Consider the following 57,671-nt stretch of genomic DNA (forward strand, 5'->3'; position numbering starts at 1 on the left):
CGCCCAGGAGGACGGTGGAGGCGGTGGTTCGGGAGTGCACGGAGTCCTTTCGAGGGTGAGCGGGGGAGGAGCGGTGCCGGCAGGGCCTCATGCGGCGACCGGCTGAGGGCCCGACCGGGACGCGAGGGCCGACGCGGCCGAGCGGATCGCCCAGGACACCGCGGCGACCGCGATGGCCGTGCCGGCGACCGAGGCGCCCGCGGCCGTGGCCGCGTGCCAGGAGACGAGCAGGCCGACGAGCACGGAGGCCGCGCCGAGGATCGACGCGAGCAGCATCCGGGTCGGGATGCGCGTGGTCCAGTGACCGGCGGCCACCGCGGGAGCCAGCAGGAGCCCGACGACGAGGAGCGAGCCGACCGCCTGGTAGGAGGCGACGACGGCGAGGGTCACCAGGCCGACCAGCGCGGCCTGAGCCGAGCGCGGACCGAGGCCGAGCACCGCGGCGATGCGCGGATCCAGCGCCAGGGCGACGAGCGGGCGGTGGAAGGCCGCTGCGACGAGGAGGCCGACTCCGGCGGCGGCGGCGAGCAGCCCGATGTCGACGGGAGTGATCGCGAGGATGTCGCCGAAGAGGATCGAGGTCGCGTCCGTGGCGAAGCTGCCCGAGTGCGAGATCACGATGACCCCCAGCGCCAGCATGGCGACGAAGAGCAGGCCGATGCTGGTGTCGTAGGACAGTCGTCCGCGCCGCTGCAGGGCCGCGATGCCGAGGCTCATCAGCACCGCGCTGGCTGCGCCGCCCACGAGGACGGGCGCGCCGAGCACCGTCGCGAGGGCGACGCCGGGGAGCATCCCGTGGGCGAGCGCCTCGCCGAGGAAGGCCATCCCGCGGAGGACCACCCAGGTGCCGACGACGCCGCAGAGGACCGCGACGAGGACGCCGCCGAGGAGGGCGCGCTGGAGGAAGTCGAGAGCGAACGGCTCGAGGATTCCGGCGAGGAGGCTGGGCATGGTGCCCGACCGTACACGATAATGAGAACAGTTATCACTCCTGTACGCTCGTCGGGATGGACGTCTCACCCCTGCCCGAGCCCCCGGTCCGCCTCCGAGGCGCTCACGTCGACTTCGGCTCCCGCCGCGCTCTCGCGGGGGTCGATCTCGACGTCGCCGCGTGCTCGCTCACCGTGATCGCCGGGCCGAACGGCGCCGGCAAGTCGACGCTCCTGGAGGTGATCGCGGGAGTGCGTCCACTGACGTCCGGGTCGCGGGACGTCACCGGAGCGATCGCCTTCGTGCCGCAGCGGGCGTCGATCCCGGACCGCCTCCCGGTGACGGTGCGCGACGTGGTCGCGGTGGGCACCTGGGGTCGGCTCGGCCGCCTCCGCCGCAGCGACGCGCGCGCGGCGGACGCGATCGCCACCGCGCTCGAGCGGATGGAGATCGCCGCGCTCGCCCGGGAGCCCTTCGCGGTGCTCTCCGGCGGTCAGCGGCAGCGGGCGCTCCTCGCCCAGGGGCTCGCCCGCGGGGCCGGCCTGCTGCTCCTGGACGAGCCCACCACCGGCCTCGACTCGGCGAGCGCGGAGCGGATCCGGTCGGTCCTGCGCGCGGAGGCGGACCGCGGCGCGACCGTGGTCTGCGTCTCGCACGACCCCTCCGTGCTGGCCGATGCCGACCGCGTCGTCGGACTCGTCGACGGGGCCCTCGCTCCGGCGGACCGATCCGTCACCCGCGGCCCGTGAGGCGGGGGCGCACGGGCCGTCCGTGACGGATCGCACCTGAGCGACGGGCCGCGGGCTGGGAGGATGGGGGGATGACCTCGACGCTGCTCGACCGGATGCCGACGCCCGACGCGGACGGGCGCGTCGACGACGACGCGGTCTACCTGGCCTTCACCGAGTGGGCGGAGTCGCGCGGCCTCCCGCTCTACCCGGCGCAGGACGAGTCCATGCTCGAGATCGCCTCCGGCTCCAACCTGATCCTCTCGACGCCCACCGGCACCGGGAAGTCGCTCGTCGCGATCGGCGCGCACGCCGCGGCGCTCGCCTCCGGACGCCGCAGCTTCTACACGGCGCCGATCAAGGCGCTCGTCTCCGAGAAGTTCTTCGCGCTGGTCGACGTCTTCGGCGCCTCCAACGTCGGGATGGTCACCGGCGACTCCTCGGTGAACGCCGACGCGCCGATCATCTGCTGCACGGCCGAGATCCTCGCGAACCTCGCGCTCCGGCACGGCGAGGACACCCCGGTCGACCAGGTCGTGATGGACGAGTTCCACTTCTACGCGGACCCGGCGCGCGGCTGGGCGTGGCAGGTGCCGCTGCTCACCCTCCCGCACGTGCAGTTCGTGCTGATGTCGGCCACCCTCGGCGACGTGACGGCGCTCGCCGCCGACCTCAGCCGCCGTACGGGCCGGGAGACCGCCCGGGTCACCGGCGTGGAGCGCCCGGTGCCGCTGCACTACTTCTACGAGATCGCGCCGATCCACGACTCCATCGAGGAGCTGCTCTCGACGAACCAGTCGCCGGTCTACGTCGTGCACTTCTCGCAGGCGGCCGCTCTCGAGCGTGCGCAGGCGCTCACCAGCGCGAACATCGCCACCCGCGAGCACCGCGACCGCATCGCCGAGGTGATCGGTGGCTTCCGCTTCACCACCGCGTTCGGCAAGACCCTCTCCCGGCTGCTCCGGCTGGGGATCGGCGTGCACCACGCGGGCATGCTGCCGAAGTACCGCCGCCTGGTCGAGCAGCTCGCCCAGCAGGGCATGCTGCGCGTGATCTGCGGCACGGACACCCTCGGCGTCGGCATCAACGTCCCGATCCGCACCGTGCTGCTCACCGCGCTGACCAAGTACGACGGCACCCGGACCCGCCAGCTCTCGGCCCGCGAGTTCCACCAGATCGCCGGCCGCGCCGGTCGCGCCGGGTACGACACCGCCGGGACCGTGGTCGTGCAGGCCCCCGAGCACGAGTCCGAGAACCGGAAGGCTCTCGACAAGATGGGCGACGACCCGAAGAAGCGGAGGAAGTGGGTCGCCAAGCGCGCACCGCAGGGCTTCGTCAGCTGGGGGGAGCCGAGCTTCCGCAAGCTCGTCGACGCCGAGCCCGAGACGCTGACCTCGCACATGACGATCACCTCGGCGATGCTGCTGAACGTGATCGCCCGCGGCGGCGACGCCTACGCGAACGTGCACGCCCTGATCTTCGACAACCACGAGCCGTGGAAGCGGCAGCTGCAGCTGGCCCGCCGGGCGCTCGGCATCTACCGGACGCTGCGGGAGGCGGGAGTGGTCGAGCAGAGCGTCGGCGCCGACGGCGTGACCCGCATCCGCCTGACCGTCGACCTGCAGCCGAACTTCGCGCTCAACCAGCCGCTCTCGCCGTTCGCGCTGGCCGTGTTCGACGTTCTCGACCCGGAGTCGCCGAGCTTCGCGCTCGACGTGATCTCGGTGCTCGAGGCGACCCTCGACGACCCGCGCCCGATCCTGGGGGCCCAGCAGTTCCAGGCCCGCGGCGAGGCCGTCGCCGCGATGAAGGCCGACGGGATCGAGTACGAGGAGCGGATGGAGCTGCTCGAGTCCGTCACGCACCCCAAGCCGCTCGAGGAGCTCCTCGAGGCGACCTTCGAGACCTACACCGCCGCGCAGCCGTGGGTGAAGGACTTCGAGCTCTCGCCGAAGTCGGTCGTGCGCGACATGTACGAGCGGGCGATGTCCTTCGGCGAGTACACCGCGTTCTACAAGCTCTCCCGCTCGGAGGGACTGGTGCTGCGCTACCTGTCCGACGCGTTCCGCGCGGCCCGGCAGACCATCCCCGACGAGCTGAAGAACGAGGAGCTGCACGACCTGATCGAGTGGCTGGGCGAGCTCGTGCGCCAGGTCGACTCCTCGCTGGTCGACGAGTGGGAGGAGCTGGTCAATCCGGCGCTCCACGCGGCGGACCAGGCGATCGTGCCGCCCGCTCCGCGCCGCCTCACCGCGAACCACCGCGCCTTCCGCGTGCTGGTGCGCAACGAGATGTTCCGCCGGGTGACCCTCGCCGCCCTCGACGACCACGAGGCGCTCGGCGAGCTCGACGCCGCCGCCGGCTTCGACGCCGACGCGTGGGGCGCCGCGCTGGACGACTACTACGACGAGCACGACAGCATCGGCATCGGGCCCGACGCCCGGGGGCCGAAGATGCTGCTCGTCACGGAGGAGCCGACGCAGTGGCTCGTGCGGCAGATCCTCGACGATCCGGCCGGCGACCACGACTGGGGGATCTCGGCGACCGTCGACCTCGCCGAGTCGGACGAGCAGGGTGCGGCCGTCGTCCGCGTCACCTCGGTCGGCCGCCTGGACTGATCAGCGGCCGCGCTTCTCCCGGCGCTGCATCTCGGCGGCGATGTCCGCCTCGGTGATCTCCTTGCGGGCGGGACCCCAGATCGACGCGGCCTGGCCGACGACGCCGATCCCGATCCCGATCATCGGCCAAATCGGCCAGAAGTAGCCGTCGGCCCCTGTGCCGACCCAGACGGCGGTCGTGATCGCCGAGACGCTCGCCCATCCGCCGACCGATCCCAGGAAGTCGCGGCGCCGCTTGACCTCGCGCACGGCGAGCGCGCGCTCGGCGTCCTCGACGCGGGCGGTCTCCACCTCCTCGCCGGAGGCGGCCGCCGGGACGACCTCCGCGGACCGGTCACGCCGGGCGGACGGATCCGGAGTTCCCCACTCGTTCGTCATGCGGCCAGCCTACGCACGGGCCGTCGGCAGCGGTACGCGGGCTTCAGGCGGCGGTCGCCTGCTCCGGCTGGCAGTGCGGGCACCACCAGGTGCGGCGCTGCTCGGGGTCGTCGCGGACCTCGTCGCGGACGAGCACCGTCGTGCCGCAGCGCAGGCACGGGCGCCCGGCGCGCCCCGCGACCCAGTGCCGCTCGCCGCGGCGGGTGTCGCCGGTGGTGGTCTGGAACATCCCGGGGACGGTGACGGAGGCGCGGAGGCCTCTCGCCGCGGTCGCCACGAGGGCGCGGACGTCGAGGGAGCCGATCGGCCGCCAGGGCCAGGCTCCGCGGAGGAAGCAGACCTCGTTGGCCCAGAGGTTGCCGAGACCCGCGAGGCAGCGCTGGTCGAGGAGTGCGGCGACGACGGGCCGGTCCGGGAGGCGGGAGAGGCGCCGGACGGCCTCGTCGGCATCCCAGTCCGCGCGGAGCGGGTCGGGCCCGAGGGGCCCGACGGCGCGCGGCTCGTCGCGGGTGGCGAGGAGCTCGACGACCGGGAGGTCGATGCCCCACACGGTCGAGCCGTCGTCGAGGCGGAGGCGGACGCGGACGTCCTTCTGCACCGAGCGGGGGACCGCTCGGCCGGGAGCGGTCACGGTCCAGGAGCCCTGCATCCGCAGGTGGGTGTGCAGGGTCGTTCCGCCGGAGAAGCGGGTGAGGAGGTGCTTGCCGTGGGTGTCGTGCTCGAGGATCCTCAGCCCGGCGAGGGAGGTGCCGGCCGCGTCCCCGGAGCGCAGCTCGCCCTCGAGGACGGTGCGACCGTCCGCCGCCCGCCTGAGGCGGGCGGCGAGACGGTGCACACTGTCTCCCTCGGGCATCCCCGAACTCTAGGAGCCGGAGCTCGTCGAGATCAGGGGTCGCGCGGGATCAGGCGCCGCGGTACGCCTGCTTGTAGACGCGCTCTGTGCCGTCGGGCGCGGTGACCTCGATGGTCGCCGTGCCGGCCTTGATGGGCTTGAAGACGGTCACGGTCTTGACCGTGAACGACTGGCCGGGCTTGACCGTCTTCTTCGTCTTGCTGCCGTACGCCGTCGTGATCTCGATCGAGACCGTCTCGTCGCCGTTGTTCACCGCCGACACCGTCAGCGTCCGCACGACGGCGAGGCGCTTGGTGGAGGCGGTGGTCGCGACGTCGATGACCGTGACGGGCTCGGGCTCCGGGTCCGTCTGGGTCTCGGGCAGGTCGAGGCCGACGACGACCGGGTCGTGGTCGCTGGAGCGGTACGCCGAGGTGTCGTAGAAGATCGTCGCGTTGTAGTCGTAGCGGCTGTACTCCAGTGCCACGGACTCGCCGCTGTTGATGTTCCAGGTGTCGACCCCGGTGACCGTCCTGTCGGCCGCGGGCGAGGCGAAGACGTGATCGAGCGAGCCGACCGCGCCGTCGAACGAGTACGAGTACTTGCCGTCCTTCGCACCCTGGTCGATGTAGCCGGCGTCGGTGATCACCTTCACCGGGTCCTCCTTCGAGTAGGCGTTGAAGTCGCCCAGCAGGTAGACGAGCTCGGTGGCCTTCTCGGTGCGGAGGCGGTCGGCGAAGGCGACGAGGGCGGTCGCCTGCTTCACGCGCGAGGCGTTCGAGGCGCCCTGGCCGTCGCCCTGGTCGGCGTCGGCGCCGGATCCGGAGCCCTTCGACTTGAAGTGGTTCACGATCGCGACGAACTCGCTGGCGCTGTCGCCGAGGAGGCGGAACTCCTGGGCGAGGGGCTTGCGGGCGTTCGAGAAGTTCACCGTGTCGTTGAGCACGACGGACTCGCCGACCGGCTCGATGACGGCCTTCTTGTAGATGAAGGCGGTGCGGATGACGTCCTCGTCCGCGAGCGCGGGGAGCGCTGCGGGGGAGGGGACGTAGGCCCAGACCTCGGAGCCGGCCGCCGTGTTCAGCGCGGCGGTCAGGGTGGCGAGGGCCTCGTCGCGCGGCTTGCCGAACTTGGCCGAGTTCTCGATCTCCTCGAGCGAGACGACGCCCGCGCCGAGGGTGTTGATCGCGGTCACGATCTTGGCCTGCTGGCGCTCGAGGTCGTCGGCGTTCGCCGCTCCGCGGGCGTCGCAGCCGCTGTTGACCGTGACCGGGTCGCCGTCGCGGTCGGTGTAGAAGGTGCAGCCGGTGATCGAGTCGCCGGTGGTGGAGAAGTAGTTGAGCACGTTGAAGGACGCGATCGACAGGTCGCCGCCGACGGCCTCGGGCTTCGCGGTCCGAGTGTTCGCGAAGGTCGCGGGCTGCACGTCGCCGGCGTTCTCGACGGTCAGCTGCGTGGTGGGCTGGAAGGCCCAGCCGCCGTTGCGGTAGTCGAGGACGACGGGGCGGGTGAAGGTCGCCGGAGCACCCACGCGGATCGGCGCGGTCGGGGTGAGGTAGGGCAGCGGGATCGCCTTGTTCGCGGCGGCGCCGAGGAAGTTGATCGAGGCGCCGTCGTCGAGGGTGATCGCGCGGGCGGCGTTGTCGGCGACGACGGCGGCGAGCTCCGGCGAGCCGGGGCGGGCGACCTCGGTCGGCGTGAGCAGCGGGGACGTGCCGGCGGCGAGGCCGACCGAGCCGAAGCTGTTCAGGTCGAAGGTGTCGGTGACGGTGTAGGCGCCCTGCGGAGCGATCAGCATGCTCTCGAGCACCTCGCGCTCGGCGGCGGTGCGGGGGAGCGCGACAGCGGCCGGGACCGGCGCTGCGGCGGCGGCGTCGAGCTTCACGACGGTCGCGGCCGAGGTCGGGGTGAGCTCGGTCAGGCCGTTGTACTCGCTCACCTCGCCGGTGATGCGCAGGTGGTCGCCGATCGCGACCGACCCGACGGAGGCGGAGGAGAAGACGAAGACGGCGTCGGAGGCCGTGCGCGAGCTCTCGCCGCCGGTGCCGGGGGTCTGGATGACGTAGCCGTTGTAGCCGCCGGACGGGTAGCGCGCGGTGACGACGCCGGAGGTGGTGACGGTGCTGCCGACGAGCGGCGACGCGTCACCGGTGCCCTGGATCTCCGCGATGGAGACGGCCGGGATCTCGGCCGGCGGGGTGGTCGGGGGAGTGGTCGGCGGGGTGGTCGTCGGCGGCGTCGTGGGCTCGGGCTCGGATCCTCCGCCCGCGACCTGCGGGGTCGGTGCGTCGAGCGCGAAGTCGGCCGAGTTGACGTCGGTGTCGCCGGTGGCGGTGTCCGCGCGGGCGATCGTCTGGGTGAGGGAGGGCACCGTGGCGACGGACGACTCGAAGGTGTTCGAGGTGCCGTAGCCGACGAGGTCGATCACCGCGTCCGGCTGGGCGGCGGCGCCGGTGGGCGGCGCCACGAGCGCCGAGGTCCCGTCGACGAGGAAGAGGGTGCCGCCCGCGGCGGCCATGTTGAGGCCGTTCGCGCTCTGGTCGGGCGTCGGCAGGGCCGCGCCGTTGGTGCCGTTGCTGGCGCCGGCGAGCAGGAAGTGGCCGCCGGCGGGCACCGAGCCGGTGAGCGGCACGGTCGTGGTGGGGTTCGCGGTGCCGGTCGCCGAGCGGTACTGGATCGAGAGGCCGCCGAGGGCGATCTCGGCGGCGGTGGGGTTGTAGAGCTCGACGTAGCGGTTGCTGAATGCGGCACCGGCGGAGCCTCCGCGGGCGAAGACCTCGCTGATGACGAGCTCGTCGCCCGAGGGCGCGGCCGCGGCGGAGGTCGCGACCAGCGGAGCGGCCGCCAGGGCCAGTCCGGTCAGGGCCGCCAGGCCGAGCCCGCGCCTCCGGCGGCGGTCGGGCGGGGTGGGAGAGTCGGGCATGGTGGTCCTCTCGATCGCCGCTCGGAAGAGCGGTCGCAGCGTCGTCGCCGCGCGGCGCGGCCAGCGCACCCCCGGAAGGGGCACGCATGGTCACGCTATGCAGTGCGGGTGCCCGGCCTGTGAACCGGACGTTTCATGAACGTAAACTCATCCACCGACATCGGGGCGCGCGGGTGCCGCTCGCGGCGCGTTCGCGGCTTCGCGGGCCACACTCGTCGGATGATCTCCTTCGAGCTGGCCCGTGCCCTGCGCACGGCGGGCGTGCGCTGGACGCCCCGCACCGGTGACCGCTTCCGCATCGAGCGGGAGGGCTTCGACGGCGACGTCTTCACCGTCAGCGACATGACCATCGAGGCGCACGAGTACCCGAGCGGGACCGTCCTCGGCTTCAACGGCACCACGGAATGGGCGCTCGACTCCGTCTCCCTGGAGGACTCGCTCTGGCTGCCGCGGGAGGACCAGCTGCGCGAGCTCCTCCGCGGGACCTTCCGCTCCCTCCGTCGCCTCGCCGAGCCGGAGGCGGGGTTCGCCGTCGAGGTCGAGCTCGGCGGCCGGGCGCGGACCTTCGAGGACGCGGCGGCCGAGAACGCCTACGCGGAGGCGCTGCTCGCGCTGGTCAGCTCGGTCGCGGTCGACCTCGACGACGTGGACGAGCTGGACGCGGCCGACGAGCCCGACCGGGCGGCCGAGCGGGCCTGAGGCTCCGTCCGACCCCGACCCTCCGCATCCGGCGGGGCTAGGACGCCGCCTTCTCCGCCGCCGCGGTCTTCTTCGGGGTCCGCTTCTTCGCAGGCGCGTCGGCGCCCTTCTCCGGGTCGGCTCTCTTCGCCGCGGGCTTCTTCTTCGCGGCGGTCGTCGCCGGAGCCTTCGCCGCCTTCTTCGGGGCAGGCGTCGTCGCCGCCTTCTTCTCGGCGGGAGCCTCCTCCGCCGGCGCACCCTTCGCCCCGCGGCTGCGCTCGACCGAGCGCTTGAGCGCCTCCATCAGGTCGAGCACCTCGCCGCCGCCCTCCTCCTCCGTCGCCTCGCCGAAGGTCGCGGCGGTGTCGAGGGCGTCGCCCTGCTCGATCTTGGCGTCGATCAGCGTGCGCAGCTCCTCCTGGTACGCGTCGTGGAACTTCGCGGCGTCGAAGTCCTCGGAGTAGGAGTCGACCAGGTGCGCCGACATCTCGAGCTCGCGCGCCGCGATCCGGGTGGTGCCCTCGAGCGACGGGAACTCGACCTCGCGCACCTCGTCGGCCCAGAGCAGCGTCTGCAGCATCAGCAGCTTGCCGCGCACCCGCAGCGCCGCGAGCCGGGTCTTCTGCCGGAGCGCGAACTCGACGATGGCGGTGCGGTCGGTCTCCTCGAGGGTGCGGCGCAGCAGCACGTAGGCCTTGGGGGAGGAGGAGTCCGGCTCGAGGATGTAGGCGCGGTCGAACATGATCGGGTCGACCTGCTCGCTGGGCACGAACTGCACGACGTCGATCTCGCGGTCGCGCTCCTCCGGCAGCGCCTTGAGCTCGTCCTTGGACAGGACCACGGTGCGCTCGCCGTCGTCGTAGGCCTTGTCGATGTGGTCGAAGGTGACGACCTCGCCGCAGATCTCGCACTTGCGCTGATACCGGATCCGTCCGCCGTCCTTGTCGTGGACCTGGTGCAGCGGGATGTCGTGGTCCTCGGTCGCGCTGTAGATCTTCACCGGCACGTTGACCAGGCCGAAGGTGATCGCGCCCTTCCAGATGGCTCGCATGCGCCCAGTGAACACCGTGTCCCCCGGCCGCCGGAAGCCCTGTCGGACGTGAGGGAGCCCCCGACCGTCGAAGGGACCCGCTGCAGCGGGCGGTCTCGACGGTCCGGGGTCCCCTCAGGGCGGAACGACGGAGCCGCCCGGTCGTCGCGGAGCGACGGCCGGACGGCTCCGGGGCGGTGGCGGCTAGCCGCGCTCGGCGCGCCGGCGGCGCAGCGCGGCGAGCAGGAGCCCGCCGACGCCGCCGGCGATCAGCAGTCCGCCGAGGCCCAGCGGCAGGCCGACGTCGGCGCCCGTCGAGGCCAGGGGCGGGCGGCCGCCGGGGTGCGGCGCCACGGCGGTCGGCGTGCTGCTCGGAGTGGGAGCCGCCGTCGGCGCGGTGGTGGGCGCGGTCGTCGGGGCGACGGTCGGCTGCGCGGTCGGAGCGACGGTCGGCTCGGCGGTCGGGGCCACGGTGGGCTCCGGCGTCGGAGTCGGCGTGGTCGGGTCCTTCTCGGCGTCGATCGCGGAGGTGTCCGCGGCGAACGACGCGGTCACGAAGGCGATGGCCTTCGACGTGATGCCGAGCGCCTCCTGGTTGATGTTGTCGATGTCGTCGGCGGCAGAGTGGTAGTTCGGGTCGTGCGTGATGCCGGCGGTGCCGCCGAACAGCGCGACCTCCTCCTCCGTCTTGACGTCGTCGGCGCCGGTGAAGACGCCCGAGGACGGGATGCCGACCGAGATGAAGCCGTCGTAGTCGCTGCGGCCGTCGAACGCGGTGTCGATCCAGGGCTGGTCGATCGAGTCGAAGTAGTCGGTGAACGCCTTCTCGGTCGCGATCGAGCCGGCGGGCACGTCCACGGGGGCCTCGTAGGTGGACTGGTCCGCGTCGTAGACGGAGATCACGTAGTTCGGCGAGGCGACCATGTCGAAGTTCATGTAGGTCGCGATCTTCGAGGCGTCCTCCTCCGTCAGGGAGTCGACGTAGGTGTAGGAGCCGACCAGGCCCACCTCCTCGGCACCCCACCAGGCGAAGCGGACCGCGTTGGTCGTGTCGCCCGCGGCGGCCAGCTGCACGGCCGTCTCGAGCAGCGTCGCGGATCCGGAGCCGTTGTCGTTGATGCCGGGGCCGGCGGGCACGCTGTCGAGGTGCGCGCCGAGCATGACCACGTTGTCGTGGTCGCCGCCCGGAGTCTCCGTGACGATGTTGAAGGTCTCCACCTCGGTCGTCGTCTGGTCGATGAGGACCGAGACGCTCGCGGGCAGCGACGCCAGCAGCGCCTGCCCCTCGGCCTGCGTGACGCCGACGCCGGGGACGGCGGCCTCGTCCTGTCCGCCGAACGTCCCGTTGAGGGCGTCGCTCGGCGCGTTGTCGTAGATGATGATCGCGGCGGCGCCGGCGGCACCGGCGGCGACCGACTTCTCGAGGAAGCTGCAGGAGCCGCGGCTGACGAGCGCGACCTTCCCGGTGGCGTCGAGGCCGGTCCAGGCGTCCGTGGTGCAGCCGAGCGGATCGACGGGGGCGATGAGCTCGCCGGTCACGCCGCCCTCGGGCGTCGACGGAGTGAACTCCATCGGGGTGCCGACGGCGCCGGTCCCGGTGGTCAGCGTGAACGCGTCGATCGTCTGCGTCGCGGTGGTGAAGTCCTGGCGCTGCGTCGTGTAGCCGGCGTCCGCGAGGACCTTCTCCACGTACTCGCCGCTCAGCTCGTAGCCCGGGGTGCCGATCGCGCGGGTGCCGCCGTTGGCGTCCGCGATCGACTGGAGCGCCTCCAGGTGGGTCATGATGCCGTCGACGGTGACGGTGTCGGCGAAGTCGACCGGCTCGACGGCGCTCGCCGTCGGCGCGAAGGCGAAGCCGGCGACGAGGGCGCCCGCTCCGATCATCGCGCTCGAGCCGATCAGCGAGCGGCGTCGGCGGCCACTCGGGGTGTTCGTGGTGGTTCGCGCCACTGGGGCTCCCTCTCCTCGAGAACGGGCCGCCGCGTCGGCGGCCCCGACGCGGGCCTCCCGAGACTGGGAGGGGATCGCGTCCTCTGCGAGGGTATTCACAGGAAACGGTGCGGCCCAGTCCCCCCTGCCAGATTTCATCCGCACGAAACACGGACCGGGCCGGCGGGCCGGTCAGGCTGTCGCCGGGCTCTCGGCCCACTCGCGGAGCATCGCGAGCGTCTCCTCCGGACGGTCGCGGTGGGGGCTGTGACCTGCGCCGGCCACGACCGCGTACCGAATGCGCGGATTCGCGCGCAGCACCAGGGCGGCGAGGGAGGGAGGGAGCAGCGTCTCGACCTGCGGGTCGCCAGCCAGCACGAGGACCGGCGGGCGGAGGCCCGGCAGGTCCGCCAGCAGGTCCCACGGATCGTTGTCGTCGATCGTCGCCGCCACCGCGGACGGGTCGGCGTCCCGCACCGCGGCGAGCTTCTCGGCCCGGTCCCGCTCGTCCCAGAGCGGCTGCGCGACAGCGAGCTCCTCGGCCGAGACCGCGAGACCGGCGAGCTCGCCCGCGCGGACGGCGGCCCGCTGCTCCGGGGCGAGCCGGAGCACCGGGTCCAGCAGCGCCAGGCGCCCCGCCCAGCCTGACTCGCGGGCGGAGGCGCGCACCGCGACCGCTCCGCCGAGCGAGTGCCCGACGACGAGGTCGAACGGTCCCCGCGCGAGGGCGTCGTCGGCGTAGGCGTCGTGGCGGGCGGAGCCGCCGCGCGGCCCGTCGCCGTGTCCGCGCAGGTCGGGAGCGGAGACGCTCCAGCCCGCCGCGGTCAGCTCGCGGCTCAGCCGCCACCAGGTGCGGCCCGAGCCGCCCAGGCCGTGCAGGAGCAGGACCCTGCCCGCCGTCATCGCCGGAGCCTCAGTCGAAGCGCGGGTCGCGCCCGGTGCGCTCACCGGTCGCGAGCCCGGCGATCGCGGCGAGGTCCTCGTCGTCGAGGGCGAAGCCGAAGACGTCCAGGTTCTCGCGGATCCGCTCCGGCGTCACCGACTTCGGGATCACGACGACGCCGAGCTGCACGTGCCAGCGCAGCACCGCCTGCGCCGGCGAGACGCCGTGCTTCGCGGCGACGCGGGCCAGGGCCGGCTCGTCGAGGAGGCGCCCGCGGGCCAGCGGCGACCACGCCTCGGTGACGATCCCGTGGGCGGTGTCGAAGGTGCGCAGCTCCTCCTGGGGCAGCCGCGGGTGCAGCTCGACCTGGTTGATCGCCGGCACCACTCCCGTCTCGTCGAGCAGGCGCTGCACGTGCTCCTCGGCGAAGTTCGAGACGCCGATCGAGCGGGCCCGCCCCTCGCTCTGCAGGCGCTCGAGGGCGCGGTAGGTGTCGACGTAGCGGTCGCGCGAGGGGATCGGCCAGTGCACGAGGTAGAGGTCGACGTAGTCGGTGCCGAGCAGCTCGAGGCTCCGGTCGAAGGCGGCGAGCGTCTCGTCGAAGCCGTGGTCGTCGTTCCACACCTTGGTCGTCACGAAGACCTGCTCGCGGGGGAGGCCGCTCGCGCGGATCCCCTCGCCGACTCCGCGCTCGTTGCCGTAGAGGGTGGCGGTGTCGACGTGCCGGTAGCCGGCCTCCAGGGCGACGGCGACCGTGCGGGCCGCCTCCTCGTCGCCGATCTTGTAGACGCCGAGCCCGAGCTGGGGGATCGCGCGGCCGTCGTTGAGGGGGATCAGGGGGACGCTCATGCCTCCCATGCTGGCACGCGCCTCAGACGCTCCAGTCGAGCTCGCCGTGCGGTCCCACGTGCACGTCGTCCTCGATCAGCGCCGCGAGACCGGCCACCCCGAAGAGGAGGCGCCGCTCGGCGCGCTCCGCGTCGCTGCGCTCGTCGATGCCGCGCACGGCGAAGTGCACGTCGTGGCCCGCCTGCAGGCCCTCGACGCCGAGCCGGCCGCGGAGCGCACGCACGGGGCGCCGGCCGACGCCGAGTCCGCGCCAGAGGGAGCCCGTCTCGAGGACCACCGCCGTCTCGGAGGCGACGACCCCGTGCTGCTCGCGGTGCGCGGTGAGCTGCCACCCGTAGCCGAGGTGGTGCAGGCGGGTCGAGTGCGGGCCGCGCCAGGCGTGCGAGGACTCCTCGCGGCGGAAGTAGACGGGACTCGGGCGGAAGGACCCCTGCCAGAGTGCGGCGGCGAGCTCGGTGCACCACTCCGGGGTCTCCGGATCGGACCAGGGGTCGAGGAGGTCGGTCCGGGCGGCGGCGCGCCGGTGCTCGCGCACCAGCTCCTCCGCGTCCTCCCGCAGTCCCATGCCGCCCCCTCGCCGTCGTGGGCCTTCACCCTAGGGTGCCCGACAGGCGCCGGACAACCGGGGTGGCGGCCTAGGAGGGCAGCGTGACCGGCTCGGTGTCGGGCAGCGGGCTGGCGTCGCGCCCGCGCAGATCCGGGTGGTACCGGCGGCCGAGCAGGGGCACCAGGAAGCCGACCAGGGCGAAGGCAGCGGCGACGACGATGGCGGCGGTCGGCCCGGCCTGGTCGATCTGCACGCCGGCGATCGCGGAGCCCAGCGCCGCGCCGATCAGCTGACCGGTGCCGACCCAGCCGTAGGCCTCCGCCGTGTCCGAGAAGCGCACGCTCGAGGCGGTGATCGCGAACAGCGCCGCGAGAGCGGGGGCGATGCCGATGCCGGCGAGGAACAGCGTGACGCACAGCCACCAGAAGTCGGTCGAGACCGCCGCCAGGCCCATGCCGACCGTGACGATCAGCATCCGCCGCGCGGTCGCCCACCGGCTGATCGGGATGTGGCCGAGGGCGAGGCCGCCGACCAGGGAGCCCGCCGCGAACACGGCGAGCACGACGCCCGACTCGACTCCGCCCTCGCCGAACACCGCGACCACGCCCGCCTCGACCGCCGAGCAGGCGCCGATCAGGAGGAAGCCGACGACCGTGGCCAGCAGCACCGGGGGCTTCGTGAGCACCACGCCGAGGCGGCGCTTCGAGCGCGGGATGCGGACGCGGCCCACCTCGGGCGAGGCGATGAACCAGATCCCGCCGCCGATCAGGAACGCGGCGGCGGTCAGGATGCCCGCGACCGTCGATACCTGGATCGACACGAGCGTCGCCAGCACCGGGCCGAGCACCCAGATGATCTCCTGCGCGGAGGCGTCGAGCGAGAAGAGCGGGGTCAGCTGCGAGCTGGTGACCATCTTGGGGTAGATGGTCCGCACGGCCGGCTGCACCGGCGGCATGCTCAGGCCGGCGACGAACCCGATCACGACGAACTGCCACACCTCGAGCGGGAGCACGGCCATCGAGATGATCGCGCCCGCGCAGACCACGAGGGTGATCGTCAGCACGCGGCGCATCCCGAGCCGCCCCATCAGGCGGCTGGTCAGCGGCCCGGCGATGGCCTGCCCGATCGACATCGAGCCGAGCACCAGGCCGGCGGCGGCGTAGGAGTGGTGCACCCGCTCCACGTGCAGGAGGAACGCCAGCGAGAGCATCCCGAACGGGAAGCGCGCGGTCAGCTGCGCGAGGATGATGCGCCCCACCCCGGGGGTCTTCAGGAGATCGGTGTAGCTGCCCACCGGACGACACTAGCGCTCCGGAGGGGACTGCGGTTCGTCGAGGGAGACCGCTGCCCGAGGGTCCCTCGACGGGTCGCGGTTCCCTCGGCGGAGGGGCGCGTCAGCCGGCCAGCACCTTTCGGATCCGCTGCAGCGACACGCTCTCGGCGGTGCCGAGCGACTGCGCGAAGAAGCTCACCCGCAGCTCCTCGATCATCCAGCGGGCGCGCGCGATCCGCTCCGGGGCGTGCGCGGGCAGCGGCACGACGCCGCCTGCCGAGCGGTAGAGCTCCTGGGCCGCCTGCACCTCGTTCAGCCAGACGCGGTCGCGCCCGACGTTCTCGGCGATCTTGCCGAAGCGCTCGGTGATCCCGCCGAGGTAGCGCGGGAGATGCCGCAGTCGCTCCACTCCGGTCGCCGAGACGAAGCCCGGGTAGACCAGGCCCGAGAGCTGCTCCCGCGCATCCGCGAGAGCGGGCAGGAGAGCCATGCTCGTCGAGGCCTTGAGCGCCTTCTCGACGCCCCGGGCGGTGGTGAGGATCGTCGTGACCGTCTTCACGGTCTCGAACATCGCGTCCATGACGCTCGCGGAGACCCGGTCGCGCACGGCGTCGAACTCGGCGCGGAGGAAGAGCATCCCGTCGGGCTTCATTCGCCAGAGGACCGCGTCGACGCAGGCGAGCAGGCAGTCGGTGAAGAGCGCGGTCGTGTTCTGGTACGGGCTCTGCGCGAGCACGAGCTTCTCGTTCGAGGTGAGGTGCTGCTGCACGTAGGCGACGGGGCTCGGCGTCGCGAGCAGGAGGAGGCGGCGGACGCCTCTCGGGTGCTCGCGCGCCTGGTCCTCGGCCGTGGCCAGCAGGCGGATCGAGACCGAGTCGCCGTCGTCGATCAGGGCGGGGTAGGCGCGGATGGTGTTCCCGCCCTGCCGGGTGTCGGTGACGCGGGGCAGCTCCGGCATGTCCCAGGTCTTCAGGCCCCGGCGCTCGAGCGCGTCGGGGACCCGGGCCTCGACCACGCGGGCGACCTCGTCGCGGACCCGGCCGCGCAGGCGCTCGGCCAGCGGGGCGAGCTCCTTGCCGGCGGCGACCGTGCGCCCCCGCTCGTCGGCGACGGCGAAGGTGACCCGCAGGTGCGAGGGGATGCGCTCGAGGTCGAAGTCCTCGGGCTGCACCACCACGCCGGCCTCGCGGCGGATCGCTCCGGCCAGGGTCGCCGCGAACGACTCCGTCGGCGGGTTCGGCACGTCGTGCGGCAGGGACGCGGTGAGCTTGCGCGCCCAGTCGTTCGCGGGCACCACGTTCCGGCGCAGGTGCTTGGGCAGCGCCTTGATCATCGCGGTGACCAGCTCGGCCCGGAGTCCCGGCACCAGCCAGTCGAAGCCGAGGGGCGTCACGCGGGGCAGGAGCGCGAGCGGCACGTGCACCGTCACTCCGTCCTCCTCCGTCCCCGGCTCGAACCGGTACGAGAGGCGGAAGCGCTGGTCGGCCTGGCGCCACTGCGTGGGGAACGCGGTCTCGTCGATCTGCTCCGCGTCCTCGGGGAGGAGCGTCTCCTGCGTCATCGTCAGCAGGTCGGGCCCGTCGTGCTGGGTCGTCCGCCACCAGGAGTCGAACGAGCGCACCGAGGTGATGTCGCGCGGGAGTCGGCGGTCGTAGAAGTCGAACACGGCCTCGTCGTCGACGAGCAGGTCGCGGCGGCGCGTGCGCTCCTCCAGCCGCTCGAGCTCGGCCCGCAGGGCCCGGTTCTTGCGGTCGAAGGCGTGGCGCGACTCCCACTCGCCCTCGACGAGGGCGTGCCGGATGAACAGCTCGCGGGCGTACGAGGCGTCGATCCGCGAGAACTGGACGCGGCGGCGGGCGATGATCGGCACGCCGTAGAGCGTGACCTTCTCGTAGGCGACGGCCGCGCCCTGCGACTTCTCCCAGTGCGGCTCGCTGAACTGCCGCTTCACGAGGTCGCCCGCGATCGCCTCGGCCCAGGCCGGATCGATCGCGGCGTTCGAGCGGGCGAAGAGGCGGCTGGTCTCGACCAGCTCGGCGCTCATCACCGCGTCGGGGAGCTTCTTGGCCAGGGCGCTGCCGGGGAAGATCGAGAACTTCGCGTTGCGGGCGCCGATGTACTGCACGTTCTGGCGCTCGCGGCTCTTCGCCGCGCGCTGCGCCTGCTGCGAGGTGGTGTCCTTGATGCCCAGGTGCGAGAGCAGGCCGGCCAGGAGGCTCCGGTGGATCCCGTCGGGGTCGACCTTCGGCTCGCCCAGCTCGAGCTTGAGGGGGCGCGCGAGCTGGCGCAGCTGGCGGAACACGTCCTGCCACTCGCGCACGCGCAGGTAGTTGAGGTACTCGGCCTTGCACAGGCGCCGGAAGGCGCTCGAGGAGAGCTCCTCCTGCTTCTCCTCCACGTAGTTCCAGAGGTTCAGCAGGGTGAGGAAGTCGCTGGTGGGATCGACGAACCGCGCGTGCTGCTGGTCGGCCTGCGCCCGGCGCTCGAGCGGGCGCTCGCGGACGTCCTGGATCGTGAGGCCCGCGACGATCGCCATCACCTCGCGGCTGACGCCGTGGCGGCGCGACTCGATCACCATCCGGCCGAAGCGCGGATCGATGGGGAGCCGCGCGAGGTCGCGCCCGATGCGCGTGAGCTGCGGCGCGGCCTCCGCCCCCTTGCGCGGGATGCCGCTCGAGTGCGCGCTCGGCGGCGTGCCGCGCGCCGGAGCGGCATCCCGTGGAGCAGCGGAGGCGGCGGAGGGGGAGCCGGGGACGCGGAGGGCGCCGAGCTCCGTGAGCAGGTCGAGGCCGTCCTTGATGCCGCGGGAGTCGGGCGGAGTGAGGAACGGGAACGAGGCGATGTCGCCCAGTCCGAGCGAGATCATCTGCAGGATGACCGCGGCCAGGCCCGTGCGCAGGATCTCGGGATCGGTGTACTCGGGGCGGCGGAGGTAGTCCTCCTCGGAGTAGAGGCGGATCGCGATGCCCGCGCTGGTGCGGCCCGAGCGGCCGGAGCGCTGGTTCGCGGAGGCCTGCGACACCGCCTCGATCGGCAGCCGCTGCACCTTCGAGCGCGCGCTGTAGCGCGAGATGCGGGCCGTGCCGCCGTCGATCACGTAGCGGATCCCGGGGACGGTGAGACTCGTCTCCGCCACGTTGGTCGCGAGCACGACGCGGCGGCGGACGCCGGGGGTGCGCCCCTTCTCGAAGACGCGGTGCTGATCGGCCGCCGACAGGCGCCCGTAGAGGGGGAGCACCTCGGTGCCCGGCAGGTTCCGGCCCCGGATGGCGTCCTCGGCGTCGCGGATCTCGTTCTCGCCCGAGAGGAACACCAGGACGTCGCCCGGATCCTCGCGCGCCAGCTCGGCCAGGGCGTCGGCGATGCCGGTCATCAGGTCGCGGCTGCCGCTCGTCGCGTCGGGGACGTCGGTGTCGTCGTCCTCCTCCGGCTCCTCGGCGACCAGCGGGCGGTAGCGGATCTCGACCGGGTAGGTGCGGCCGGAGACCTCGATGATCGGCGCGGGCTCGCCGGCGGCGTCGGCGAAGTGGGCCGCGAAGCTCTGCGGGTCGATCGTCGCCGAGGTGATGATCACCTTCAGGTCGGGGCGCTGCGGCAGCAGACGGTGCAGGTAGCCCAGGAGGAAGTCGATGTTGAGGCTGCGCTCGTGCGCCTCGTCGATGATGATCGTGTCGTACCGGCTGAGCATCCGGTCGTGGTTCATCTCGTTGAGCAGGATGCCGTCGGTCATCAGCTTGATCCGCGTCGAGGCGGACGCCTTGTCGGTGAACCGGACCTGGTAGCCGACCAGCCCGCCGACCTCGTCGTCGAGCTCCTCCGCGATGCGCTCGGCGATGGTGCGCGCGGCGATGCGCCGGGGCTGCGTGTGCGCGATGCTCTCGCGGCCGAGCTCCAGGCAGATCTTCGGCAGCTGGGTCGTCTTGCCCGATCCGGTCGCGCCGGCGACGATGACCACCTGGTGGTCGCGGATCGCGGCGGCGATGTCCTCGCGCCGCGCCGACACGGGGAGTTCGGGCGGGTAGCGGATGCTGAGCACGTCTGACATGAGCCCTCCATCCTACGCCGCGTGCGACAATGCCCTGTCTCGTGAAACATCGCGGGCCACCCTGCCCGGTCGGGCGCTCCGGCGCCGGTCGACCGCGGCGCACGATCCCGTGGAGCACCCCGATGAATCCGCAGTCCCTGCTGGTCGTGCTGAACATCGTGCTGCTGCTCTTCGCGATCCGGGGCGTGCTGTCGAACCCGAGGCTCTCGAAGGTCGCGAAGGTCTCCTGGGTGGCGTTCATCGTGATCGCGCCGTTCATCGGCAGCCTCGCCTACCTGGCGGTGGGCCGTCGCGGCGGGAGCGGCGGAGGCGGCACGGTCGTGCGCGGCACGGAGCGGCCGTCGGGCTGGTTCTTCGAGCGCTGAGCGGCCGGGCGGGCCGGCGGCGGGGGAGACCCGCGGACGTCGGCGCTCCGCGGACCTCCTGACCCTCCGTCCCGCGGCAACCCCCTGACCGGCGGCTCCGCCCGCGTCTAGCGTGGGGCGCATGGCCGATCGTCTGCGCTCCAGTGTCAGCCCCTACCTCCGCTCGCACGCGGACAATCCGGTCGACTGGTTCCCCTGGGGCGAGGAGGCGTTCGCCGAGGCGGTGCGCCGCGACGTCCCGGTGATGGTGTCGATCGGCTACTCCACCTGCCACTGGTGCCACGTGATGGCGCGGGAGTCGTTCTCGGATCCGGTGCTCGCCGCGCGGCTGAACGCGGACTTCGTCGCGGTGAAGGTCGACCGCGAGGAGCACCCGGACGTCGACACGGCCTACCTGACGGCCGCGAGCGCGTTCACCCGGCAGCTCGGCTGGCCGCTGACGGCCTTCGCCACCCCCGCCGGCGAGACCTTCTTCGCCGGCACCTACTTCCCGCCGCGCGCCGTCGGCGGCGTGCCCGCCTTCTCCGACGTCCTCGACGCGGTCTCGGAGGCGTGGCGGCTGCGGCGCGACGAGGTGCAGGCGACGGCGGGGGGCCTGGCCGCGGCTCTGCGCGAGGCGACCGCGGCGCTGCCCGCCGATTCCGCGCTGCCCGGCGACGCCGAGCTCGACGGCGCCGTCCGCGCACTCGCGGACGAGGAGGACCGGGTGCACGGCGGCTTCGGCGGCGCCCCGAAGTTCCCGGTGGCTCCCGTGCTCGAGTTCCTGGCCTCGCGGCCCTCGGGAGCGGCGCTCGCCGAGCGCACGCTGCTCGCGCTGGCCGCGTCCCCGCTCCGCGACCGCGACGGGGGCTTCTTCCGCTACGCGACGCAGGCCGACTGGAGCGATCCGCACTACGAGCGGATGCTGTACGACAACGCGCAGCTGCTCGACGTCGCTGCCGTCCTGCTCGGGCACGACGGCGCCCGGGTGGAGGAGCTGACCGGGATCGCGGAGGGCGTCGCCGCGTTCCTCCTGACCACTCTCGAGCGGCCGGGCGGCGGCTTCGCATCGGCGCAGGACTCGGAGAGCATCGTCGACGGTCAGCGCTCGGAGGGCGGCTACTACCTCGCCGAGGACCGGTCCCGCCTCGCGCCTCCCGCTCTCGACGAGAAGGTCGTCACCGGCTGGAACGGCCTGGCGATCCGCGCGCTCGCCCGCGCCGGACGCGTGCTCGGACGGGAGGAGTGGATCGACGCCGCCCGGCGCGCGGCGGACGCGGTGCTGCAGCGGCACCTCGTCGACGGCCGCGTCGCGGTGCGCGCCTCCCTCGACGGTGCCGTCTCCGCGGCCCGCCCGGCGCTGGAGGACCTCGGGATGCTGGCCGGCGGGCTCCTCGAGCTCGCCCTGGCGGAGGGCCGCCCGCGCTACGCGGTCGCGGCGCGCACCCTGATCGACGGCGCGCTCGACGCGGCCGACGGCCCGCTGCCGTTCGCGCTGCCCGGGGGAGGGGACCCGGCGCTGACCGCGCGGGGACTCCTGCTCGCGGCCGATCCCTCCGAGGGCGCCTACCCCTCCGGCCTGTCGGCGACGGCGGACGCGGCGCACGAGCTGTACCTGCTCACCGGATCGCAGCGCTACCGGGAGGCGGCCGAGGCGGTCGTCGCTTCGATCGCTCCGGGCGCGGTCCGCCAGCCGATGGGCTTCGGCGCCGTGCTCGGGCTCGCTTCGCGGCTGGCTCGCCCGGTGCGGCAGCTGGTCGTCGTGGGCCCCGGAGCGGCGGAGGCGGTGCAGGGCGCGCGGTCCGCCGGGATCGGCGTGCTGGTCGGCGTGTCCGACGAGGGCGCCCGGGACTGGGCGGACGCGGGCTTCGAGCTGTTCGAGGGGCGGATCTCGCGGGAGGGGCTGCCGACCGCCTACTCCTGCGAGGCCTTCGTCTGCGCCCTGCCGACGACCCGCCTCCCGGAGGAGCTGCTCACGCGGCCGTGACCGTCAGCGGCGCCGCGGGGTCGGCGGCCCACTCGTTGAGCGAGCCGTCGTAGACGACCGCCGTGTGGACTCCGAGCACCGCCAGTGCGAGTGCATCGGCCGTCGCGGCGATCCCGCCCCCGCAGTAGAGGACGATCCGCTCGGCCTGGAGAGCGTCTCCGAACAGCGACCGCAGCCGCTCCGGCGGCAGGAGCGTGTTGTCGGCCCGGTCGACGAGCCGCCCGGCGGGGACGCTCCGCGAGCCAGGCAGGTGTCCGAGGCGGGGGCGGCGCCCCTCCTCCCCGGTGAACTCCTTCGGCGGGACCGCGCAGACCAGCGCCCCGGGAGCCTCGCCGCGCACGACGCTCTCGACGCCGGCCTTGTCGATCCAGAGCGGCCGCTCCTCGCGCACGCTGATGCCTCCGCTCACGGCGGGCTCGACGTGCCCCGTCTCGATCGGGCGCTCCTCCCGCCGCCAGGCCGGGAGCCCGCCGTCGAGCACCGCGACGGCGTCGTGCCCGGCCGAGCGCAGCAGCCACCACACGCGCGAGGCCCACTGGCCGACCGCGGAGTCGTACACGACGACCACCGAGTCGTCGTCGATGCCGAGCGCGGCGGTCGCGGCGGCGAAGCGCTCCGGGTCGAGCCGGGTGAAGGGCAGGGGAGCCGCCGGATCCGACAGCTGCTCGAGCAGGTCGCCGAACACGGCGCCGGGGACATGCCCCTCGAGGAGGTACTGCTTGTCGCCGCTGAGGTAGCCGGGCCGCCCGTCGAAGCCGGGCACGAGCAGCACGCTGGCGTCGACGACGACGAGGTGCTCGCGGCCGAGCTGGTCGGCGAGCCACTGGGTCGAGACGATCGGCCGGGCGAGGTACGGGGCGGAGGAGGTGCTCACCCGCCCCACGCTAGGCGCGACCGCCGACAGGTGCGCCCCCGTGCGTCACGCACGGTCACGGACGCCACGGGCGCTCAGCACTCGATGACGTTGACCGCGAGGCCGCCCTCGCTCGTCTCCTTGTACTTCGACGACATGTCGATGCCGGTCTGGCGCATCGTCTCGATGACCGCGTCGAGCGAGACGCGGTGGTCGCCGTCGCCGTGCAGCGCGAGGCGGGCCGCGCTCACCGCGGTGGAGGAGGCGATCGCGTTCCGCTCGATGCAGGGGATCTGCACGAGCCCTCCGACCGGGTCGCAGGTCAGTCCGAGGTGGTGCTCCATCGCGATCTCGGCCGCGTTCTCGACCTGGCGCGGACTGCCGCCGAGCACCGCGCAGAGCGCTCCGGCAGCCATCGCGCAGGCCGAGCCGACCTCGCCCTGGCAGCCCGCCTCCGCACCGGAGATCGAGGCGTTCGTCTTGCAGAGCGAGCCGATCGCGGTGGCGGTGAGGAGGAAGCGGCGTAGCCCCGCGCGGTCGGCGCCCGGGACGAAGCGGAGGTAGTAGTGCCCGACGGCGGGGATGATGCCCGCCGCTCCGTTCGTCGGAGCCGTCACGACGCGCCCGCCTGCGGCGTTCTCCTCGTTCACCGCGAGGGCGAAGGCGTGGAGCCACTCCACCGAGGTCGCGCGGGCGCGGTCGAGCGGATCCTCCTCGAAGGCCTCGAGCCGCTCGCGGAGCACCGAGGCCCGGCGGCGGACGCCCAGGCCGCCCGGCAGCACGCCGTCGGTCGCCAGGCCGTGCTCGACGCAGGCGGCCATGGCGTCCCAGATCGCGTCGAGGCGGGCGTCGATGTCGACCCCGGGGTGCAGAGCGCGCTCGTTCGCGGCGGCGATCTCGGCGATGCCGGAGCGGGTCCGATCGCAGGTCGCCAGCAGGTCGAGCCCGGAGACGAAGGGGTAGGGGTGCGGGGCCAGCGCAGCCAGCTCGGCACGCTCGCCCGCGCGCCGGATGAAGCCGCCGCCGATCGAGTAGTAGGTCTCCTCCCACACCGGCAGCGCGTCGTCGCCGACCCAGACGCTGAAGGTGAGGGCGTTCGGGTGCTCCGGCAGCCTCGTGCGCGGCTCGAAGACGACGTCGTCGCGCGTCATCGCGAGGCGCTGCTCGCCGGCCAGCAGGATCATCCCCTCCGCGTCGAGGCGCTGCCATGCCCCGCGCACCAGCGCCGGGTCGCACGTCTCGGGGTCCAGGCCGGCGAGGCCGGCGACCACCGCGTCGGGGGTGCCGTGGCCGATCCCGGTGGAGCCGAGCGAGCCGTAGAGGGTGCAGCCCACCCGGCTCACGCGGCCGAGGAGCCCGGCGTCGCGTATCCGCTCGGCGAGGGCGAGGGCGGCGCGCATCGGTCCGACGGTGTGCGAGCTGGACGGGCCGATCCCGACGCTGAACAGGTCGAGGACGGAGACGTAGGCGCTCATCCACCGAGACTACGCCGGGGCCGGCGGTGTGCGCCGCCCGAGCCGCGCCCGCGTCGAGGAGCCACGGAGATCCGGAGTCGACGAGGGTCTGCGGTGGATCAGCGCAGCGTCTTGCGCGCCGAGATCTGGCCGGTGTCGAAGCCGAGCAGGTGCAGGCCGCCGTGGAAGCGGGCGTGCTCGACCTTGATGCAGCGGTCCATCACGACGGACAGGCCCTTCGACTCGCCGTACTCGGCCGCCTCCTGGTTCCAGATCCCCAGCTGCACCCAGACCGTGGGCGCGCCGACGGCGAGGACGTCGTCGATCACGGCGGGGATGTCGCTCGCCTTGCGGAACACGTCGACGATGTCGGGCACGACCGGGAGCTCGGCGAGACTGCGGTAGACCGGCTGCCCCAGGATCTCGGTGGCGTTCGGGTTCACGAAGTAGAGCTCGTAGTCGCTCGACTGCTGCAGGTAGGTGGCGACGAAGTAGGAGGAGCGGGCCGGGTTCGGCGAGGCGCCGACGATCGCCACGGTCTTCGCGCGGCGGAGGATGTCGAGTCGCCTGCGGGCGTCGGGGCCCACCCAGGTGCGCTGCGAGCGCAGCATCTTCGCCAGCGGCGAGTTCGCCGGGACCGAGCAGCTCAGCCCGTTGGACAGCTGGACGACCGTGTCGGCGGTGTCGGTGGTGCTCATGCTCAGACCTCCACGGCCGGGGTGTGCAGGGTGGTGGTCGTGTCCTCGGGGAGCTCGGTCGGAGCGTCGGGGGTGCCGTGCTCCTCGACCGCGCGGGCGAGCGCCTGGTCGAGATCGTAGATGATGTCGTCCGCGTCCTCGATGCCGACGGAGAGGCGGACGAGTCCGGGGAGGACGCCCGCGTGGAGGAGCTGGTCCTCGGTGAGCTGGGCGTGGGTGGTCGAGGCGGGGTGGATCACCAGCGTCTTCGCGTCGCCGATGTTGGCGAGGTGGCTGGCGAGGTCGACCGATTCGATGAAGGTCTGGCCGACGGCGCGGCCGCCCTTGACCACGAAGCTGAAGACCGAGCCCGGTCCCTTCGGCAGGTACTTCTGCGCGCGGTCGTGGTGCGGGTGCGCGGGCAGCCCGGCCCAGTAGACCGCCTCGATGCGGGGGTCGGCGTCGAGCCATTCGGCGACGCGGCGCGCGTTGTCGACGTGCGCCTGGATCCGGTACGGCAGCGTCTCGACGCCCTGGGCGAGCAGGAACGCGGAGTGCGGAGCGAGGACCGGCCCGATGTCGCGCAGCTGCTCCGCGCGCAGGCGCGTGAGGAAGCCGTACTCCCCGAAGTTGCCGTCCCACGACAGGTCTCCGTAGGAGGCGACCGGGTCGTGCAGCAGCGGGAACTTCTCGGGGGAGTAGTGGAAGCGCCCCGACTCGACGACGACGCCGCCGAGCGTGGTGCCGTGTCCGCCGAGGAACTTGGTGGCCGAGTGGATGACGATGTCGGCGCCCCACTCGATCGGGCGGACGAGGTAGGGCGTGGCGACCGTGGAGTCGATGATCAGCGGGATGCCGGCGGCGTGCGCGACCGCGGCGAGGCCCTCGATGTCGGCGATCTCGCCGGAGGGGTTCGCGATCGTCTCGGCGTAGAGCACCTTGGTCTTCTCGGTGATCGCCGCCGCGTAGTCGGCCGGGTCGCTCGAGCGGACGAAGGTGGTGTCCACTCCGAAACGGCGGAGCGTGACGTCGAGCTGGGTGATCGATCCGCCGTAGAGGTTGGCGGAGGACACCACGTGGTCGCCCGCGCCGACGAGCGCCGCGAAGGTGATGAACTGCGCCGAGAGCCCGGAGGCCGTGGCGACGGCGCCGAGGCCGCCCTCGAGGCTCGCGACGCGCTCCTCGAAGGAGGCGACCGTGGGGTTCGACAGGCGCGAGTAGACGTTGCCGTACTTCTGCAGCGCGAAGCGGGCCGCGGCGTCGGAGGTGTCGTCGAAGACGAAGGCGCTGGTCTGGTAGATCGGCAGAGCGCGGGCGCCCGTCACCGCGTCGGGGATGTTGCCCGCGTGGATCGCACGCGTCTTGAAGCCGTACTCACGATCTGCCATGCGATCGACGCTAGCGGGAGCCGCCGACACCGCCGCGCCGGAGCGACGCATCGCGTAACAGAGCGTCCCCGCAGTGCAGAGCGACCGTGCGCGACAGAGCGGTCGAGCGGATCGGAGCGCCGATCAGAGCGCCAGCTGCACCGCGGCCAATCCCATCGCCGCGATCGCCGCCCACGACACCAGGGCGACGAGCAGAGCACGCCACCCCGTCGTCACGAGCGCGCGCACCCGGACGGCGCTGCCGAGCGCGAAGAGCGCCGCGGCGAGGAGCCAGGTCTGCGCGGTGTCGGCGGCGGCGAGCAGTCCCTCCGGCAGGGGGAGGAGCGTGCGCAGCAGCACCGCGGCGAGGAACCCGACCACGAACAGCGGCACGATCGCCGGGCGCGTCCCGCCGGTCCCGCCGCCGCGCCTCGTGACCGCCGCCGCCACCGCGACCATCGGCGCCAGCATGACCACGCGGGTCAGCTTCACCACGACCGCCACGGCCAGCGCCGACGCACCCGCCACCTGGGCCGTCGCCACCACCTGGCCCACGTCGTGGACCGAGGCGCCGACCCAGTGCCCGAACTGCACGTCGGAGAGCCCGAGCGGCTGCTGCAGGGCGGGGAGCACCGCGATCGCGAGCGTGCCGCAGAGCGTCACCAGCGCGACCGGCGTCGCCTGCTCCTGCTCCTTCGCCCGGGTCGCTCCGGCCATCGCGCCGATCGCCGAGGCCCCGCAGATCGAGAAGCCCGCCGCGAGCAGCAGCGGCTCCTGCCCGGGCAGCCGGAGCGCCCGGCCCAGCGCCCAGGTCAGGCCGAAGGTGGCCAGGACGATCCCGACGACGACCAGGATCGCGCCCCAGCCCAGCGCAGCGATGTCGATCAGCGAGAGCTTCAGCCCGAGCAGGACGATGCCGGTGCGCATCAGCGAGCGGGACGAGAACTTCAGGCCCGGCGCCAGCGCCCCGCTCAGCAGGGGGCGCGCCGCGGGCAGCTGCGCCACGAGGATCCCGAGCGCGACCGCCGCGGTCAGCATCGGCACTGCCGGCACCGTCGCGTGCAGCAGGGCCGCGATCACCGCCGCGACGGCGCAGGCCGCGACTCCCGGGCCCAGCCGCCGGATCAGACCCACGAGGGCAGCCACATGTGGGCCTGCCAGAAGGTGAAGGAGGTCTGCGCGCCGATCCAGAGCGGCAGGAAGTAGGCCGTCAGCGCCGCCGCCGCCACCGCGAAGACGAGCACCACGAGGACGCCGCGGGTGCGCCGCCTCCGCTCGTCACCCGGACTCCCGATCACCATCCCGGCCGTCAGCGCCAGCGCCAGCATCATGTAGGGCTCGAAGACGACGCAGTAGAACTGGAACACCGTGCGGTCGAGGTACAGCAGCCACGGCAGGTAGCCCGCGACGATCCCCATCAGCACGAAGCCGGCGCGCCACTCCCGGTACCGCGCGAGCCGGTAGAGGAGGTACACCAGCGCCAGGACTCCGGCGTACCAGATGAGCGGATTGGCGACCGAGGTGATCGCCTCGTCGCAGCGTGCGGCGGTGCAGCCGTCGACGCCCGTCGCCTGGTCGACGAAGTACATGCTGGTCGGCCGGAGCATGAGCAGCCAGGTGAGCGGGTTCGCCTCGTAGGGGTGCGAGGCCCGCAGGTTGATCGAGTAGTCGTACATCTGCACGTGGTAGTGCCAGAGGCTCTGCGCCCAGTCCGGCACCCACGCCAGAGCCCCGGTCCAGGCGTTGCCGGGGGCCTCCGACGCCCACTGCCGGGCCCATCCGCCGGAGGTGCGCAGCCAGCCCGTCCAGGTGACGAGGTAGGCGATCAGGGCGATCGGCACGACCAGGAGGAAGGTGACCGGACCCTGCTTGAGGATCGCGCCGCTGCCCCAGAACGGCACGCCCGCGCGGCGCCGCATCAGCGCGTCGACGACCACCGCGTACACGCCGTACGCCGCGAGGAAGTAGACGCCCGTCCACTTCACGCCCGCGGCCAGGCCGAAGAGCACGCCGGCCGCGAGCAGCCAGGGCCGCCACCACAGGACCGGCCCCCAGCTCGGCAGCGCTCCCGCCGCCACCTTCCGCGCCAGCTGCAGCTCGGCCCAGCGCCGGTCCAGCAGCACCGCCGCGACCCCGCAGAGCGCGACGAACATCAGGATCCCGTCCAGGAGCGACACCCGCGACATCACGATCGCGTGGCCGTCGAGCGCGAGCATCAGCCCCGCGAAGGAGGAGAGGAGGGTGGAGCGGAACAGGAGGCGGCCGATCACGATCACCAGCGCGACGGCGAGGATCCCCACGACGGCGGTCGCGACGCGCCAGCCGACGCTGTCGTCCGCGCCGAACACGCCCATCCCGAGCCCGATGATCCACTTGCCCAGCGGCGGATGCACCACGAAGGACGGCGCCCCCGTGAAGGTGTCCACGTCGCCGGCCGCGAAGCCGGGGTCCGGGTTCTCGGGCCAGGCGCCCTCGAACCCGAGGTTCCAGAGGGTCCAGGCGTCCTTCACGTAGAAGGTCTCGTCGAACACGAGCGAGCGCGGGTGGCCGAGGTTCCACAGCCGCAGCACCGCGGCCAGGGCGACCACCAGCAAGGGCAGTCCGAGCTCGTACAGCCGGCGGCGCGCGGGGGAGGCGACGAGCCGGGCGTGCAGGTCGTCGAACCAGGAGCCGCGCGGCACGTCCGGGAGCGGGGTGCGCTCCCGCGGTGCGGACGCCTCGGCGGGCTCCACCGGGACCGAGCGCGCCGATCCCGCCGCGTCCAGGAGCAGGTCGTCGAAGTCGCGCTGCGGTCGGTCCGTCACCCGGCCATGCTAACGGGGCGCCTCCTCCCGGGACGGCGGCGATCCGCGGCGGGAGGCCCCGGACCCGGCCTGGGAGACTGGCGGCATGATCATCCTCGCCGGCACTCCCATCGGAAACCTCGGCGACGCCTCCCGCCGGCTCGTGGAGGCGCTGGGCTCCGCCCGCCACGTCGCCGCCGAGGACACGCGCGTGACCATCCAGCTGATGCGCGCCCTGGGCGTCGAGAACCGGCCCGCCCTCTACGCGCTGCACGACCACAACGAGCGCGAGCGCGCCGCCGAGCTGGTGGAGCTGGCCCGCGAGGAGGACCTGCTCGTGCTGAGCGACGCGGGCATGCCCACGGTCTCGGACCCGGGCTACCACCTGGTCGAGGCGGCGGTGGCGGCCGGAGTCGCGGTCACCGCGCTGCCCGGTCCCTCGGCGGTGCTCATGGCGCTCGCCGTGTCCGGGCTCCCGACGGATCGCTTCAGCTTCGAGGGGTTCCTGCCCCGCCGGCACGGCGAGCGGGTCTCGACCTTCCGGGCGCTCGTCGACGAGCGCCGCACCATGGTCTTCTTCGAGTCCCCGCACCGGATCGGCGACGCGCTCGCCGACCTGGTCGAGGCGATGGGCCCGGAGCGGCGCGTCGTCGTCTGCCGCGAGCTCACCAAGATGTTCGAGGAGGTCCGGCGCGGCACGGCGGCCGAGCTGGCCGAGTGGGCGGCCGACGGCCTGCGCGGCGAGATCTGCCTGGTCGTCGAGGGAGCCCCCGCGAGGGAGGCGTCGCTCGAGGACGCGCTGGCCGACGTGCTGGCCCGCGTCGAGGCCGGATCGCGGCTCAAGGAGGCGTCGGCCGAGGTCGCCGAGATCACCGGGCTCTCGCGCCGCGCGCTCTACGAGGCGGCGCTCGCCTCCCGCCGCGGCTGAGGGCTCCCTCCCCGGCGGCGATCGCGGCCGGTCGTCCACGGCCTCCGTCACACGCCGGGAGCGGTGCCGCGCGGTGAATAGGATGGTCGCCATGTCCGACGGCGCCTCCTTCTACCTCACGACCCCGATCTTCTACGTGAACGACGTCCCGCACATCGGGCACGCGTACACCGAGGTCGCCGCCGACGTGCTCACCCGCTGGCACCGCCAGGCGGGCGACGACACCTGGCTGCTGACCGGCACCGACGAGCACGGCCAGAAGATCCTCCGCACCGCCACCGCCAACGGCACGACCCCCCAGGAGTGGGCCGACCGCCTCGTGAGGACCGCCTGGCAGCCGCTGCTCGAGACCATCGACATCGCCAACGACGACTTCATCCGCACCACGGACGCGCGGCACGAGGTCAACGTCCAGAAGTTCCTGCAGAAGCTGTACGACGAGGACGCCATCTACACCGGCGAGTACGAGGGCTACTACTGCGTGGGCTGCGAGGAGTACAAGCAGCTGTCCGACCTCGAGGAGGGCACCGGCGACTACGACGGCCAGTACGTCTGCAAGATCCACTCGAAGCCGGTCGAGCTGCTGAAGGAGAAGAACTACTTCTTCAAGATGAGCGAGTACACCGAGCGGCTGCTCGCGCTCTACGAGGAGCGTCCCGACTTCGTCCAGCCCGAGTCGGCGCGCAACGAGGTCGTCAGCTTCGTCCGCCAGGGCCTGGCCGACCTGTCGATCTCCCGCTCCAGCTTCGACTGGGGCGTGAAGGTCCCGTGGGACGACTCGCACGTGGTCTACGTCTGGTTCGACGCGCTGCTCAACTACATCACCGCGGTCGGCTACGGCCAGGACGAGGCGGAGTTCGAGCGCCGCTGGCCCGCGACCCACATCGTCGGCAAGGACATCCTGCGCTTCCACGCCGTGATCTGGCCCGCCATGCTCATGGCCGCGGGCCTCGAGGTGCCCCGGCAGGTGTTCGGCCACGGCTGGCTGCTGGTCGGCGGCGAGAAGATGTCGAAGTCGAAGCTCACCGGCATCGCGCCCGAGCAGATCACCGACACCTTCGGCTCCGACGCCTTCCGCTACTACTTCCTCCGGGCCATCACCTTCGGCCAGGACGGCTCGTTCTCGTGGGAGGACCTGTCGGCGCGCTACCAGTCCGAGCTCGCGAACGGCTTCGGCAACCTCGCCTCGCGGGTCGTCGCGATGCTGCACCGCTACTACGACGGCGTCGTGCCCGCGCCGGGGGAGCCGACCGAGGCGGAGGAGCGCGTGCAGCGCATCGTCGCCGAGGCCGCCGCGTCGGCCGACCGGTCGATCGACGCGCTCGCGATCCACGACGCGATCACCGCCGTGTGGAGCATCGTCGAGGAGCTCAACGGCTACATCACCGAGCAGGAGCCGTGGGCACTCGCCAAGCGCGAGGAGCGCGAGCGCCTCGGCACGGTGCTCTACACCGCGACGGAGGGGCTCCGCGCCCTGGCCGTGTTGCTCTCGCCGGTCGTGCCGCGCGCGACGGCGTCCCTCTGGGAGGCGCTCGGCGTGACGGAGTCGCTCGGCGCCCTCACCGCGCAGCCGATCCGCGAGGCGGGCCGGTGGGGGGTCCTCCCCGTCGGCACGACCGTCGGGACGCTCGCCGCGCTCTTCCCGCGCATCGAGGCTCCCGCGTCCTGACGTCCGCGCCTCGACCCGTGGACGGAGCAGCCGAGCGGCGCGGAGTCGCCGGCGGAGGATCCGCAGGAGAGTGCACGATGACCGCGATCCGAACGCGAGGCGCCGGGTGCGAGCGGCCCTCCGCTCCGGGGACGGCGGGGCGCAGATGACGCGCGAGGTCCTCGACGCTCTCGGGCAGGCGGCCGAGCTCACCCGGCGCCACGTCGGGCACCCCGAGCGCGCCGCCGCGCTCGCCCTGCGCCTGCACCGGGTGACCGCTCCGACCGAGCTCGTCTACACCCGGTTCCCGCCGACCCTCAGCCTGGTGCTGGCCGGCCGGAAGCGCTCTGTGGTCGGCGACTCCGACGAGCGGTGGGGCGCCGGCCGCTTCCTGATCACCCCCGTCGACCTGCCGGTGGTGGCGGCCGTCGTGGAGACCGGCGACCGCGGCGACTTCCTGTCGGCCAACTGGCGTCTCGACCCGCTCGTGGTGGCCGAGATCGCGGCGCTCGCCCCCCGGACGGCCCCGCGGGCTCCCGCCCCGCGGATCGGCACGGTCACGGAGGAGATGGCCGACTCGCTGCGCCGACTCTTCCGTCTGCTCGACGCCCCCGCCGACATCCCGGTGCTCGCCCCCGCGATCACGCGCGAGCTCGTGCTGCGGCTGCTGCAGACGGACCAGGCGCCCCGGCTGCTGGCCGCGTCCAGCACCGTCCGCTCGGAGGCCGTCTCCCGCGCGGTCGAGGCGATGAGCGCGTCGCTGTCGCGCGGATGGACCCTCGGCGCGCTCGCCGCGGAGGCGGGCACCAGCGTGCCCACACTCACCCGCCGCTTCCGCGAGCTGACCGGGATGTCGCCGCTGGGCTACCTGCGGCGGCTCCGCCTCGGGGAGGCCAGGAGGCTGCTCCTGGTCCGGGGCGACACCGCCGCGCAGGCCGCGGCCGCGGTCGGCTACGCGAGCGCGTCGCACTTCGGGCGCGACTACCGCCGCGCCTACGAGACGACCCCCGCGGCCGACGCTGCGCTCCACCCCGGGCCGCTCGTCCAGATCCACTGAGCGGCGGGCGCTGTCGCGGGGACTCCGAGCGGCGCGTACCGCGGCGTCAGACGCGGGCGCCGACGATGCCTCCGTCGACGTCGAGCGTCGTGCCGTGGACGTACGAGGCCTCGTCCGAGACGAGCCAGCGCACGGCCAGGGCGATCTCGTCCGGACGTCCGGGCCGGCCGGCGGGGGCGGACGCGGTCATCTGCTCCAGGATCGCGGCGGCGTGCTCATTGCCGGGCGTGAGAGTCGCGCCGGGCGCGACGGCGACCACGCGCACGCCGCTCGGGCCGTACTCGGCCGCCCACGCCCGCGTGAGGTGCTCCAGCGCCGCCTTGGTCGCGGGGTAGAGCGCGGTCCCGGGCGTTCCCACCCGTCCCATCCACGAGGTGATGTTGACGACCACTCCGCTCCCGCGCTCGGCCATGGCCGGGGCGATCGCCGCGACGAGCTGGTGCGGCACGCGGATGTTCGTGGTGAGGAGGGACTCGACGTCGGCGTCGCTGAGGTCGGCGGTCGGCCCCACCGGGAACACTCCGGCGTTGTTGACGAGGACGTCGATCCGCCCGTCGAGGAGGGTCAGCGCCCGGGCGGCGACGGCGCGGGTCTCCTCCGGCGTGCCCGCGAGGTCGGCGACGAGCGCGGAGGCGGTGCCCCCGTCGGCGCGGATGCCGCGGACGACGGACCCGACCCGCTCGGGGTCGCGTCCGTGCACGAGGACGTGAGCGCCGGCCCCGGCGAGCCGGCGGGCGATGGCCGCACCGATCCCGCTCGAGGATCCGGTGACGAGGGCATGGCGCCCGGCGAGGGAGCCGGGTGCGGAGTGGGCGAGGAGCTCGGTGTCTGTCATGGCTCCAGCCTCCCGGCGGCGCGGGAGGCGGGCTGTCCCGATCCGATCGGGTGCTGACCCGATCCGCTCAGGGCGCCTCGGCGGCCGCCTCTCGGCCCGCGTCCGCCCGGGACTCCGGCCTCCGCGAGCCCTCCCGGTAGCCTGGAGCGCATGACCGACAGCCAGCACGTCCGCTCCCGCGAGGCCTCGTCCGGCCGCGACCTGACGTACCCGCCGCTGCCCGAGGCGCTCGTCGTCCCCGTCTACGACAACCACACGCACCTCGAGATCGCCGACGGCCTCGAGCCGCTCGACCACCGCGAGCAGCTCGACCGGGCCTCCACCGTCGGCGTCCGCGGCGTCGTCCAGGTCGGCACCGACGTCGAGACGAGCCGCTGGTCGGCCGAGCAGGCGGCGAGCGAGCCGCGGATGCTGGCCGCCGTCGCGATCCACCCCAACGAGGCGCCCGAGCTGGAGCAGCGCGGCGAGCTCGACGCCGCCCTCGCCGTGATCGCCGAGCTGGCGGAGCAGCCGCGGGTGCGCGCCATCGGCGAGACCGGGCTCGACTTCTTCCGCACCGGCGAGAGCGGCCGCGCCGCGCAGTTCCGCTCCTTCGAGGAGCACATCCGCATCGCGAAGGAGCACGACCTCGCGCTGCAGATCCACGACCGCGACGCGCACCGCGAGGTCATCGAGACCCTGCGCCGCGTCGGCGCCCCCGAGCGCACCGTCTTCCACTGCTTCTCCGGGGACGCGGAGATGGCGCGGATGTGCACGGACGAGGGCTGGTACCTCTCCTTCGCCGGCACCGTGACGTTCAAGAACGCCGAGCCGCTGAGGGAGGCGCTCGTCGCGACTCCTCGGCACCTCATCCTGGTCGAGACCGACGCGCCGTACCTCACTCCGTCGCCCTTCCGCGGCCGCCCGAACGCGCCCTACCTCCTCCCGCACACCCTGCGCTCGATGGCCGCGACCCTCGAGACCGACGTCGGCCACCTGGCCGCGACGATCGCCTCGAACACGGAGGCCGTGTACGGCGAGTGGGGCGGCGAGGTCGGCTCCGAGCCGACGGAGCCGGTCGGACCCCTCGCATGAGCGGCCGCCACGCCGCCGAGCCGACGGCCGCCGCGATCCCGCGCCTGCTGGGCCCGGCCGAGATCCGCGACCTCGCCGGCCTGCTCGACGTCACGCCGACCAAGAAGCTCGGCCAGAACTTCGTGCACGACGCCAACACGGTCCGCCGCATCGTCAAGCTCGCTCGGGTGCGCCCGGGGGAGACCGTCGTCGAGATCGGCCCCGGCCTCGGATCGCTGACCCTCGGCCTGCTCGAGGCGGGCGCGCAGGTCGTGGCCGTCGAGATCGACGGGCGCCTCGCCGAGCAGCTGCCGCGCACCGTCGAGCTGATGGCGCCGGGCGCCGATCTCGCGGTCGTGCACGCCGACGCGATGAAGGTGCTCGACCTGCCGGGGGAGCCGGTCCGGCTCGTCGCCAACCTCCCGTACAACATCTCGGTGCCGGTGCTCCTGCACTTCCTCGAGCACTTCGCCAGCATCCGGTCCGGAGTGGTGATGGTGCAGTCCGAGGTCGGGCACCGGCTCGCCGCCGGTCCCGGCTCCAAGGTCTACGGCGGCCCGAGCGTCAAGGCGGCGTGGTTCGGCTCCTGGACGACGGGCGGCGCGGTCTCGCGTCAAATCTTCTGGCCGGTGCCGAACGTCGACAGCGTGCTCGTCGCGTTCGACCGCGGCGAGGAGCCGGGCGACGAGACCCTGCGCCGCGCCGTCTTCGCGGTCGTCGACGCGGCGTTCGCGCAGCGGAGGAAGATGCTCCGCCAGTCGCTCGCGACCCTCTTCGGCGACAGCGCCGCGGCGATCGTCGCGCTCGAGCGGGCCGGCGTCCCGCAGACCGCGCGCGGCGAGGAGCTGGACGTCGCCGCCTTCGTCCGCCTGGGCCGCGAGCTCGATCCGGCGCGGGTCCCCGTGCGCGGCGCGGCGGTGCCCGACGGGTCGCTGGCGGAGACCGACGGGGACGACACGGACGGCGACGGGGAGCCCGCCCCGCGTGCGGACGAGGGCGCCTCCGCCACCCTGTAGCGTGGATGCATGGCCCACCGCGCGACGTCGAACCGGGTCCACGCGCGGGCGCCCGGCAAGATCAACGTGTTCCTCAAGGTCGGCGCCGTGCGCGACGACGGGTACCACGAGCTGGCCACCGCGTTCCAGTCGCTCTCCCTCTACGAGGACGTGTTCGCGGAGGAGGCGGCCGACTTCTCGGTCTCCTTCTCGGGCTCGATCGACACCTCCCGCCTGGCCGTCGACGGCTCCAACCTCGCGATCAAGGCGGCTCGGGCGCTCGCCCGGGCGACCGGCTACCGCGGCGGCGTGCACCTCGAGATCGAGAAGAACGTCCCCATCGCCGGCGGCATGGGCGGCGGCTCGGCCGACGCGGCCGCGACCCTGCTCGCCTGCGACGCGCTCTGGGGTACGGCGTGCACGAGGGAGCAGCTGCTCGGCATCGCCGCGAGCCTCGGCGCCGACGTCCCCTTCTCCTTCACCGGCGGCACCGCGATCGGGGTCGGCCGCGGCGATGAGCTGAGCCCGGCGCTCGCCAAGGGCCGCTTCGAGTGGGTGCTGGTCCTCTCGGAGGAGGGCCTGTCGACCCCCGAGGTCTACAGCGAGCTCGACCGGCACCGCGAGCGCCACCTGCACGACTTCCGCCCGATCTCGGCGACCCCCGCCATCGATCCCAACGTGCTGCAGGCCCTCCGTGCCGGCGATGCCGCCATGCTCGCCGACGCGATGCACAACGACCTGCAGGCGCCGGCGCTGCACCTGCAGCCCGGGCTCGCCCGCATCCTCGAGCTCGGCGAGGGCCGCGGAGCGCTCGGCGGCCTCGTCTCGGGGTCCGGCCCGACCGTCGCGTTCCTCGCTCCGGACGCCGATGCGGCGGCCGACCTGCAGCGCGAGCTGAGCTCCGCGCGGCTGAGCGCCGTGCGGGTCTCCGGCCCGGTCCACGGCGCTCGCCTGCTCTCGACCTAGTCGCGGAGGCGGTGCCTCCCGAGCGGGGCTCGCGAGCCTCGTGCCCGGCGCCCTCCACAGACGGTCCGCAGAGAAGTTCCGACCTCGTGGCTTAGAGTGCCGCTCATGTCCCGCCGAGCCACCCTCTTCGCGATCCTCTCCGGGATCGTGGCCGCCGTCGTCGCCCTCGCGGCCGCCGAGGTCGTCGCGGTCTTCACCGGAGCGGGCGGCAGTCCGCTGGTCGCGGTCGGCGGCTTCGTCATCGACATCGTGCCCCCGGGCGTGAAGGACACGGTCATCGCGCTCTTCGGCACCGGCGACAAGCTCGTGCTGCTGGTCTCGATCGGCCTCGCGATCGCGCTGCTGGCCGTCGGCGCCGGGGTCCTCGAGTACCGCCGCCCGCCGTTCGGCGTGCTGCTGCTGGCCGTCGTCGCGGGCGCCGGTGCGCTCGCCGCCGTCAGCCGCGAGGGCGCGTCCGGGATCGACGCGGCGCCGAGCGTCGTGGGCATGGTGGCCGGTGCCGCGGTGCTCCGCTCGGCCTCCGTCCGCCTCCGCGGCTGGCAGGAGGAGCGCGAGAGCGACTCCCCGGACCGCCGGTCGTTCCTCCGCCTGGTCGGGATCGCCGGAGTCGCCGCGGTCGCCGCCGGCATCGGCGCCCGCTTCCTCACGTCCGCCTCCGCCGCCGTTACGGCCGTGCGCGAGGCCGTGTCCCTGCCGGCTCCCGCCTCGGCCGCCGCGCCCGTCCCGGCGGGCGCCGTGCTCGACGACATCGACGGCATCAGCTCCTACGTCACTCCCAACTCCTCGTTCTACCGGATCGACACCGCGCTCTCGGTGCCGTCGGTCGAGCCCGCCGACTGGTCGCTGAAGATCACCGGCATGGTGGAGGAGGAGATCGAGATCACCTGGGACGAGCTGCTCGCGCTGCCGCTCGAGGAGCACCTGGTCACCCTGTCCTGCGTGTCCAACGAGGTCGGCGGCGACCTGATCGGCACCGCCCTCTGGCTGGGCTACCCGATCCGAGAGCTGCTGGCCCGGGCCCGGCCGACCGCCGGCGCCGACATGGTGCTCTCGCGGAGCATCGACGGCTTCACCGCCTCCAGCCCGCTCGACGTGCTGCAGGACGAGGACCGCGCGAGCCTGCTCGCCGTCGGGATGAACGGCGAGCCGCTCCCGGTCGAGCACGGCTTCCCCGTCCGGATGGTCGTCCCCGGCCTGTACGGCTACGTCTCGGCGACGAAGTGGGTCGTCGAGCTGAAGGTCACGACCTTCGCGGAGGACCTGGCGTACTGGTCGACGCGCGGCTGGACCGAGCGCGGTCCGATCAAGATCGAGTCGCGGATCGATGTGCCGCGCCAGGGCCAGCCCGTCGAGGCGGGGACGGTCGCCGTGGCGGGAGTCGCCTGGGCGCCGCACACCGGCATCGCGAAGGTGGAGGTGCAGATCGACGGCGGCGCCTGGCAGGAGGCGCGCCTCGCCGAGCAGGTCACCGCGGACACGTGGATCCAGTGGGTCCTCGAGTGGGACGCGACGGTCGGCGACCACGTCGTGACCGTGCGCGCCACCGACGCGGACGGCACGGTGCAGACCACGGTCGAGCGCCCGCCCGCCCCCGACGGCGCCACGGGACTGCACCGCCGCTCGGTGTCCGTCTCGCAGCCGGCACCCGCGGGCTGAGGTCCGGGGGCCGCGACCCGGCCGCACTGTGATCGACCCGCGGCGGACCGCTCAGGCGGCACCGCCTAGGCTGGATCCCTATGGCACATCTGCTGGGCGCCGAGGCGCTGCGACTCGAGTACCCCACACGCGTGATCTTCGACGACGTCTCCCTGGGGATCGAGGAGGGCGACCGCATCGGAATCGTCGGACGCAACGGCGACGGCAAGTCGACCCTCCTGCGCCTGCTCGCGCAGCGCATCGAGCCGGACAGCGGCCGCGTCACGCACCGCCGCGGCGTCACGCTCGGGATGCTCGACCAGGCCGACACGGTCGATGAGGACCTCACCGTCGCCCAGGCCGTCGTCGGCGGGCTCCAGGAGCACGAGTGGGCGGGCGACGCGCGCACCCGAGACGTGATCGCGGGCCTGCTGCGCGACGTCCCCTGGGACGGAGTGGTCGGCTCCCTCTCGGGCGGCCAGCGGCGCCGGGTCGCCCTCGCGAAGCTGCTCGTCGGCGACTGGGACGTCGTCTTCCTCGACGAGCCCACCAACCACCTCGACGTCGAGGGCATCGCCTGGCTCGCCGAGCACCTCAAGCGCCGCTGGGCGGCGTCGTCGGGCGGGCTCGCGGTCGTCACCCACGACCGGTGGTTCCTCGACGAGATCTGCACCGCCACCTGGGAGGTTCACGACCGTCTCGTCGAGCCGTTCGAGGGCGGGTACGCGGCGTACATCCTGCAGCGAGTGGAGCGCGACCGGATGGCCTCGACCATGGAGGCCAAGCGCCAGAACCTGATGAAGAAGGAGCTCGCCTGGCTCCGCCGCGGCGCCCCCGCCCGCACGGCCAAGCCCAAGTTCCGGATCGACGCCGCGAACCAGCTGATCGAGGACGAGCCCCCGGTGCGCGACTCGGTCTCGCTCTCGCAGCTCGCCGTCTCGCGCCTGGGCAAGGACGTCGTCGACCTGCTCGACGTCACCGTCCGCTACGGCGAGCGGACCGTCCTCAACCGCATCGAGTGGCGGATCGCGCCCGGCGAGCGCACCGGCATCCTGGGCGTGAACGGCGCCGGCAAATCGACCCTCCTCGGCCTGGTCGCGGGCAGCGTGGAGCCGACGAGCGGCCGGGTGAAGCGCGGCACCACCGTGCGCGTCGCGATCCTCGACCAGCAGCTGCGCGAGCTGACCGGGGTCCAGCACCGGCCCGTCCGCGAGATCATCGCGGAGCAGCGCACCAGCTACTCCATCGGCGGCAAGGAGATGACCCCGGGCCAGCTGCTCGAGCGGCTCGGCTTCTCGAGCGCGCAGCTCTCGACGCCCGTGAAGGACCTCTCGGGCGGTCAGCGCCGGAGGCTCCAGCTCCTGCTCATCCTGCTCAGCGAGCCCAACGTGCTGATCCTCGATGAGCCGACCAACGACCTCGACACCGACATGCTCGCCGCGATCGAGGACCTGCTCGACTCCTGGCCGGGCACCCTCCTCGTCGTCTCGCACGACCGGTACCTGCTCGAGCGCGTCACCGACCAGCAGTACGCCGTGATGGACGGCGCGTTCCGCCACCTGCCCGGCGGCGTCGAGCAGTACCTCGACCTGCGCCGCGCGCTCGAGAAGGGTGCGCCCGCGGCGGCGTCGTCGGGCTCCTCCTCCGCCGCGCCGGCGTCGAGCGGACTCGCGGGGGCCGAGCGGCGCACCGCCGAGAAGGAGGTGTCGGCGATCGATCGGCGCCTGCACAAGCTCACGCAGCTGACGAAGACCGTGCACGAGAAGATGGCGACGCACGACCAGGACGACTACGACGGCATCCTGGCGCTCAACGCCTCGCTCCGCGCCTACGAGGACGAGACGGCCGAGCTCGAGCTGCGCTGGCTGGAGCTCTCGGAGCAGCTCGAGGGCTGACGCCGCTCTCCTCCGCGGCACCGGCAGCTGTCCCGTACCGCCTGGGCGGGACGCTGTCGCGAGCCTGGGGCGACCGGCTCAGCCGAAGTCGAGGGAGAGCTTGCGGAGGAGCTGCGCCAGCCGCTCCTGCTGGGCGTGGGTGAGCGCGCCGAGCAGCTCCTGCTCCGCGTCGACCAGGCGGGTGATCGCCGCGTCGACCCGGGCGAGTCCCGACGGCGTCATCTGCACCAGCACGCCGCGCCCGTCGTTCGGGTCGTCGAGGCGCTCGACCAGGTCGCGCTCGACCAGCCGGTCGATGCGGTTGGTCATGGTGCCGCTGGTGACCATGGTCGCCTGGAGGAGCTGCTTGGGGCTCATCCGGTAGGGCGCGCCCGCGCGCCGCAGGGCCGAGAGCACGTCGAACTCCCACGTCTCGAGCTCCGACCGGCCGAAGGCGCTGCCGCGTGCGCGCTCGAGCTGCTTGGCCAGCCGGCGCATCCGCGAGAAGACCTGGAGCGGCGTGAAGTCGAGATCGGGCCGCTCCCGGACCCAGGCGTCGACGATCCCGTCGACCTCGTCATTCGCACTCACCCGTCCATTGTGGCGGCTGGGCGGCTCGGGGGACGCCGGGAGGCGGACGGGTTGGGAGGCGGACGGGCCGGGAGGCGGGGGCCTCCCGGGCCGCCGTCGCCCGCCCGAGCGGCGGCCGCCCGCGCCCGAGGCGGGGCCGGGGGCGCGGGGATGGCAGGATGGACGGCGCGCGATCGCGCGGTCCGCCATGGTGTAACGGCAGCACGGCAGCCTTTGGAGCTGTCCGGTCCAGGTTCGAATCCTGGTGGCGGAGCGGCACCAGGACGGTGCGCTCACGGAGGAGAACGCGAAGAACATGGCAGACAGCACGCTCGCCGTCGTGATCCTGGCGGCAGGCCAGGGCACCCGCATGAAGTCCCGCACCCCGAAGGTCCTGCACCGCCTCGCCGGGAGGCCGCTGCTCGGGCACGTGCTCGACACGGCCGCCTCGCTCGACGCGGCGCACGTCGTCACCGTGGTGCGCCACGAGCGCGACCGGGTCGCCGAGGCCGTCCTCGAGCACACGCCCTCCGCGCTGGTGGTGGACCAGGACGAGACGCCCGGCACCGGCCGCGCGGTCGAGCAGGGCCTCGCGGCGCTCCCGGAGTCCTTCGCCGGCACGGTCGTCGTGCTGAGCGCCGACGTCCCGCTGCTGGACGCGCCGACCCTCCGCCGCCTGCTCGACGAGCACCTCGCCGCGGCGAACGCGCTCACCATGCTCTCCTGCGTGCTCGAGGACCCGACCGGCTTCGGCCGGATCGTCCGCGGCGCCGACGGAGCCTTCGCCTCCATCGTGGAGCAGAAGGACGCCAGCCCCGACGAGCTCGACCTCACCGAGATCAACGCCGGCGTCTACGCCTTCGACGCCGCCGCGCTCCGCTCGGTCATCGGCGCGATCGGCACCGAGAACGCCCAGCGGGAGAAGTACCTCACCGACGCCGCCGCCGCGCTCAAGGCCGCCGGCCGCGCGATCGAGGCCGTCCCCGTGCAGGACCGCTGGCTCGTGGCCGGGATCAACGACCGCGCCCAGCTCGCCGACGCGGCGCTCGAGCTCAACGCGCGCATCGTGCGCCGCTGGCAGCTCGAGGGCGTCACGATCCAGGACCCGGCGACGACCTGGATCGACGTGGACGCGGTCCTCGCCCCGGACGTCGAGATCCTCCCGGGCACGCAGATCAAGGGGCCGACCGTCATCGCCACCGGTGCGGTCATCGGCCCGGACACCACGCTCGACTCCTGCGAGGTCGGCGAGGACGCAGTCGTGAAGCGCTCCGACGCGACGCTCGCCGTGATCGGCGCGAAGGCCCAGGTCGGCCCGTTCTCGTACCTCCGCCCCGGCACCGTGCTCGGCGCCCGCGGCAAGATCGGCACCTACGTCGAGACCAAGAACGCCGTCATCGGCGAGGGATCGAAGGTCCCGCACCTCTCCTACGTCGGCGACGCGGTCATCGGCGAGGAGTCGAACATCGGCGCCGGCTCGATCTTCGCCAACTACGACGGGGTGAGCAAGGCGTCCTCCGTGGTGGGCTCGCACGTGCGTGCGGGGTCGCACAACGTCTTCGTCGCCCCCGTTAGAATCGGTGACGGAGCGTACACGGGCGCCGGCACGGTCATCCGCAAGGACATCCCCGCCGGAGCCCTCGGGATCACCGTCGCTCCGCAGCGCAACATGGCCGGGTGGGTGCAGACCCACCGTCCGGGCACCGCAGCGGCCGACGCCGCCGAGGCGGCCCTGGCGTCGGATCCCACCGGATCCGACCAGGCGCCCACCGGAGGAAGCGGAGCACAGTGACCGGCATCACCGCCAGCAACAAGAAGAGCCTGGTCCTCGTCTCGGGGAGGGCGCATCCGGCACTGGCGGAGGCGGTCGCCGCCGAGCTCGGGACCGAGCTCGTCACGACGGAGGGGCGCACCTTCGCCAACGGCGAGCTCTACGTCCGCTACGGCGAGTCGGTCCGCGGAGGCGACGTGTTCGTCCTCCAGTCGCACACGTCCCCGATCAACGAGTGGCTGATGGAGCAGCTGATCATGGTCGACGCGCTCAAGCGCGCCTCCGCCAAGCGGATCACCGTGGTCGCCCCCTTCTACCCCTACGCGCGCCAGGACAAGAAGGGCCGCGGCCGCGAGCCGATCTCGGCCCGCCTCGTCGCCGACCTCTTCAAGGCGGCGGGAGCCGACCGGATCATGTCGGTCGACCTGCACGCGGCGCAGATCCAGGGCTTCTTCGACGGCCCCGTCGACCACCTCTTCGCGATGCCGGTGCTGCTCGAGCACTTCCGCGAGAAGCTCGACCCCTCGACCCTCACCATCGTCTCGCCCGACATGGGCCGCGTCCGCGTCGCCGACATCTGGAGCGACAAGCTCGGCGTCCCGCTGGCGATCATCCACAAGCGCCGCGACCCGAAGGTCGCCAACCAGGTCTCCGTCCACGAGATCGTCGGCGAGGTGAAGGGCCGCGTCTGCCTCCTCGTCGACGACCTCATCGACACCGGGCGCACCATCGCGAAGGCGGCCGAGGCGCTGAAGAAGGCGGGCGCGATCGGCGTGGTCGTCGCGGCCACCCACGCAGTCTTCTCGGACCCGGCGGTCGAGCTCCTGAGCTCCGAGTTCATCGACTCGGTCGTCGTCACCGACACCCTGCCGCTGCCGGCGGAGAAGACGTGGGACCGCCTGACGATCCTGCCCATCGCTCCGCTGCTGGCCCGCGCCATCCACGAGGTCTTCGACGACGGCTCCGTGACGTCGATGTTCGACGGCGACGCGTAGGACCCCGCGCCCCGGGTGCGCCCTGCACAGCGCACCCGGGTCCCGCCCCGGCTCCACCGCCTAGGGTGAGGCCGTGCCCCAGCGTTCGGATGCGACCCTCGCCCTGGCGGCGGTCTTCCTGGTCTGGTCGCCGGCCGCCGCGGCGGCGGGCTGGTGGCTGCTCCTCGGGCTCGCCGTCGCGGCGGCCGCCGCGGCTCTGAGCGCCGTCGCCGATGCCGGGCGCACCGTCCACGACGGCCCCTCCTCCGAGTGGCTCGGGATCGTCGGGCGCGCCTTCGCCTCGGCCGCGCTGGCCCTGACCGCGGCCCAGTCGGTCCTCGGGGGAGCGGCCCGGCCCCTGGCCGTCCTGCTGCTCGTGGCCGTCGCGCTCTTCGGCCTGCGCGGCGGGCGCCTCCCCGCTCGCCCGGTCCTGCTCCTCGTCGGCGCGGTCGTCGTCCTGCTGGCCGCCGCCGCCGTGATCGTGCTGGCGTCCCCTCCGGACCCCGCGCCGCTCGACCCGCTGCGCGACGGAGGGCCGCTGGCAGCCGGCACCGCCGCGGCGCTGCTCCTGATCCTCCTGCCGACCTCCCGCTCCGGCGCGGTGACGGCTCTCCGCCCCGCCCTGCTGCGCATCGGGATCGCCACGGCGGCCGCCGCCGCGCTCGCCACCGGTCTGCTCCTGGCGGCCGGTCCCGAGGTCCTCGCGTCCTCGGAGACCCCCCTGAGCGCTGTCACCCGGGGCACGCCCGCGTCCGGGCTCGTCGGGGCCGCCGCGGTGATCGCGGTCCTGCTCGCGCTCCTCGACCTCGGGAGGAGGGATGCGCGCGCCCTCGTCCGTCTCGCCGGCGCGGGGGAGATCCCGGCAGTGCTCGCCACCAGGAACCGCAGGACCGGCGTGCCGGCGGCGGCCCAGCTCGTCCTCTGCCTGGTCGCCGTGCTCGCGGTCGTGATCCTCGACGCCGACGCGCTGCTCGCCTTCGCCGTGGCCGCCCTGCTGGTGGCGACCATCGTGCGGCGCCTCGACCACGGAGCTGCCGGGGCGAGCGGCCCGGCCCTCGCGTCGGCCGCGGTCTCGCTGCTGCTCCTGCTCGCCCTCCCGGCTGCCACGGCGGCCGCCGCAGCGGTGCTCCTGGCGGCGCTCCTGATCGCGCGGGCGTTCCGGACCTGAGGGGTCAGCCGGCCCGGGCGTCGAGCGCCCGCTCGGGGAGGCGGAGGGCCAGCGGATCGGCCCGGACCCGGTCGAGCCCGGCGCGGACCGCGCCGAGGGCGACGGCCCGGTCGCCCAGGGTCGAGGGCAGCAGTCGCGGCACCGGGGCGTGCACGTGTGATGTGAGCCGGTCGGACACCTCCGCGAGCAGGGGCCCGGCGGAGGAGGCGAGCGCTCCGCCGACGACGAGGAGCGAGACGTCGAGCAGGTTGACGAGGGCCGCCGCGATGCGGGTGAGGCGGTCGGCGAGGCGGTCGACGACCGCGACGGCGAGCGCGTCGCCGGCGAACGCGGCGTCGAGGACCTGCTCGGCGCCCGGGTGCTCGAACCGGTCGAGGAGGGAGGCCGGGCGGTCGCGACGGGCGAGCTCCTCACCGGCCCAGGTGCGGGCCAGCAGGGCCAGGCCCTCGGCCGAGCCGACGCCCTCGACGAGGTCGAGGACGCGCATCTCGCCGGTGAGCCCGCGGGCACCGCGGAGGAGCGTGCCGCCGAGGACGACGCCGCCGCCGAGGCGCTCCCCGGACAGCAGGGCGAGGTAGTCGTCGCAGCCGACGGCCGCGCCGCGCCAGCCCTCGGCGAGGGCGGCGAGGTTCGCGTCGTTGTCGACCACGGGCGACCAGCCGCGGGCGGAGAAGTGCTCGATCAGATCGGGGTTCATCGCCGCCCAGAAGCCGTTGGCGTCAGCGGGGGAGGCGCCGACAGCGTCGACCGGGGCCGGGACGCCGAGCGTGACGGCCAGCACGGCGGAGTCGTCCACCCCGGCCTCGCGGAGGGCGCGGTCGAGGACGCGCTCGATGTCGGCGCGGCGGCGCTCGTGCCGGAGGTCCTCGATCCGCTCGTGGTCGACCGGCTCGACCCGGCGCGCGACGGTGCCGCCGAGGAGATCGGAGACGACGACGTCGATACTGTGCTGCCCGGCGTCCACGCCGACGACGACCCCGGCCAGGCGGCGCAGGGCGTAGCGCCGGGCGGGCCTGCCCTTGACGTAGTCGCCGGCTGCGCGCTGGTTCTCCAGCTCCTCGAGCCAGCCGAGCTCGATCAGGTCGTCGCAGACGGCGATCACCGTCGACCGGGTGAGCCCCGTGGCGGCGATCAGGTCGGAGGCGGTGAACGGATCCCCGCTGAATGCGCCGTCCAGGACCTCGAGGGCGCTGCGCCGGCGCTGCGACGAGAAGGTGCTCTCGGTCATCGGACACTCCCTCTTGACCCGGGCCGGATCGGCTGCAACAGTACATCCCGTATTAGATCCTGCCACTAGATTTAGTGGTAGAAGCAACTATTCCCTCGACACCCGGGAGACGACGACGTGCCCCCTCACACCCCCACCGGCCTGAGCCGGCGATCGCTGCTCGCCGCAGCAGGCGCCGGCGCCGCCGCCCTCGGCCTCTCGGCCTGCGCGTCGCCCTCCGGCTCCTCCGGCGTGACCGAGATCACCTTCTTCCAGTCCAAGCCCGAGGTCATCGGCTACTTCGACGAGGTCATCGAGCGCTTCCACGCGGCCCAGTCGCGCGTCCGCGTCGTCCACGACTTCTCCTCGAACCTCTCGGCCGGCTTCGTCCGCAGCAGCCCGCCGGACCTCGGCTGCCTGAACTACAACTTCGAGGTCGCCCGCTTCGTCGAGCGCGGCGCCTTGAGCGACCTGTCCGACATGCCGGAGGCCGCGCGGATCAACCCCGACCTCCAGCCCCTCATCGAGCAGACCGCCGCCTACCCCGGCCGCACCAGCGTCCTGCCGTACTCGCTGATGATGGCCGCGGTGCTCTACAACCGGGAGATCTTCGCCCAGCAGGGCCTGGACGTGCCGACCACCTGGTCCGAGTTCGTCGCCGTCTGCGAGGCGCTCACCGCCGCGGGCATCACGCCGATCTACAGCACCTACAAGGATCCGTGGACGGTCTCGCAGGGCCTGTTCGACTACTCCGTCGGAGGCACGGTGGACCTCGAGTCGTTCTTCGGCCGGCTGAAGGAGCAGGGGGCCGACGTCGGTCCGGGCTCGCCCGTCTCGTTCGAGAAGGACTTCGCCGACCCGATGCAGCAGATGCTGCAGGTCGCGTCGTACTCCAACCCCAACGCCGCCAGCCGCGGCTACGGCGACGGCAACCTCGCCTTCTCCCGCGGAGAGGCGGCCATGTACTTCCAGGGGCCGTGGGCGCTCAGCGAGATCGCCAAGACCGCTCCCGATCTCTCCGTCGGAGCGTTCCCCCTGCCGATGACCGAGGATCCTGACGAGCGCCGGGTCCGCGTGAACGTCGACCTCGCGCTGTGGATTCCCGAGGCCTCCCGCAAGAAGGAGGCCGCGCGCGAGTTCCTCTCCTTCCTGATGCAGCCGGAGATCATCGACGCCTACAACGCCGACAACAACGCCTTCGGAGTCACCACCGACGCCCCCGCCGTCGAGCAGCCCACCCTCGTCGAGCTCCAGGACTTCTACGACCGCGCCGCATTCAGCCTCGGCGCCTCCCAGCTCGTGCCGCAGAACATCCCGCTGCAGAACTACGTGCAGGGGATGGTCCTCGGCTCCGACCCCGCGGCGACCCTCCGGACGATCGACGCCGACTGGGCGCGCATCGCCTTCCGATCCTGATCCGACCCTTCTCAGAGACGAGACACCCATGGCCACCTCCACCCCCGTCCGGGCCCCGGAGCGCACCGCCGCGCCCCGCCGCCCGGCCGCGCGAGCACCGAAGCGGCACCGCTCGGACCGCACGTTCCTGCTCTACCTGCTGCCCGCGCTCGTGCTCTTCACGCTCGCGATCACGCTCCCCGCACTGATGGGGATCTTCTTCAGCTTCACCGACTCGATCGGCTTCGGCGACTGGCGGTTCATCGGGCTCACCAATTACGCCGCCCTCTTCTCCGACCCCGCGATCCTCGCGTCCTACGGCTTCACCGTCGGATTCGCGCTGGTGACCGTGCTCCTGGTGAACGTGGTCGCCTTCCTGCTCTCGATCGCGCTCACGGCGCAGATCCGCGGGAAGGTCGCCCTCCGCGCGGTGTTCGTGCTGCCGATGGTCGTGTCGGGCATCATCATCGCCTTCGTCTTCAACTTCCTCTTCTCGAACTCGCTGCCCGCGTTCGCCGAGTCGATCGGAGCGACACCGCTGGCGAGCAGCATGCTGGCGAATCCGGACCTCGCGTGGATCGCGATCGTCGTCGTGACCGCATGGCAGGCGGTCCCCTCAGCGTTGCTGATCTACATCGCCGGAGTGCTCTCCATCCCCGGTGACGTCTACGAGGCGGCCGCCCTCGACGGCGCCTCCGCCTGGGGGCAGCTGCGCTCGATCACGCTGCCGCTGGTCGCCGGCTACGTGCTGATCAACCTCGTCATCGGCTTCAAGAACTTCCTCAACGCCTACGACATCATCGTCGGACTGACGGACGGCGGACCGGGCACCTCCACCCGCAGCGTCGCGATGACGATCTTCTCCGGATTCACCAGCGGCGACTACGCCTACCAGATGGCCAACGCCACGATCTTCTTCCTCATCGCGCTCGTGATCGCGCTCGTGCAGCTGCGCGTCTCGCGCGGAAAGGCGGCCTTCTGATGACCAGCCAGGTCCCCCTCGCCCCCTCCCTCCCGGGCACCCGCCCCGCCGTCGACGCCGACGCGCGGCGACCCGGCCGCCGCCGGCGCCGCTCCGCGCTCCTGCTGAGCCTCCTGCTCGCGGTCTGCGCCCTCTCGGTGATCGCACCCCTCTGGGTGACGGTGACGATGGCCTTCAAGACCACCGCCCAGGCGGTCGACGGGAACGCCTTCTCGCTGCCGGCGCCCTTCTCGGTCGACGGCTTCGTGCAGGCCTGGAACCTCACCGACTTCCCACGCGGCTTCGCGATCTCGGTCCTCGTCTCGGCCATCACGGTCGGCGGCACCATCGTCCTCGCCGCTCTCGCCGCCTACGCCATCTCCCGCAACTGGCACCGCCGCTTCTACCGCTGGTCGTTCTTCTACCTGCTCGCGGCGATGTTCCTGCCGTTCCCGGTGCTCGCTCTCTCGCAGGTGTCCCTCACCGGCCTCGCCGGACTCGACAACCCGATCGGCGTCGCGATCCTGCACATCATGTTCCAGCTCTCGTTCAGCGTGATGCTGTTCACCGCATTCCTCCGCTCCCTCCCCGAAGAACTGGAGGAGAGCGCCCGCCTCGACGGAGCGACCACCAACCAGGTCTTCTGGCGGCTGGTGTTCCCCCTGCTGGCACCGATGAGCGCGACCGTCGGCATCTTCGCCTTCCTCGCCTCCTGGAACGACTTCATGATGCCGTCGCTGATCACCTCGGACCCGACGCTCCAGACGCTCCCGGTGCTCCAGAAGATCTTCCAGACCCAGTTCAGCAACGACTACAACGTCGCTTTCGCGTCCTACCTGATGGCCATGGCACCGGCGATCATCGTCTACCTGTTCACGCAGCGGTGGGTGATGTCCGGCGTCACCCAAGGCGCCATCAAATAGGCCCGCGGGTCTCGGGGCGGCGATCGGCGGCGTTGTCGTCGATTGCGATACCGCCGGTATCGCGCCCTCCTCCGCCTTGCAGCTCACCGCCCCGAGACCCGCGGGCGGGTGCTGGCGGAGGGCGTGGGGGCGCCGCGCTGCGCGGGGGCGGGGGACAGAGACGGCACGACAGGACGGGCACGGCCGCTGGGCGGGTGTGTGATGAGAAGGAGAGAGAAGGATGACGGAGACACTGGTGACGAGGATGCGGACGACAGACGATGCGCTGTGGTGGCGGCAGGCGGCGGTGTACCAGATCTACCCGCGGAGCTTCGCGGACGCGAACGGGGACGGGATCGGCGATCTCGCGGGGATCATCGAGCGGATCCCGTATCTGCGGGAGCTCGGGATCGACGCGGTGTGGCTCAGCCCGTTCTACCCGTCGGCGCTCGCCGACGGCGGGTACGACGTGGCCGACTACCGCGATGTCGACCCGCGGATCGGCACGCTCGCCGAGTTCGACGAGATGACGGCCCGCCTGCACGACGCGGGGATCCGGGTCGTGGTCGACATCGTCCCCAACCACTCCTCGGACCTGCACCCCTGGTTCCAGGAGGCGCTCGCCTCCCCGAAGGGCTCGCCCGAGCGCGAGCGCTACGTGTTCCGCGACGGGCTCGGCGCCGACGGCTCTGAGCCGCCGAGCGACTGGGAGTCCGTCTTCGGCGGATCGGCCTGGGAGCCGGTCGGCGACGGCCAGTGGTACCTGCACCTGTTCGCCCGGGAGCAGCCCGACTGGAACTGGGCGAACCGCGAGATCCGCGACGACTTCCTCCGCACCCTCGCCTTCTGGGCCGACCGCGGCGTGGACGGCTTCCGGATCGACGTGGCGCACTCCCTGGTCAAGGACCTGACGCCCCCGCTCGCCTCCGCGGCCCAGATCGAGGGGCAGCGCACGGACGGATCGCACCCGTTCTGGGACCGCGACGAGGTGCACGAGGTCTACGCCGAGTGGCGCGCCCTCTTCGACTCCTACGACCCGCCCCGCACCGCCGTGGCGGAGGCGTGGGTCGACGCCTCGCGCCGCGCCCGCTACGCGAGCCCGGAGGGGCTCGGCCAGGCGTTCAACTTCGACCTGCTCGAGGCCGACCTCGACGCGGAGGAGTTCCGCCGGCTGATCACCTTCAACCTCGAGCTCGCCGCGGAGTCCGGCTCGTCGACCACGTGGGTGCTCTCGAACCACGACGTGGTCCGGCACGCGACGCGCTACGGACTGCCGCCCCGCGGCGCCGCCGACACCGCCCCGGCGAAGCAGTGGCTGCTGAGCGGAGGAGCGGAGCCGGTCCTCGACCGCGAGAAGGGCCTGCGACGCGCCCGCGCCGCGACCCTGCTCCTGCTGGCCCTGCCCGGCTCCGCCTACCTGTACCAGGGCGAGGAGCTGGGACTGCACGAGGTCGCCGGGATCCCCGACGCCGACCGGCAGGATCCGACCTTCTTCCGCAGCGGCGGCGTCGACGTCGGCCGCGACGGCTGCCGCGTCCCGCTGCCGTGGGAGTCCACCGGGCCCTCGCTGGGCTTCGGTCCGGGCGGCGCGCACCTGCCCCAGCCCGCGTGGTTCGCCGACTCCTCCGTGGAGGCGGAGGAGCTGTCGGAGTGCTCGACGCTCGCGCTCTACCGCCGGGCGCTGGCGCTCCGGCACGGGCTGCAGACGGAGGAGCACCTGGAGTGGCGGGGGGACGCGGCCGACGTCGTCGACTTCAGCCGCCCGAACGGCTGGCGCTCGGTGACGAACCTGGGAGCGGAGCCGGTCGAGCTGCCCGAGGGCGAGCTGCTGCTCGCGAGCGTCCCGGTGACGGGCCGCCTGCTCCCGCCGGACGCCACCGCCTGGCTCCGCTGACGACGGGGGAGCTCTCTCCGCAACGAGGAAGGCGCCCCCGCCCGAGGATCCGTGGATCCTGCGGGCGGGGGCGCCTTCCCGTGCGACGCGGGTCAGTGCGTGGAGGGGTCCTGCTCGACCTCGGTGCGGTCACCCGACCACAGCGTGTGGAAGGTGCCCTCCTTGTCGACGCGCTTGTAGGTGTGCGCTCCGAAGAAGTCGCGCTGGCCCTGCACGAGAGCGGCCGGGAGGCGCTTGGAGGCGAGCGAGTCGTAGTACGACAGCGCGGCGCCGAAGCCGGGGATCGGCACGCCCGAGAGCGCGGCGGTCGAGACGATGCGGCGCCAGGCGGCCTCGCCGTTGGCGACGGCCTCGGCGAAGTACGGGTCCTCGAGGAGGGTCGTGATGCCGGCGTTCTCGTCGTAGGCGTCGACGATGCGGTTGAGGAACTGGGCGCGGATGATGCAGCCCGCGCGCCAGATCTTGGCGACCGCACCCTTGTCGATCTCCCAGCCGTACTTCTCGGCTCCGGCGATGATCGCGTCGAAGCCCTGCGAGTAGGCGACGACCTTGGAGGCGTAGAGCGCGGCGCGCACGTCGTCCTCGAAGCCCTCGTACTTCTCCACCGGGGTCGGGCGCGAGGTGACGCGGGCCTGCACGGCCTCGCGCTGCTCGGGGTGGGAGGACACGGCGCGGGCGAAGACGGCCTCGGCGATGCCGCCGACGGGGACGCCGAGGTCGAGCGCGTTCTGCACGGTCCAGACGCCGGTGCCCTTCGAGCCGGCCTGGTCGAGGACGACGTCGATGAAGGGGTTGCCGGTGTCGGCGTCGACCTGGCGGAGCACCTCGGCGGTGATCTCGATGAGGTACGACTCGAGGTCGCCCTTGTTCCAGGCGTCGAAGACCTCGGCGATGGCGGCGGGCTCGTGTCCGCCGACGGTGCGGAGCAGGTCGTACGCCTCGGCGATGAGCTGCATGTCGGCGTACTCGATGCCGTTGTGGATCATCTTGACGAAGTGGCCGGCGCCGTCGGTGCCGATGTGGGTGACGCAGGGCTCGCCCTCGGCGACCGCGGCGATCGACGAGAGGATCGGGCCGAGCGTCCTGTAGGACTCGACCGAGCCGCCGGGCATGATCGACGGGCCCTTGAGCGCGCCCTCCTCGCCGCCGGAGATGCCGGTGCCGACGAAGTGGATGCCGGTCTCGCGGACGGCCTTCTCGCGGCGGATGGTGTCGGTGAAGAGCGCGTTGCCGCCGTCGACGATGATGTCGCCGGGCTCGAAGACCTTCGTCAGCTGCTCGATCACGGCGTCGGTGCCGCGGCCGGCCTGGACCATGATGATCGCGGTGCGCGGGGTGGCGAGCGAGGCGGCGAAGTCCTCGATGGTCTCGGAGGCGACGAAGCCCGCCTCCGGGTGCTCCGTGATGAGGGTCTCGGTGCGGCCGTAGGAGCGGTTGAACACCGCGACCGTGTTGCCCTCGCGGCTGGCGAGGTTGCGGGCGAGGTTCGAGCCCATCACCGCCAGACCGACGACTCCGATGTTGGCTGTGGCGGTGGGCTTGTCAGACACGGTTCTCCTCGACGTTCGCGTTCAGGGGCGAGCCCAGGCTAGCCCCGGGTCGCTCCGGGGAGCCCGGGTCCGAGCCGTCTCCCGGCTGCACATCGGTCGTGCGGCGCGCGCACGGTCTTGCGCGCGCCGCGACGACCGCGACCGGAACCGGTCAGGCGCCGTGGCCGAGGGGGACGCGCTCCGACGGGATCGGCGGCGGCGGGGGAGTGCCGTCGCCGAACGGGCGGCCGCCGAGCTCCTCGCGGCGCGAGGGGACGAGCCAGCCGGAGAGGTCCGGGCCCTTGGGGACGACGCCGGTCGGATTGATGTCCCGCTGCACCTCGTAGTAATGCGACTTGATGTGGGTGAAGTCGATCGTGTCGCCGAACCCCGGAGTGGCGAAGAGGTCGCGGGCGTAGCCCCAGAGCGCGGGCATCGCCGACAGCAGGTTCCGGTTGGCCTTGAAGTGGCTGTAGTAGACGGCGTCGAAGCGGGCGAGCGTCGTGAAGAGCCGCACGTCCGCCTCGGTGATGGTGTCGCCGACCAGGTAGCGGCGGGTGCTCAGCCGCTCCTCCAGCCAGTCCAGCCGCGCCCAGAGGCGGTCGTAGGCCCGGTCGTAGGAGCGCTGCGAGCCGGCGAAGCCGCACTTGTAGACGCCGTTGTTCACGTCGTGGAAGACCAGTTCGGCGATCTCGTCGATCTCCTCGCGGTGCTCCTCGGGGTAGAGGTCGGGGGCGCCGTCGCGGTGGAACGCGGTCCACTCGGTGGAGAAGTCGAGCGTCATCACCGGGTAGTCGTTGGTGACGACCTGGCCGCTCGGGATGTCCACGAGGGCCGGGACGGTGATCCCGCGCGGGTAGTCGGGGAAGCGGGCGAAGAACGCGTCCTGGAGGCGGGGGATGCCCAGCACCGGGTCGACCCCGCCCGGGTCGAGGTCGAAGGTCCAGCTGCGCTTGTCGTGGGTGGGCCCGCAGATGCCCATCGAGAGGGCGTCCTCGAGCCCGAGCAGGCGCCGCACGATCACGGCGCGGTTCGCCCACGGGCAGGCGCGGGAGACGACGAGGCGGTAGCGCCCGGCCTCCACCGGGTACCCGTCGCGGCCGTCGGCGGTGATCCGCGTCGGGATGTAGTTCGTGTCGCGGTGGAAGCCGTTCTTCTCGACGTAGGAGCCGAAGTCGTCGCTCGTCATACCCGCACGGTAGGCGGTCCGCCTGGACGTCCGGCTCCGAGTCCGGCGGCGCGACCGCCTGCTGGCGGGCGGCCGCGATGCCGGGTAGGATCGGCAGCTGAACTTCGGCGAGGGATGCACGTGCATCCGTGATCGACGCGGTGGAAGCAGGCGAGGCCCCCACGGGGCGCCACGGACTTCTCCTCACGCTGACATGCGTTCGAGTCGACAAACCGTCCGTGGCCGCAGGCCACGACCCGATCCGGTGGCGTGCGCGCCGCCCAAGGAGAACATCATGGCTGAACTGACCAACAAGGTCGTCGTCGAGGTCCGCACCTCGTTCGGCAAGGGCGCCGCCCGCAAGATCCGCGCGCAGGACAAGATCCCCGCGGTCCTCTACGGTCACGGCACCGAGCCCCAGCACCTCACCCTCCCGGGCCACCAGGTGCTCCTGCTCACCCGCAAGGCGAACGCGATCCTCGAGCTCGACATCGAGGGCGCCGCGCAGACGACGCTGGTGAAGGACATCCAGCGCGACCCGGTGCGCCAGATCATCGAGCACATCGACCTCGTCGTCATCAACAAGGGCGAGAAGGTCGAGGTGGACATCCCCGTGCACGTCGAGGGCGACGCCGCTCCCGGCACCCTCGTCTCGATCGAGTCGAACACCCTCTCGCTCGAGGTCGACGCCACGCGCATCCCGCAGAACATCGTCGTCTCCGTCGAGGGCCTCGAGGCCGGCACGCAGATCACCGCCGCCGACGTCACGCTCCCCGAGGGCGCCACGCTGGTCACCGACGCCGAGATCCTCATCGTCAACGTCACCGCCGAGGTCGAGCAGGACCTGGGCGAGGACGACGAGACCCCGGCCTCGGGCGACGTCGTCGCCGAGACCGCGGAGTAGTCCGCACCACCCCGGGAACGGGCCCGCTCGCAGCCGCGGCGGGCCCGTTCCGCGTCAGGCGGGGGAGTCCCTCCGCCGCCCCCGAGGAAGAGGAACGACATGGGTGACACCTGGCTGGTCGTCGGACTGGGGAACCCGGGCGCGCAGTACGCGCGCAACCGGCACAACGTCGGCCAGATGGTGCTCGACGAGCTCGCGACGCGGATCGGCGGCTCGTTCCGCCGGCACAACCGCGCCAACGCCGTGGTCGCCGAGGGCTTCCTCCGCCCGGGCGGACCGAAGCTCGTGCTGGGCAAGCCCAACAGCTTCATGAACCTCTCCGGCGGGCCGACGGCGCAGCTGCTCGACTTCTACTCGGTCGACCCGGCGCACCTGATCGTCGTGCACGACGAGCTCGACATTCCCTTCGACACCCTGCGCCTCAAGCAGGGCGGCGGTCACGGAGGGCACAACGGCATCCGCGACATCCTCGCGGCGACCGGAGGAGCCGAGTTCCTGCGCGTGCGGGTCGGCATCGGCCGCCCGCCGGGCCGCCAGCAGGCCGCCGATTTCGTGCTGAAGGACTTCGCCGGCCCGGAGCGCGAGGCGCTCCCGATCCTGGTCTCGGACGCCGCCGACGCCGTCGAGCTCATCGCCGACTCCGGCCTCTCCGCCGCCCAGCTGAAGTTCCACACCAGCGCCTGACCCGCCCTCCACCGAGGGGACCCCGGACGGCGAGGGAGACCGCAGCCCCGGGCTCCCTCGACGGTTCGGGGTTCCCTCGGCGGTCGGCCCGCGGGGCGGCCGTAAACTGGACCCGTGCCCCTCAACGAGATCATCTCGGCGCTGTCGCGCGCCTCCACGTTCGACGATGCTCTCGCGTACGCGGTGCGGGACGCCGACTTCTCGGTGGCCGACGGCCTCCGGGTCCCCCTGCTCGCGGGCCTGATCGAGAGGCGCGCGGAGGCGGGACGCCCGCAGGCGGCGCTGGTGGTCACGGCCACGGGACGCGACTCCGAGAACGTGCGCGCCTCTCTCGGCTGCATGCTGCCGGACGCGGACGTCGTCGAGTTCCCCGCGTGGGAGACGCTGCCGCACGAGCGCCTCAGCCCGAGCGCCGAGATCGTGGGGCGGCGCCTGGACGCGCTGCGGCGCATGAAGCAGTGGTCCGGCGAGCGGCCCCTCGTGGTGGTCGCCTCCGTGCGCGCGGCGCTGCAGCCGGTCGCCGACAACCTCGCCGACATCGAGCCGATCCGACTCGTGAAGGGCGCCCGCGGCTACGACCTCGGCCGCATCTCGGCCGAGCTGGTCGACCTGGCCTACGCCCGGGTCGACATGGTCACGCGCCGCGGCGAGTTCGCCGTGCGCGGCGGCATCCTCGACGTCTTCCCCGCGGTGGCCGAGCATCCGAGCCGAGTGGACTTCTTCGGCGACGAGGTCGACTCCATCCGCGGCTTCTCCGTGGCGGATCAGCGCTCGCTCCCGGGCGAGGCCGACTCGGTGGTCCTCCCGCCGAGCCGCGAGCTGCTGCTGGTGCCCGCGGTGCGGCAGCGGGCCCGCGAGATGCTGCACGAGTTCCCGAGCCTGTCGGCGATGCTCGCCAAGATCGCCGAGGGCATCCCGGTCGAGGGGATGGAGTCGCTCGCCCCCGCGCTGCTGGAGCGGCTGGTCCCGATCTCGCACTACCTCCCCGAGGGTGCGGCCGTCGCGGTCCTCGCCCCCGAGCGCGTGGCGACGCGGGCGATCAGCCTCGCCGAGACGAACCGCGAGTTCCTGCAGGCGGCCTGGAGCGCGGCGACCGCCGGCGCCGAGGCCCCCATCGACCTCGCCTCGGGCGAGTTCATCTCGCTCGGCGCGCTCCGCGACTCCGTGAAGCTCAGCGCCCCGGGCGCCGACGCTCCCGACCACCCGTGGTGGACGATGAGCACGTTCCGCCAGGGCCCCGCCGCGGGCGAGGCCGAGGTGCTGCCGGAGGAGCTCGGGATCGACGAGATCCTCGCCGTCCGCGTCGAGGGCGAGCCGGTCCCCGGCTTCGGAGCGAGCGTCGAGGGCGCCCTCGCCCACGTCCGCGCGCGCCTGGCCGACGGCTGGACCGTGGTCCTGACCGCGCCCGGCACCGGCACGGTCGAGCGCACCGACCAGGTCCTCGCCGAGCACGAGGTCGCCGCCCGCATCGTCGCCGACCTCCCCGCCGGGCTCGAGACGGGCCTGGCCTACGTGGTCCAGGCCTCCGTCGATCACGGCTTCGAGGTGGAGGAGGCGAAGCTCGCCCTGCTCACCGACACGGAGTTCTACGGCCGCACCGTCGGCTACGACTCCCGCGCGGTGAAGAAGCTCGCGTCGCGTCGCAAGAACGTCGTCGACCCGCTGCAGCTCACGCCCGGCGACTTCGTGGTGCACGCCACGCACGGCATCGGCCGGTTCGTGGAGCTCTCGCAGCGCGAGGTCTCCAGCGGGGGCCGCAACGCGATCAAGACCCGCCGCGAGTACCTGGTGCTCGAGTACGCCCCCAGCAAGCGCGGCTTCCCGGGCGACAAGCTGCTCGTCCCCACGGACCAGCTCGACCTGCTCTCCCGCTACGTCGGCGGCGAGGCTCCGGCGCTGAGCAAGATGGGCGGGAGCGACTGGGCGCAGGCCAAGAGCAAGGCCCGCCGCGCGGTCCGCGACATCGCGGTCGAGCTCGTGAAGCTCTACTCCGCCCGGATGGCCTCCCGCGGGCACGCGTTCCCGCCGGACACCCCCTGGCAGCGCGAGCTGGAGGAGGCGTTCCCGTTCGCCGAGACCCCCGACCAGCTCACCGTCATCGACGAGGTCAAGGCCGACATGGAGCGGCCGATCCCGATGGACCGCCTGCTCTCGGGCGACGTCGGCTTCGGCAAGACCGAGGTCGCCGTGCGCGCCGCGTTCAAGGCGATCCAGGACGGGAAGCAGGTCGCGATGCTCGTGCCGACCACGCTGCTCGTCCGCCAGCACCTCGAGACGTTCCAGGAGCGCTTCGCCGGCTTCCCCGTCCACCTGCGGGCGCTCAGCCGGTTCCAGAGCGCGAAGGAGTCGAAGGAGACGATCGAGGGCCTGGCCGACGGCACCGTCGACATGGTCATCGCGACCCACCGGCTCCTCAGCGACAACATCGTCTTCAAGGACCTCGGC

Annotated in this window: 46 protein-coding genes and 1 tRNA gene (2 of these 47 cut by a window edge); 24 read left to right on the forward strand and 23 right to left on the reverse strand. The window is 73.0% G+C overall.

Annotation, left to right across the window (positions count from 1 at the left end; genetic code table 11):
• On the reverse strand, positions 1-40 hold the start of the coding sequence (locus C5B92_RS07415) for an ABC transporter (RefSeq protein WP_104255823.1). It extends 1,181 nt beyond the left edge of the window; only the first 40 of its 1,221 coding nucleotides appear in the window; the start codon lies at positions 38-40; the stop codon falls past the left edge of the window.
• 47 nt (positions 41-87) lie between these two features.
• Complete coding sequence (gene aztB / locus C5B92_RS07420) at positions 88-951, reverse strand: zinc ABC transporter permease AztB (protein ID WP_104255822.1); 864 nt, start codon at positions 949-951, stop codon at positions 88-90.
• Positions 952-1,007: 56 nt separating this feature from the next.
• On the opposite strand from aztB, the gene aztA reads away from it, so the two are divergent.
• Together aztA and C5B92_RS07430 are read left to right on the forward strand one after the other, a co-directional pair.
• Positions 1,008-1,679, forward strand: coding sequence for a zinc ABC transporter ATP-binding protein AztA (gene aztA / locus C5B92_RS07425; RefSeq protein ID WP_104255821.1), 672 nt, complete (start codon positions 1,008-1,010; stop codon positions 1,677-1,679).
• Between the two features lie 71 nt (positions 1,680-1,750).
• The gene (locus tag C5B92_RS07430) at positions 1,751-4,276 is read left to right on the forward strand and encodes an RNA helicase (protein WP_104250621.1); all 2,526 of its coding nucleotides are present in this window, start codon (positions 1,751-1,753) and stop codon (positions 4,274-4,276) included.
• Here C5B92_RS07430 and C5B92_RS07435 read toward each other — a convergent pair whose 3' ends face one another.
• The 3 genes from C5B92_RS07435 to C5B92_RS07445 are packed head-to-tail and all read right to left on the reverse strand — an operon-like array spanning position 4,277 to position 8,409.
• Positions 4,277-4,654, reverse strand: coding sequence for a 2TM domain-containing protein (locus C5B92_RS07435; protein WP_104222259.1), 378 nt, complete (start codon positions 4,652-4,654; stop codon positions 4,277-4,279). It abuts the gene before it with no gap.
• Positions 4,655-4,697: 43 nt separating this feature from the next.
• The gene (locus C5B92_RS07440) at positions 4,698-5,507 is read right to left on the reverse strand and encodes a DNA-formamidopyrimidine glycosylase family protein (RefSeq protein WP_104255820.1); all 810 of its coding nucleotides are present in this window, start codon (positions 5,505-5,507) and stop codon (positions 4,698-4,700) included.
• A gap of 49 nt (positions 5,508-5,556) precedes the next feature.
• Positions 5,557-8,409: an ExeM/NucH family extracellular endonuclease gene (locus C5B92_RS07445; RefSeq protein WP_104255846.1), complete on the reverse strand. Its 2,853-nt coding sequence runs from the start codon at positions 8,407-8,409 to the stop codon at positions 5,557-5,559.
• Positions 8,410-8,628: 219 nt separating this feature from the next.
• Here C5B92_RS07445 and C5B92_RS07450 point away from each other — a divergent pair, with 219 nt between their 5' ends.
• On the forward strand, positions 8,629-9,108 hold the full coding sequence (locus C5B92_RS07450; RefSeq protein ID WP_258061303.1) for a pilus assembly protein CpaE: 480 nt from the start codon (positions 8,629-8,631) through the stop codon (positions 9,106-9,108).
• Between the two features lie 37 nt (positions 9,109-9,145).
• Here the strand turns inward: C5B92_RS07450 and C5B92_RS07455 are convergent, their stop codons facing one another.
• From C5B92_RS07455 to hrpA, 7 genes are all read right to left on the reverse strand, one after another.
• Complete coding sequence (locus C5B92_RS07455) at positions 9,146-10,138, reverse strand: Ku protein (protein WP_104274319.1); 993 nt, start codon at positions 10,136-10,138, stop codon at positions 9,146-9,148.
• A 183-nt stretch (positions 10,139-10,321) separates the two neighbouring features.
• Positions 10,322-12,067, reverse strand: a complete 1,746-nt coding sequence (locus tag C5B92_RS07460; RefSeq protein WP_181028767.1) for a M28 family metallopeptidase — start codon at positions 12,065-12,067, stop codon at positions 10,322-10,324.
• A gap of 171 nt (positions 12,068-12,238) precedes the next feature.
• Positions 12,239-12,949: an alpha/beta fold hydrolase gene (locus C5B92_RS07465; RefSeq protein WP_146079281.1), complete on the reverse strand. Its 711-nt coding sequence runs from the start codon at positions 12,947-12,949 to the stop codon at positions 12,239-12,241.
• Between the two features lie 10 nt (positions 12,950-12,959).
• Positions 12,960-13,778 (reverse strand): aldo/keto reductase, encoded by an 819-nt coding sequence (locus tag C5B92_RS07470; RefSeq protein ID WP_104345963.1) that lies wholly within the window; start codon positions 13,776-13,778, stop codon positions 12,960-12,962.
• Positions 13,779-13,800: 22 nt separating this feature from the next.
• Positions 13,801-14,343, reverse strand: a complete 543-nt coding sequence (locus tag C5B92_RS07475; protein ID WP_104292298.1) for a hypothetical protein — start codon at positions 14,341-14,343, stop codon at positions 13,801-13,803.
• A 70-nt stretch (positions 14,344-14,413) separates the two neighbouring features.
• A complete protein-coding gene (locus C5B92_RS07480; RefSeq protein WP_104350242.1) occupies positions 14,414-15,619 on the reverse strand; it encodes an MFS transporter in 1,206 nt (401 codons plus the stop codon).
• A 100-nt stretch (positions 15,620-15,719) separates the two neighbouring features.
• Positions 15,720-19,643, reverse strand: a complete 3,924-nt coding sequence (gene hrpA / locus C5B92_RS07485; protein ID WP_104350243.1) for an ATP-dependent RNA helicase HrpA — start codon at positions 19,641-19,643, stop codon at positions 15,720-15,722.
• 122 nt (positions 19,644-19,765) lie between these two features.
• On the opposite strand from hrpA, the gene C5B92_RS07490 reads away from it, so the two are divergent.
• Together C5B92_RS07490 and C5B92_RS07495 are read left to right on the forward strand one after the other, a co-directional pair.
• Complete coding sequence (locus tag C5B92_RS07490; protein WP_160033960.1) at positions 19,766-20,008, forward strand: PLDc N-terminal domain-containing protein; 243 nt, start codon at positions 19,766-19,768, stop codon at positions 20,006-20,008.
• Positions 20,009-20,129: 121 nt separating this feature from the next.
• Positions 20,130-21,974, forward strand: a complete 1,845-nt coding sequence (locus C5B92_RS07495) for a thioredoxin domain-containing protein (RefSeq protein WP_104350244.1) — start codon at positions 20,130-20,132, stop codon at positions 21,972-21,974.
• On the opposite strand, the gene C5B92_RS07500 is transcribed toward C5B92_RS07495, so the two are convergent.
• The 6 genes from C5B92_RS07500 to C5B92_RS07525 form a co-directional block, all read right to left on the reverse strand.
• Entirely contained in the window at positions 21,961-22,848 is an 888-nt protein-coding gene (locus C5B92_RS07500; protein ID WP_146079282.1) for a sulfurtransferase, read from the reverse strand. The genes C5B92_RS07495 and C5B92_RS07500 overlap by 14 nt on opposite strands.
• A gap of 74 nt (positions 22,849-22,922) precedes the next feature.
• Positions 22,923-24,302: an L-serine ammonia-lyase gene (locus C5B92_RS07505; RefSeq protein WP_104350246.1), complete on the reverse strand. Its 1,380-nt coding sequence runs from the start codon at positions 24,300-24,302 to the stop codon at positions 22,923-22,925.
• Between the two features lie 98 nt (positions 24,303-24,400).
• Entirely contained in the window at positions 24,401-24,979 is a 579-nt protein-coding gene (locus tag C5B92_RS07510; RefSeq protein WP_104274309.1) for a CoA-binding protein, read from the reverse strand.
• Between the two features lie 2 nt (positions 24,980-24,981).
• Positions 24,982-26,346: an O-acetylhomoserine aminocarboxypropyltransferase/cysteine synthase family protein gene (locus C5B92_RS07515; RefSeq protein ID WP_104226921.1), complete on the reverse strand. Its 1,365-nt coding sequence runs from the start codon at positions 26,344-26,346 to the stop codon at positions 24,982-24,984.
• Between the two features lie 123 nt (positions 26,347-26,469).
• Positions 26,470-27,459 carry a YeiH family protein gene (locus C5B92_RS07520; protein ID WP_258061304.1) on the reverse strand — a complete coding sequence of 330 codons (990 nt, stop codon included), beginning with the start codon at positions 27,457-27,459 and terminating at the stop codon, positions 26,470-26,472.
• The gene (locus C5B92_RS07525) at positions 27,450-29,129 is read right to left on the reverse strand and encodes a dolichyl-phosphate-mannose--protein mannosyltransferase (RefSeq protein ID WP_258061305.1); all 1,680 of its coding nucleotides are present in this window, start codon (positions 29,127-29,129) and stop codon (positions 27,450-27,452) included. Before C5B92_RS07525 ends, C5B92_RS07520 begins: the two co-directional genes overlap by 10 nt.
• Before the next feature lie 85 nt (positions 29,130-29,214).
• On the opposite strand from C5B92_RS07525, the gene rsmI reads away from it, so the two are divergent.
• The 3 genes from rsmI (at position 29,215) to C5B92_RS07540 (ending at position 32,741) form a co-directional block, all read left to right on the forward strand.
• Positions 29,215-30,036 (forward strand): 16S rRNA (cytidine(1402)-2'-O)-methyltransferase, encoded by an 822-nt coding sequence (gene rsmI / locus C5B92_RS07530; RefSeq protein ID WP_104226923.1) that lies wholly within the window; start codon positions 29,215-29,217, stop codon positions 30,034-30,036.
• 91 nt (positions 30,037-30,127) lie between these two features.
• Positions 30,128-31,705: a methionine--tRNA ligase gene (gene metG, locus C5B92_RS07535; protein ID WP_104274308.1), complete on the forward strand. Its 1,578-nt coding sequence runs from the start codon at positions 30,128-30,130 to the stop codon at positions 31,703-31,705.
• A gap of 70 nt (positions 31,706-31,775) precedes the next feature.
• Entirely contained in the window at positions 31,776-32,741 is a 966-nt protein-coding gene (locus C5B92_RS07540; RefSeq protein WP_258061306.1) for an AraC family transcriptional regulator, read from the forward strand.
• Positions 32,742-32,787: 46 nt separating this feature from the next.
• Here the strand turns inward: C5B92_RS07540 and C5B92_RS07545 are convergent, their stop codons facing one another.
• Positions 32,788-33,576, reverse strand: coding sequence for an SDR family NAD(P)-dependent oxidoreductase (locus C5B92_RS07545; protein ID WP_104274307.1), 789 nt, complete (start codon positions 33,574-33,576; stop codon positions 32,788-32,790).
• Between the two features lie 150 nt (positions 33,577-33,726).
• Here C5B92_RS07545 and C5B92_RS07550 point away from each other — a divergent pair, with 150 nt between their 5' ends.
• From C5B92_RS07550 to C5B92_RS07570, 5 genes are all read left to right on the forward strand, one after another.
• Positions 33,727-34,650 (forward strand): TatD family hydrolase, encoded by a 924-nt coding sequence (locus C5B92_RS07550; protein WP_104222332.1) that lies wholly within the window; start codon positions 33,727-33,729, stop codon positions 34,648-34,650.
• Positions 34,647-35,645 carry a 16S rRNA (adenine(1518)-N(6)/adenine(1519)-N(6))-dimethyltransferase RsmA gene (rsmA, locus tag C5B92_RS07555; protein WP_181028768.1) on the forward strand — a complete coding sequence of 333 codons (999 nt, stop codon included), beginning with the start codon at positions 34,647-34,649 and terminating at the stop codon, positions 35,643-35,645. The genes C5B92_RS07550 and rsmA overlap by 4 nt, the downstream gene beginning before the upstream one ends.
• Positions 35,646-35,654: 9 nt before the next feature.
• Positions 35,655-36,590 carry a 4-(cytidine 5'-diphospho)-2-C-methyl-D-erythritol kinase gene (locus tag C5B92_RS07560; RefSeq protein ID WP_104222334.1) on the forward strand — a complete coding sequence of 312 codons (936 nt, stop codon included), beginning with the start codon at positions 35,655-35,657 and terminating at the stop codon, positions 36,588-36,590.
• A gap of 105 nt (positions 36,591-36,695) precedes the next feature.
• Positions 36,696-38,246 (forward strand): molybdopterin-dependent oxidoreductase, encoded by a 1,551-nt coding sequence (locus tag C5B92_RS07565; RefSeq protein ID WP_104274332.1) that lies wholly within the window; start codon positions 36,696-36,698, stop codon positions 38,244-38,246.
• An 80-nt stretch (positions 38,247-38,326) separates the two neighbouring features.
• Complete coding sequence (locus tag C5B92_RS07570; protein ID WP_104233689.1) at positions 38,327-40,120, forward strand: ABC-F family ATP-binding cassette domain-containing protein; 1,794 nt, start codon at positions 38,327-38,329, stop codon at positions 40,118-40,120.
• A gap of 78 nt (positions 40,121-40,198) precedes the next feature.
• Here C5B92_RS07570 and C5B92_RS07575 read toward each other — a convergent pair whose 3' ends face one another.
• Positions 40,199-40,690, reverse strand: coding sequence for a MarR family winged helix-turn-helix transcriptional regulator (locus tag C5B92_RS07575; RefSeq protein WP_104222340.1), 492 nt, complete (start codon positions 40,688-40,690; stop codon positions 40,199-40,201).
• A 181-nt stretch (positions 40,691-40,871) separates the two neighbouring features.
• On the opposite strand from C5B92_RS07575, the gene C5B92_RS07580 reads away from it, so the two are divergent.
• From C5B92_RS07580 to C5B92_RS07595, 4 genes are all read left to right on the forward strand, one after another.
• Positions 40,872-40,943: transfer RNA gene (locus C5B92_RS07580), tRNA-Gln, on the forward strand.
• 42 nt (positions 40,944-40,985) lie between these two features.
• Entirely contained in the window at positions 40,986-42,461 is a 1,476-nt protein-coding gene (glmU, locus tag C5B92_RS07585; RefSeq protein ID WP_104350253.1) for a bifunctional UDP-N-acetylglucosamine diphosphorylase/glucosamine-1-phosphate N-acetyltransferase GlmU, read from the forward strand.
• Complete coding sequence (locus C5B92_RS07590; protein ID WP_104250639.1) at positions 42,458-43,435, forward strand: ribose-phosphate diphosphokinase; 978 nt, start codon at positions 42,458-42,460, stop codon at positions 43,433-43,435. Before glmU ends, C5B92_RS07590 begins: the two co-directional genes overlap by 4 nt.
• 73 nt (positions 43,436-43,508) lie before the next feature.
• Positions 43,509-44,582: a hypothetical protein gene (locus C5B92_RS07595; RefSeq protein ID WP_104350248.1), complete on the forward strand. Its 1,074-nt coding sequence runs from the start codon at positions 43,509-43,511 to the stop codon at positions 44,580-44,582.
• 4 nt (positions 44,583-44,586) lie between these two features.
• Here C5B92_RS07595 and C5B92_RS07600 read toward each other — a convergent pair whose 3' ends face one another.
• Positions 44,587-45,810, reverse strand: a complete 1,224-nt coding sequence (locus tag C5B92_RS07600; protein ID WP_104350249.1) for an ROK family protein — start codon at positions 45,808-45,810, stop codon at positions 44,587-44,589.
• Positions 45,811-45,927: 117 nt separating this feature from the next.
• Here C5B92_RS07600 and C5B92_RS07605 point away from each other — a divergent pair, with 117 nt between their 5' ends.
• From C5B92_RS07605 to C5B92_RS07620, 4 genes are all read left to right on the forward strand, one after another.
• Positions 45,928-47,205 carry an ABC transporter substrate-binding protein gene (locus C5B92_RS07605; RefSeq protein ID WP_104313944.1) on the forward strand — a complete coding sequence of 426 codons (1,278 nt, stop codon included), beginning with the start codon at positions 45,928-45,930 and terminating at the stop codon, positions 47,203-47,205.
• A 28-nt stretch (positions 47,206-47,233) separates the two neighbouring features.
• Entirely contained in the window at positions 47,234-48,166 is a 933-nt protein-coding gene (locus C5B92_RS07610) for a carbohydrate ABC transporter permease (protein ID WP_104350250.1), read from the forward strand.
• The gene (locus C5B92_RS07615; RefSeq protein ID WP_104238995.1) at positions 48,166-49,068 is read left to right on the forward strand and encodes a carbohydrate ABC transporter permease; all 903 of its coding nucleotides are present in this window, start codon (positions 48,166-48,168) and stop codon (positions 49,066-49,068) included. The genes C5B92_RS07610 and C5B92_RS07615 overlap by 1 nt, the downstream gene beginning before the upstream one ends.
• A gap of 220 nt (positions 49,069-49,288) precedes the next feature.
• Positions 49,289-50,941 (forward strand): alpha-amylase family glycosyl hydrolase, encoded by a 1,653-nt coding sequence (locus tag C5B92_RS07620; RefSeq protein WP_104350251.1) that lies wholly within the window; start codon positions 49,289-49,291, stop codon positions 50,939-50,941.
• Between the two features lie 92 nt (positions 50,942-51,033).
• On the opposite strand, the gene gndA is transcribed toward C5B92_RS07620, so the two are convergent.
• Complete coding sequence (gndA, locus tag C5B92_RS07625; RefSeq protein WP_104233684.1) at positions 51,034-52,491, reverse strand: NADP-dependent phosphogluconate dehydrogenase; 1,458 nt, start codon at positions 52,489-52,491, stop codon at positions 51,034-51,036.
• Positions 52,492-52,642: 151 nt separating this feature from the next.
• Positions 52,643-53,659, reverse strand: coding sequence for a glutathione S-transferase family protein (locus C5B92_RS07630; protein WP_104226929.1), 1,017 nt, complete (start codon positions 53,657-53,659; stop codon positions 52,643-52,645).
• A gap of 274 nt (positions 53,660-53,933) precedes the next feature.
• Between C5B92_RS07630 and C5B92_RS07635 the strand changes: the two genes are divergently transcribed.
• From C5B92_RS07635 to mfd, 3 genes are all read left to right on the forward strand, one after another.
• Entirely contained in the window at positions 53,934-54,542 is a 609-nt protein-coding gene (locus C5B92_RS07635; protein ID WP_104233682.1) for a 50S ribosomal protein L25/general stress protein Ctc, read from the forward strand.
• 99 nt (positions 54,543-54,641) lie between these two features.
• Positions 54,642-55,226, forward strand: coding sequence for an aminoacyl-tRNA hydrolase (pth, locus tag C5B92_RS07640; RefSeq protein ID WP_104233681.1), 585 nt, complete (start codon positions 54,642-54,644; stop codon positions 55,224-55,226).
• A gap of 114 nt (positions 55,227-55,340) precedes the next feature.
• Positions 55,341-57,671: the 5' portion of a transcription-repair coupling factor gene (gene mfd, locus C5B92_RS07645; RefSeq protein ID WP_104256566.1), read on the forward strand. 1,281 nt of this gene lie beyond the right edge of the window; 2,331 of the gene's 3,612 nt are visible here — the first part of the coding sequence; its start codon is at positions 55,341-55,343; its stop codon lies beyond the right edge, outside the window.

The organism is Rathayibacter sp. AY1A4, assembly GCF_002930955.1.
In the GTDB taxonomy this organism is placed as follows: domain Bacteria; phylum Actinomycetota; class Actinomycetes; order Actinomycetales; family Microbacteriaceae; genus Rathayibacter.

Bases quoted from the DNA above. Each gene is read 5' to 3' on its own strand.
- C5B92_RS07445 (WP_104255846.1), bottom strand. From the start codon at position 8,409: ATGCCCGACTCTCCCACCCCGCCCGACCGCCGCCGGAGGCGCGGGCTC.
- C5B92_RS07610 (WP_104350250.1), top strand. From the start codon at position 47,234: ATGGCCACCTCCACCCCCGTCCGGGCCCCGGAGCGCACCGCCGCGCCC.
- C5B92_RS07505 (WP_104350246.1), bottom strand. From the start codon at position 24,302: ATGAGCGCCTACGTCTCCGTCCTCGACCTGTTCAGCGTCGGGATCGGC.
- C5B92_RS07570 (WP_104233689.1), top strand. From the start codon at position 38,327: ATGGCACATCTGCTGGGCGCCGAGGCGCTGCGACTCGAGTACCCCACA.
- C5B92_RS07430 (WP_104250621.1), top strand. From the start codon at position 1,751: ATGACCTCGACGCTGCTCGACCGGATGCCGACGCCCGACGCGGACGGG.
- C5B92_RS07435 (WP_104222259.1), bottom strand. From the start codon at position 4,654: ATGACGAACGAGTGGGGAACTCCGGATCCGTCCGCCCGGCGTGACCGG.
- C5B92_RS07620 (WP_104350251.1), top strand. From the start codon at position 49,289: ATGACGGAGACACTGGTGACGAGGATGCGGACGACAGACGATGCGCTG.
- C5B92_RS07565 (WP_104274332.1), top strand. From the start codon at position 36,696: ATGTCCCGCCGAGCCACCCTCTTCGCGATCCTCTCCGGGATCGTGGCC.
- rsmI (WP_104226923.1), top strand. From the start codon at position 29,215: ATGATCATCCTCGCCGGCACTCCCATCGGAAACCTCGGCGACGCCTCC.
- C5B92_RS07455 (WP_104274319.1), bottom strand. From the start codon at position 10,138: ATGCGAGCCATCTGGAAGGGCGCGATCACCTTCGGCCTGGTCAACGTG.
- C5B92_RS07470 (WP_104345963.1), bottom strand. From the start codon at position 13,778: ATGAGCGTCCCCCTGATCCCCCTCAACGACGGCCGCGCGATCCCCCAG.
- C5B92_RS07550 (WP_104222332.1), top strand. From the start codon at position 33,727: ATGACCGACAGCCAGCACGTCCGCTCCCGCGAGGCCTCGTCCGGCCGC.
- metG (WP_104274308.1), top strand. From the start codon at position 30,128: ATGTCCGACGGCGCCTCCTTCTACCTCACGACCCCGATCTTCTACGTG.
- C5B92_RS07635 (WP_104233682.1), top strand. From the start codon at position 53,934: ATGGCTGAACTGACCAACAAGGTCGTCGTCGAGGTCCGCACCTCGTTC.
- rsmA (WP_181028768.1), top strand. From the start codon at position 34,647: ATGAGCGGCCGCCACGCCGCCGAGCCGACGGCCGCCGCGATCCCGCGC.
- C5B92_RS07600 (WP_104350249.1), bottom strand. From the start codon at position 45,810: ATGACCGAGAGCACCTTCTCGTCGCAGCGCCGGCGCAGCGCCCTCGAG.
- C5B92_RS07440 (WP_104255820.1), bottom strand. From the start codon at position 5,507: ATGCCCGAGGGAGACAGTGTGCACCGTCTCGCCGCCCGCCTCAGGCGG.
- aztB (WP_104255822.1), bottom strand. From the start codon at position 951: ATGCCCAGCCTCCTCGCCGGAATCCTCGAGCCGTTCGCTCTCGACTTC.
- C5B92_RS07510 (WP_104274309.1), bottom strand. From the start codon at position 24,979: ATGAGCACCACCGACACCGCCGACACGGTCGTCCAGCTGTCCAACGGG.
- C5B92_RS07515 (WP_104226921.1), bottom strand. From the start codon at position 26,346: ATGGCAGATCGTGAGTACGGCTTCAAGACGCGTGCGATCCACGCGGGC.
- C5B92_RS07450 (WP_258061303.1), top strand. From the start codon at position 8,629: ATGATCTCCTTCGAGCTGGCCCGTGCCCTGCGCACGGCGGGCGTGCGC.
- hrpA (WP_104350243.1), bottom strand. From the start codon at position 19,643: ATGTCAGACGTGCTCAGCATCCGCTACCCGCCCGAACTCCCCGTGTCG.
- C5B92_RS07630 (WP_104226929.1), bottom strand. From the start codon at position 53,659: ATGACGAGCGACGACTTCGGCTCCTACGTCGAGAAGAACGGCTTCCAC.
- pth (WP_104233681.1), top strand. From the start codon at position 54,642: ATGGGTGACACCTGGCTGGTCGTCGGACTGGGGAACCCGGGCGCGCAG.
- C5B92_RS07475 (WP_104292298.1), bottom strand. From the start codon at position 14,343: ATGGGACTGCGGGAGGACGCGGAGGAGCTGGTGCGCGAGCACCGGCGC.
- C5B92_RS07495 (WP_104350244.1), top strand. From the start codon at position 20,130: ATGGCCGATCGTCTGCGCTCCAGTGTCAGCCCCTACCTCCGCTCGCAC.
- C5B92_RS07465 (WP_146079281.1), bottom strand. From the start codon at position 12,949: ATGACGGCGGGCAGGGTCCTGCTCCTGCACGGCCTGGGCGGCTCGGGC.
- C5B92_RS07560 (WP_104222334.1), top strand. From the start codon at position 35,655: ATGGCCCACCGCGCGACGTCGAACCGGGTCCACGCGCGGGCGCCCGGC.
- C5B92_RS07490 (WP_160033960.1), top strand. From the start codon at position 19,766: ATGAATCCGCAGTCCCTGCTGGTCGTGCTGAACATCGTGCTGCTGCTC.
- glmU (WP_104350253.1), top strand. From the start codon at position 40,986: ATGGCAGACAGCACGCTCGCCGTCGTGATCCTGGCGGCAGGCCAGGGC.
- C5B92_RS07615 (WP_104238995.1), top strand. From the start codon at position 48,166: ATGACCAGCCAGGTCCCCCTCGCCCCCTCCCTCCCGGGCACCCGCCCC.
- aztA (WP_104255821.1), top strand. From the start codon at position 1,008: ATGGACGTCTCACCCCTGCCCGAGCCCCCGGTCCGCCTCCGAGGCGCT.
- C5B92_RS07545 (WP_104274307.1), bottom strand. From the start codon at position 33,576: ATGACAGACACCGAGCTCCTCGCCCACTCCGCACCCGGCTCCCTCGCC.